Source organism: Brevundimonas sp., from assembly GCF_041911375.1.
Taxonomy (GTDB): Bacteria; Pseudomonadota; Alphaproteobacteria; order Caulobacterales; family Caulobacteraceae; genus Brevundimonas.
In genome coordinates this window covers 1-52354 of the sequence record NZ_JAYRPA010000041.1, presented here as the reverse complement: position 1 = coordinate 52354, position 52354 = coordinate 1, and the positions used below count along the sequence as shown (strand labels likewise).

Here is a 52354-nt window from a genome sequence, read left to right as displayed (position 1 = left end):
GACCCCCGCTGTCGAGGAGGAAACGCCCGCCGCCACCGGCCCGCAACCCTACAGCGCCGCGACCAGCGCTCTGAACACCCAGGCCGCGCCGCCCGCCGTCGCCACCACGCCGTTGACCCCGGCGCCCACGACGGCCCCGGCGGCGCCCGCGATCACCGTTCAGCCGCTGAACTGATTTACGCTGAGACGTAACAGAAAGCCCCGACCATCTGGTCGGGGCCTTTTCGTTGGCGGCCAGGAAACGGCAGGGCGGCGGCGCAGAGCGACCATGCCTGGTTCCATAGCCGCCCAAGCTTGCCTAGAAGGGAGCGAATCCCAGTTGGAGCTCACCCATGAAGACTCGCGCCGCCGTCGCCTTCGAGGCCAAGAAGCCGCTGGAGATCGTCGAGGTCGATCTGGAGGGCCCGCGCGCCGGAGAGGTGCTGGTCGAGATCAAGGCCACCGGCATCTGCCATACCGACGCCTACACGCTCGACGGGCTGGACAGCGAAGGCGTCTTCCCGTCGATCCTGGGCCATGAAGGCGCGGGCGTGGTGGTCGAGGTGGGGCCGGGCGTGACCTCGGTCGAGGTCGGGGACCACGTCATCCCGCTGTACACCCCGGAATGCCGCCAGTGTAAGTCGTGCCTGTCGCGCAAGACCAACCTGTGCACCGCCATCCGCGGGACACAGGGCAAGGGCCTGATGCCGGACGGCACCAGCCGCTTCAGCTACAAGGGCCAGGCCATCGCCCACTACATGGGCTGCTCGACCTTCTCGAACTACACCGTCCTGCCCGAGATCGCCCTGGCCAAGATCCGCAAGGACGCGCCGTTCGACAAGGCCTGCTACGTCGGCTGCGGCGTGACGACGGGCGTCGGCGCCGTGGTCAACACCGCCAAGGTCGAGCCGGGCGCCAACTGCGTCGTCTTCGGCCTGGGCGGCATCGGCCTGAACGTCATCCAGGGGCTGAAGATGGTCGGCGCCGACATGATCGTCGGCGTGGACATCAACGCCGACAAGGAAGAGTGGGGCCGCCGCTTCGGCATGACCCACTTCGTCAATCCGAAGGACGTCGGCGACGTGGTCGCCCATCTGGTCGAGCTGACCGGCGGCGGCGCGGACTACACCTTCGACTGCACAGGCAACACGGTCGTCATGCGTCAGGCGCTGGAAGCCTGCCACCGCGGCTGGGGCGAGAGCATCATCATCGGCGTGGCCGAAGCGGGCAAGGAGATCGCGACCCGCCCGTTCCAGCTGGTCACCGGCCGGGTCTGGAAGGGTTCGGCCTTCGGCGGCGCGCGCGGCCGCACGGATACGCCCAAGATCGTCGACTGGTACATGGACGGCAAGATCGAGATCGATCCGATGATCACCCACACCCTGCCGCTGGAGCGCATCAACGAGGCCTTCGACCTGATGCACGAGGGCAAGAGCATCAGGTCGGTGGTGGTCTTCTAGGTCCGTTGCGTTGAGAAACGGACGGCGCTAGCGTCGCCGTAAGAACAGCGAGGAGGCCGCCATGTTCACCCACGTCACCCTCGGCGCCAACGACGTCGAGGCGTCGCGCCGGTTCTATGACGCCGTGCTCGGCGCGCTGGGCGTCGACGCCGCCAGCGGACCGGACGCCAAGGGGCGGTTCTGGTGGCGTACGAAGACGGGGGCCTTCGCGGTGGGCGCGCCCATCAACGGTGAACCGGCTTGCCACGCCAACGGTGGAACGATCGGCTTCCACGCCAAGACGCCGGAGATGGTCCAGGCCTTTCACGACGCCGGCGTCGCGGCAGGCGGAAAGGCGATCGAGGATCCGCCCGGCGAACGCACCGGTCCGTTCGGCACGCTGGTCCTGGCCTATCTGCGCGATCCGTCTGGCAACAAGATCTGCGCCATGCACCGGCCAGGGTGACTGGACCGGCCCAGCGCCTGCCCGCTAGGGATGGGCGCATGGAAACCGTCAAACAGCACGCCGTCCACGGCGGAACCTTGCGCTATCTGAGGCACGACAGCGCGATCACCGGCACGCCCATGACTCTGTCGGTCTTCGTCCCGCCGGGCGAGGGGCCGTTCCCGGTCCTCGTCTGGCTGTCAGGCCTGACCTGCACCGAGGACAATTTCACCACCAAGGCCGGGGCCTACCGCGCGGCGGCGGAACATGGCGTGATCATCGTCGCGCCCGACACCAGCCCGCGCGGAGAAGGCGTCGCCGACGACCCTGCCTATGATCTGGGCCAGGGCGCGGGCTTCTATGTGGACGCCACACAGGCGCCCTGGGCGCCGCACTTCCGGATGGAAGCCTACGTCACCGAAGAGCTGACAGGCCTGATCGACGACCAGTTTCCGACGACCGGCCTCCGCTCCATCTCCGGGCACTCGATGGGCGGGCACGGCGCCCTGACCCTCGCGCTTCGCCATCCCGACCTGTTCCGCTCGGTGTCGGCCTTCGCGCCGATCTGTTCGCCGAGCCGCTGTCCGTGGGGAGAGAAGGCCTTCACCGCCTACTTCGGCGAAGATCGCGCCACATGGGACCGCCATGACGCCGCCCGGCTGATCGAGTCCGGCGCGGCCAAAGGCGTCTATGACGACATACTGATCGACCAGGGCGACGCCGACAGCTTCCTGACCGAGCAGTTGAAGCCGGAACTGCTGACGGCGGCGGCGAAGGCGGCGAGCCAGACCCTAACCCTGCGGATGCAGCCGGGTTATGACCATTCCTATTTCTTCATGGCCAGTTTCATCGCCGACCACGTCGCGTTTCACGCCAAACGGCTTTCAGCCTAGGCTTCGGAGAAGCTCCGATGCGTTGGCTTGTGCTCGGGATCACAGCGGCGGCGCTGGCGCTTCGGCCTGAACACCGACGGGCACGACGACCAGCAGTTCGCGCTCAACGCGCTGCATTGGCTGTCACGCCTTCTGCCCTGATGCTAGAGGGACGCGATGAGCGCTTCAGACCCCTATGAACCCATGTTCTCCGCCCTCTGCCGCGAAGTGGGCTTTTGCCTGCACGAGAAGGGGCAGAAGCGGGTGATCGCGGCCTTGCCGTCCGGGCTGGACGCGGGGGTCAAGGCGGTGTTCGCCGCCGAAGGCGTCGACGAGCCCAATGCGCCGGGCGACCTGAAGCGGGCGGTGCGCGACTGCCTGAAGACGCACTTGCCGCAAAGCTGAGCCGCATCGCATAAGGCGGAACGAATTCGGGCCCGACGGCTTGGGTTCGGCGAACGGGCGCCTAGATGAGGCGCATTGGAAATCTTGTCGAACAGGAGCCCACCATGGCCTTCACCCTGCCGCCCCTCCCCTACGCCTATGACGCCCTGGAACCGGCCATCGACAAGGAGACGATGACCTTCCACCACGACAAGCACCACCAGGCCTATGTCGACAACCTGAACAAGGCCGTCGACGCCGACGCCTCGCTGCAGGGCAAGTCGATGGAAGAGCTGTTCGCCACCATCTCCAAGGCGCCGAAGGCCGTGCGCAACAACGGCGGCGGCCACTGGAATCACAGCCTGTTCTGGGAACTTCTCGCGCCGGAAGGCCAGACGGGCGAGCCGTCGGCCGAGCTGAAGGCGGCCATCGACGCCGACCTGGGCGGCATGGACAAGTTCAAGGAAGACTTCAACGCCGCCGGCGCCGCCCAGTTCGGCTCGGGCTGGGCCTGGCTGATCGTGCAGGATGGCAAGCTGAAGATCACCTCCACGCCGAACCAGGACAATCCGCTGATGGACGTCGCCGACCAGCAGGGCGCCGTCGTCCTGGGCGCCGACGTCTGGGAACACGCCTATTATCTGAAGTACCAGAACCGCCGCGCCGACTATCTGAAGTCCTTCTGGTCGGTCGTGAACTGGAACAAGGTCAACGAACTGTACGCCGCCGCCAAGTAAGGCGGCCCGGATCGGGACACGACCGATCGACGCCCGCCGGAACCTCCGGCGGGCGTTTTCGATTCAAGCTGTACAGAACGGGAGAGACGCGATGCGTATGGCGATGGCGGGGGCCGCGACGGCCGCTGTGATGCTGGCGGCCTGCCAGCCCGCGAACGAACAGAAGGCGGGCGAGCCTGCGCCGCCGAATCCGACCCAGACGGTCGCAGCCGCGGCCGAGAAGCCGGTCTATCGGTTCAAGATCGGCGCGCTGGACGCCATCGCCCTGTTCGACGGAGAAAACCCGGTCAGGAACGACAACCAGACCTTCGGCGTCGGCCTGACCCCGCAACAGGTCGGGGCCGCTCTGGCCGCCGCCGGCCAGCCCGCCGATCCCATCACGCTGGAGATCCATCCGCTGCTGGTGACGAACGGCGATCGGGTCATGTTGTTTGACGCCGGCCTTGGCGCGGGCAAGGGCCAGCTGATGCAGAGCCTGAGCGCCGCAGGGATCGATCCCGCCCGTATCACCGACGTCCTCATCTCGCACGGGCACGGCGACCACGTCGGCGGCCTGATTGCGAACGGCGCCCTGGCCTTCCCCAACGCGGCGATCCGGATGTCCCAGGCCGAGTGGGCCTCGCTGCGCGCCAACGCCGAAATGGCCGACTTGGTGCGGGTCATCACGCCGAAGGTCCAGACCTTCGAGCCAGGCGGCGAAGTCGCGCCGGGCGTGGCGGCCCAGGACACCTCGGGCCACACGCCGGGCCACGTCTCCTATCTGATCCAGGACGGCCAGAACCAGCTGCTCTACACCGGCGACATCGTTCACCACTGGCTCTTGTCCGTCGAGCATCCCGACTGGCGCAACGGGTACGACAACGACCCGGTCGCCGGCATGGAGCGTCGAATGGACGAGATCACCGCCTTGCGGGCGTCGGGCGCCCACATCTACGCCTATCACTTCCCCTTCCCCGGCCTGGGCAAGATCCAGACGCGCGAAGGGCGAGCGATGTTCATCGCCGAAGCGCAATCCGCCAGGGACTAGATACGCAGGTCCAGATTATGCCGGGCGCGCTCGTTCATCCGCTCGGCATGATGCTGGCGCAGCATGCGGCGCTGGCGAAGCATATCGTGGATCCCGTCCGCCAGTTCGAGCAGTTGGCCGTCGTTCAACGGCTCGACCAGGTCGACCAGTTTACTTTTCAACGTCGCGAAGCCTGCCTCTGACAGGCCGGTCTGGAAGGTCTTGGTTTCATTCGTCACCGTTATCCTCCTGGATCGTCACCCGCGATTGGAGGTTTCACTCGATCGGAAAAGGCTGGCTTGCAGTCATCGTTCCGTTCCATCGTGCTTAACGACCCGTCCGGCTTGACTCCCAGCGTCCCCGTGGCCATAAGCGCCGCCTTCCATGCCTGCCGGTTCACCGGAGGGGCGGATGATGACGGAAGATGCGTGGACCGCCGTTGAGATCGCATTCCCAATCGAGGGGATGCCGGGCCGCATCAGTGAAAGAGAATAGAATGTCCAAGCGCCACAGCGCCAAATACAAGATCGACCGGGCCATGGGTGAAAACCTGTGGGGCCGCTCGAAGTCCCCGGTCAACAAGCGCTCCTACGGCCCCGGCCAGCACGGCCAGCGCCGCAAGTCGAAGGTTTCGGACTTCGGCCTGCAGCTGAAGGCCAAGCAGAAGCTGAAGGGCTACTACGCCAACATCACCGAAAAGCAGTTCGCCAAGACGTATGACGAGGCCGCCCGTCGCAAGGGCAACACCTCGGAAAACCTGATCGGCCTGCTGGAAGCCCGTCTGGACGCGGTCGTCTATCGCGCCAAGTTCGTCCCGACGCCTTGGGCCGCCCGCCAGTTCGTCAACCACGGCCACGTCCTGGTCAACGGCAAGAAGGTCGACATCGCCTCGTACCGCGTGAAGGCGGGCGACGTGATCTCGGTCAAGGAAAAGTCGCGCAACATGGCGCTGGTGCTGGAAGCCCAGCAGTCGTCGGAACGTGACGTGCCGGACTATCTGGAACTGAGCGACCGCTCTTTCTCGGTCCGCTTCGTCCGCGCCCCGGAACTGGCCGACGTGCCCTATCCGGTGAAGATGGAGCCGAACCTGGTCGTCGAATACTACGCCTCCTAAGCGTAGCCAGACCGCAAGACTTCGGGGCCCCGGACATGTCCGGGGCCCTTTGCTTTTCAGGCGGTTCCCTTCGCAGGCGAATAGGGTCATTGTGAGTACGTTCGGATTGATGGGCATGGGAGACCGGCAGTGAAGCGAGCCGCCATCGCACGCATGGTCCTGATCCTCGCGGCCGCCGCCAGCATGACCGCCTGCGCGGGCACGGTGGCGCCGACGGTCTCGACGGCCGGCATGCCCGGCGCGCTGGAGCCGGTCCATGCGGCGGCCTTCACGCGCGACGAGGCGGTCTTCTGGGTCAGCTCGAACGGATGCACCCGCAAGGAGGACCTGATCCCGATCGTCACCATCCAGGGCGGCGACGCGATCATCACGCTGCGGCGCCTGGACGAAGACACCTGCCGTGACCCCGAGATCGACGGCGTCGAGGTGAAATGGTCGTTCGAGGAACTGGGACTGGCGCCCGGCCAGGCGGTGAGCGTCAACAACCCCTACCAGCTGCCGCAGACCTGAAGCGCTTAGCCTTTCATTAGGCCTAACCGTAAGTGCGCCGGTTAAGCTTCTCCCGATAGGTGGACGATTCCAAACCCCTCTCCGGGATGAGTAATGCGTCTCCTTTCTTGTCTGACCGACGACCATAATCTTTGGCTCGTCGGCCTCGCCGCCGGCCTTTGCGTGCTGGGTTCCGTCATCACCATGCGGCTGTTTCAACGCCTGCGTTACGCCCAGCGGGGCGCACGCGCCGCGTGGACCTTCATGGGCGCGGTCGCCACGGGTGCCACCATCTGGTGCACCCACTTCGTGGCGATGATCGCCTATGAACCCGGCGTCGACGTGACCTATGAGCCCACGCTGACCGGCGTGTCGCTGGGCGTCGCCATCGGCGGCAGCGCCCTGGCGCTTTGGGTGGCTGCGAAACGCTTCCGACACGCGGCCGAAATGGGCGGCGCCCTGTTCGGCCTGGCCGTGACGGCGATGCACTACACCGGCATGGCCGCCTTCGCGGCCGAGGCGGTGATACACTGGTCGCCCTCCTACGTCGCGGCCTCGGTCGTCGGAGCCCTGATGCTGAGCGCCCTCGCCTTCAACCGCGCGCGCGCCGCCGGCCGCAACGGCGCCATGTGGAGCGCCGTCGGCCTGATGGTCGCCGGCATCGTCGCCCTCCACTTCACGGGGATGGCGGCGATGATCGTCATTCCGCTGGGCCCGCAGGTCGATTCCATTTCCGGTGATCAGACCAATCTGGTGATGGCCTTCGCCGTGGCCGGCGTCGGACTGCTGGTGCTCGGCACCGGCGTGTCCAGCCATGCTCTGGATCTGCAATCCCGAGCCCAGGCCAGGGCGCATTTCGACCAGTTGATGGAGGGCAGCGTCGACGGCATGGTGGTCGAGCAGGACGGCCGCATCCTGGCGGCGAACGCCGCCTTCGCCGCTCTGGTCGACGTGCCGGGCCAGGCCCTGCAGGGAGACCGCCTGTCGCGCTGGATCAGCGAACTGGACACCCTGTCGGTCGGCTCTCTGAGCCAGACCACCTTGGCCATTCCCGACGCGGCCCCCATCCCCGTGGAAGTCGCCGTACGCCGCGACGCCCAGCAGGCGGCGGACACGCCCTTCATGATCTATGCGGTTCGCGATCTGCGCGCGCGACTGGCCCAGGAGCGGCGTATCGCGCATCTGGCCCGCAACGACGGGCTGACCGGCCTGCCAAACCGCGCCAGCTTCCTGGAATGGCTGACCAAGCAGACGGGCGACAACAGCCCCCACGCCCGGGTCGCCCTGCTGGCCATCGACCTGGACCGGTTCAAGGAAGTCAACGACGTGCACGGCCACGCGGCGGGCGACCAACTGCTGGTCCGGATCGCCGAACGCATGAAGGCGGCCCTTCGCCCCGGCGAATTCGTCGCCCGCTTGGGTGGGGACGAGTTTGTGGCGGTCACGCCGGTCGAAACGCGAGAAGGCTCGCTGGGGCTGGCCGAGCGTCTGCGCGAGGCCATCATGCAACCCGTCGACCTGGGCCATGCGGAGGTGTCCTGCGGCGCCAGCGTGGGCATCGCCCTATGGCCCGACGACGCCACCGATATCTCGGCGCTGATCAATGATGCGGACCTGGCCATGTATCGGGCGAAGGCGGCGCTGACCGCGGACGTGTGCTTCTACGAAGAAGCCATGGACGAGGCGGTGCGCAATCGTCGCCGCATGGTGCAGCAGCTGCGCGAAGCGCTGGATCAAGACCAGTTCAGCCTGAACTGGCAGGTGCAGGCCTCGGTCGAGACCGGCGAGATCACGGGCTACGAGGTGTTGTTGCGCTGGCGCCGGCCCGACGGCGCCTTCGTCTCGCCGGCCGACTTCATTCCCCTGGCCGAAGAAAGCGGACTGATCCTGCCGATCGGCGAATGGGTCCTGCGCACGGCCTGCGCCGAGGCCGCCGCCTGGCCCGAACCGCACAAGGTCGCCGTCAATCTGTCGCCGGTCCAGCTCAGCCACGTCGATCTGCCGCGCCTGGTGCACCAGATCCTGCTGGAAACCGGCCTGTCGCCGGCCCGTCTGGAGCTGGAGATCACCGAGACCGCGATGATCACGGACATGGAGCGCACCACCCATATCCTGCGTCAGCTGAAGGCCCTGGGCGTGTCGATCGCCATGGACGACTTCGGCACCGGCTATTCGTCTCTATCGACCTTGAGGGCCTTCCCGTTCGACAAGATCAAGCTGGACCGTTCCTTCATGTCGGAACTGGACGGCGGCCCCCAGTCCTCCGCCATCATCCGCGCGGTCCTGGCCTTGGGGGAGAGCCTGGAGATTCCGGTTCTGGCCGAAGGCGTCGAGACGCTGGAGCAGCTGTCGTTCCTGCGCGCGCAGGGCTGCAACGAGGCGCAAGGTTATCTGCTGGGTCGGCCCAAGCCGGTCGCCGAGCCCCTGATCCAGAACGAAGCCATGGTGCTCTGGACCGAAAGCCGGGCGACCGAAGCGGCCTGACGCGTCAGCGGGCCCGGCCGTATCCCGGCCAGAAGGCCTTTCCTGCCCGTTCATACTGCGGCGGGAGGCCTTCGCCGCGGCCGAGGGTCACGGCGGCGTGGTGCGGCCATTGGGGATCGTCCAGGGCCGCCCGGGCGATGGCGACCAGATCGGCCTGGCCCGAGGCCACGATGTCCTCGGCCTGCTGCGGATCGAAGATCATGCCGACCGCCATTACATTGGCCTGGGGCGCCGCCGCCTTCATCGCTTCGGCGAAGGGGACCTGATAGCCCGGCTCTGCGCCCGGGATGTCAGCCCGCGCGACATTGCCGCCCGAAGTCAGGTGCAGATAGTCATAGCCCATGTCGTGCAGCGCCCGACCGAAGTCGGTCACCTCGTCCAGCGCGACCCCGCCCTCGACCCAGTCCGAGCCGTTGAAGCGTACGCCTAGGGCCTTCGTTTTCGGCCAGGCGTCACGCAAAGCCCGCGCCACCCGCAGCGGGAAGCGGGCGCGGTTTTCAGCCGAGCCGCCGTACTGGTCGGTGCGCAGGTTCGAAATCGGAGACAGGAACTCGCACAGCAGATAGCCATGGGCCGCGTGCAGCTCGACCAGATCGAACCCCGCACGATCCGCTCGGCGCGCTGCGTCTTCGAAGGCCGCGACGACGCGGTCCATGTCGGCTTCCGTCATCTCCGTCGGCGTGTGCCAGTCATCTTGGAAGGCGACGGCCGAGGGGGCGAACGTCTCCCAGGCGCCTTCAGCCTCGGTCAGGGCGCGCCCGCCCTTCCACGGCACCGCAGTGGACGCCTTGCGGCCCGCGTGAGCCAGTTGCACGCCGATGGGCGTGTCGGAATAGGTGCGGATTCCCTTGAGGATATCGCCGAAGGCCGCCTCCTGGGCGTCGTTCCACAGCCCGGTGTCGCCGGGCGTGATCCGACCCGCCGCCTCGACGCCCGTGGCCTCGACGATCACCAGCCCTGCGCCCGAGATCGCCAGCCGACCCAGGTGCTGCACATGCCACGGCTGCGGCAGGCCCTCGACCGCCGAATACTGGCACATGGGCGCGATGGCGACGCGATTCTTCAGCGTCAGGGGGCCGATGGGGCGCGGGGAAAAGAGCTGGCTCATTCTGTAGGGGTCCGAGGTCGAATGGATGTTCGTAGCTATGACAGTTGCGGACCCGATCAAGGCCTACCTTGCGGATTGTTCATCCAGCTTGCCGTTTTTTCACGTGTTTCCCGCACGATCACGCGCCACAAAAGGGTCAAGCTTCATAGGGGAACCAACCAATGCTTCGTCTCGCCATCGCCATCGCCATCGCCGCCCCTCTGCTGAGCGGCTGCATCATCGTCTCGACCGAAAAGCCGACCACGCGCGTGATCGCAGCCCCCGCCGCCGAGGCCGGGCAATAATGCGCGCGGGTCTGAAAATTCTGGCGGCGGCGGCGTCGACCGCGCCGCTGCTCGCCGGATGCGTCATCTACAGCAACGAGGCGGGTGAAAACGTCCGCGTCGACATCGGCGACAAGGCCGCCCCGCCGGCGGAGGCCATCGGCAGCGCCCGCTTCGAGGACGGCGCCCTTGTGGTGCGCGTCGATTCCAACGGATGCACCCAGACTGCGGATTTCGAACTGTCGGTCGTGGACGGCTCTCCCGCCGACGTCACTGTGCGTCGCACCCGCGAAGACCTGTGCAAGGCCCTGGCGCCGGACGGCGTCGAACTGCGCTGGACCTATGCGGACCTGGGGCTGGAGCCCGGGACGCCCACGCGGATCCTCAATCCGCTGAAGTAGGCCCCGCACGGAACGGACCCAGCAGCTCGGCCGGGATCCGGCTGGGCCGCAGGGTCCGGCTTTCCACCAGGCACCATTCGGAGACGCCTTGGGCGCAGACGCGGCCCTCGGCGTCCTCGATCCGCACATACCGGTTGAACCGGGGGCCTTGAGGATCGCCGACCCACGTCCGCGCCTTCACGTCCTTGGCCTCTGGCGGCAGCGGGCGCAGGTAGTCGATCTCGTGCCGCAGCGCGACCCACGACCACTTCGCCCGGGTGTCTGCGTCGAAGCGCGCGTTCCAGTGCGCCGTGCCCGCGTCCTGCAGCCAGCCGACATAGACGACGTTGTTCACATGGCCGTTGGCGTCGATATGCTCAGGACGAACCTCCAGCGGAACCGTGAACAGCTCCCGGTCGAGGCGAGGCTCTAGGATCGGCCGCGCCATCAGGCCTCGCCCAGGACGACGCCCTTCTCGGCCATCAGGGCCTGAAGCTCGCCCGACTGGAACATCTCGCGCACAATGTCTGAGCCCCCGACGAACTCGCCCTTCACATACAGTTGGGGAATGGTCGGCCAGTCAGTGAAGGCCTTGATGCCTTCGCGCAGCGCCTCGTCCTGCAGGACGTCGACGCCGACGAACGCCGTGCCGACGTGGTCGAGAATCTGCACCGCCAGCGAAGAGAAGCCGCACCGCGGCTGGTCCGGCGTGCCCTTCATGAACAGCACCACGTCGTTCTGGGCGACGGTGTCGGCGATGAAGGCGTGGACGGGATCAGCGGCTTGGGTCGCGGTGTCGGTCACGGGAATGGCCCTTTCTTGAAGCCCGTCAGCTAGGGACCGCCCGGGGCCGGGTCAAGGTCAGGCCGCGCGGCTGACCCGCGCCATTTCGATCTGCGCCGCCAATCCCGGCGGCATGTCGCGCTCGGGCGTCGCCGCCAGCATCTTCAGGCGATCGACCTCGTCCGCCGCGACGATGACGCTGGAGATGCTCGGATCCGTCAGCACATAGGCCAGGCAGATCGCCTCGGCGGTCCAGTTCTGCGTGCGGTAGAGGAAGCCGAAGGCGTCGTCCCCGCCCCTGCGCTCGGGATGCTGCTCGCCGCCGCCGCCAAAACCGAACAGACGCTTCTTCACCGGCGCCGCTGGGCCGCGTCGTCTCTTTCGCCGATCGGTGAAATAGTCATAGGCGAAGACCGCCATATCCTGCTCGCGCGCGGACCGTATGCGGTGACGCACGGGCCAGCCCGAGTTCAGATCAAAAGGCGTCAGCAAGGCGTCGAACGCGCCGGTCGACACATAGGCGTCCATGACCGCCCCGTCCCCCGCCACGCCCAGCAGGCGGACCCGGCCCGTCGCGCGCATCGCCTTCAGCGCGTCGAGCGACGACCTCGGCAGTTCGTCCTCGGCCGGCTCCTGCAGGGCCGCCAGATCGATCCAGCCCAGCCCCGAATAATGCAGCGCCCGATCGATGGCTGCGGTCATGCCCCGGGCGGAGAAGTCGCGTTGCGCGCTGCGCCCGTCGCCGAGGCCGAGCGTCAGCCCCACGGACACCAGCTTGCGATCCACGTGCGACAGCGCTTCGCCCAGCACCTCGGCGACCACCGGATCGGCCGTCTCCAGCCGATAGCTGTTCACGCCGCATTCCAGGGCCGTGTACATCAGTTCCAGCGCGGCGCCGCGCCCCTTCGCCAGCGTATCCTGCCCAAGGCTGAGGGTCAGGTTCGAGACCGCCGCGCCGGAGGTTCCGAAAGGACGATAGCGCATGGCTCAGCCCTCCTTCGCCGGAGCGGACGTCTCCAGAGCCAGGGCGTGCAAGGCCCCGCCCATCTGTCCCTTCAGGGCCGCATAGACCAACTGGTGCTGGCGGACCCGCGCCAGGCCGGCGAACGCCTCCGACACGATCCGGGCGCGATAGTGATCGCCGTCCCCGGCCAGATCCTCGATCGCGATTTCGGCGCCCGGAAAGGCCTCTTCCAGATGCTGACGCAGGGTTTCCACGGACATGGGCATGGGCGGCGTACTCTCGAAACGGTCCGCACAGCCTGACGGAAAATTCTTAACCCCCGCCTACGGCCCGCGGACGCCGATACAGCCGGACGTCCGAGCCCTTGTACAGGGCGGACGCATAGGGCGTGTAGCCGACCCGCTCGGCCAGCCGAACGGAGGCGGCGTTGTCCGGAGAGATCATGCAGACGGTGGCGTCCGACTTGAGATGGTCGTCGGCCCATCCCAGCGCCGCCCGCAGGGCCTCGCCCGCAAAGCCCTGCCCCTGAAAGGCCGGCGCCACGCCCCAGCCCAGTTCGGGAGCGTCGAACGGCGGGTCCAGCTCGCGCCGGTAATCGAACACGCCGACGCTGCCGACATAGTCGCCGCTGTCCTTTAGCCGCATCGTCCAGTTGCCGTGGCCGAGCGCCGCCCAGTGGCCCAGGTCGCGCAGCAGCCGGAACCAGACCTCCTCCGCCCCCAGGGCTCGGCCCATGATGTGGCGGGTGAAGGCTGTATCCGACCAGAGCGCAAGCAGGTCGTCCAGGTCGGCCGTCGTGACCGGCGTGAGGATCAGCCGATCCGTAATCAGGGTGCGTTCGGTCACATCAATCCCAGTTGCTTGAAGCTGGCGACGCCGTCGCGACCCACGACCAGGTGATCGTGAACCTCGACATTCAGCGCGCGACCAGCCTGCACGACCTGTTTCGTCATCTCAACGTCCGCCCGGCTGGGCGTCGGATCGCCGGAAGGATGGTTGTGAACCAGGATCAAGGCGCTGGAGGACAGCTCCAGCGCACGACGAATCACCTCTCGCGGATAGACCGGCGCATGATCGACGGTGCCGCGGTTCTGCACCTCGTCCAAAATGAGCTGGTTCTTCTTGTCGAGATAGAGCACGCGAAACTGCTCGCGCGGCTCGTGCTGCAGGGCCACCCGCACATAGGCCAACAGCGCCGTCCACGACGAGATCACGGGCCGTTTGGCGGTCGGCTCGCGCGCGATCCGCCGCGTTACGTCGAAGATCAGCTGCAGGTCCAGGGCGACGGCCCGCGTCGCCTTGCCCGCCGCATAGCCCAGGCATCGCGCGACGACCTCCTCGACGGCCTCATGGCTGGCCGCCCCGATCCCCTCCAGGCCGCCGAAGCGCGCAAGCAGCTCCTTCGCAAGCGGCTTTGTGTCTTTGTAGGGGACGCTGCGGAACATCAGCAGTTCCAGCAGTTCGTAATCCGGCAGCGCGCCCAGCCCGCCCTTCGCCGCCCGCTCGCGCAGGCGATCGCGATGGCCGCCATGGCGCGGCGCGACCTTCTTCTTCGGTTCCGGCCTCGCGTCGTCCAGCATGCCCCCTCCAGCCTCCGCAACCTAGGCGGAAGGCGAAGGCATCGCCAGAGGCGTCACATCGGCTTGAACAGCCCCTTGGGAGAGGCGGTGAAGATTTCCACGCCATCCTCGGTCACGCCGACCGTGTGCTCGCACTGAGCGGACAAGGACTTGTCGCGCGTGACGGCCGTCCACCCGTCCGACAGGACCTTCACGTGCGGCTTGCCCAGGTTCACCATCGGCTCGACGGTGAAGAACATGCCGGCCTTCAGCGTCGCACCTTCGCCCTTGCGGCCGTAGTGCAGGACGTTGGGGCTGTCGTGGAACACCCGGCCTATGCCGTGGCCGCAGAAGTCGCGAACCACGCTCATGCGCTGGGCCTCGACGAACTTCTGGATGGCGAAGCCGATGTCGCCGAACGTATTGCCTGGCTTGATTTGGGCCAGACCCAGTTCCAGCGATTCATAGGTGACGTCGACCAGCTTTCTGGCGCGGGTCGGCACCTCGCCGACGCCATACATGCGGCTGGAGTCGCCGTGCCAGCCATCGACGATGACGGTGTGGTCGATATTGACGATGTCGCCGTCCTTCAGCACCCGATCGCCCGGAATGCCGTGGCAGACCACATGATTGATCGAGGTGCAGACCGTCTTCTCATAGCCCTTGTAGCCCAGGCAGGCGGGCAGGCCGCCGTTGTCCAGGGTGAACTCGCGGATCAGGTCGTCGATTTCGCCGGTCGTGACGCCGGGTTTCACATGCTCGACGATCATGTCCAGCGCCTCGGCGACCAGCCGGCCGGCCTTGCGCATGCCTTCGAAGGCCTCGGCGTCATGAACGCGGATGGCGCTGGAGCGCACCAGGACGTCGGTTTCGAGTTCGGGGGTTTCGTACATGGGGGGCTGGGTCTTCGATAATGCGGACGCGGCGAAATCCGTTCGCTGCAGATGGTCTTTATAGCATGAAACCTCAACCCCGTCCTTCAATGCGAGGGCCGTAGCGGCCGAGGTTTCGAAGCACGATTTGATCCAGGCTTCCCGACACTGGGGCATTGATGTTGCCGCAACGTCACCTCTCGAAGCCGTGATCATGTGCGCTTTCCGCGCCACGGTTTCGCCAGTTTCAGGGCGGAGAGCGGCCTTGCATGCAACGCTTTCGTGTCGAAAACGCTGCCGCATCGTCTCTCCCCGAACCCGCCGCACGACGGCGGGACAGTAATCAGGATCAGGTTATGAATCCCAGGAACACCGCCCGCCTTGGCGGCCTTGCGCTGTCGTCCGTGCTGCTGGCGGGCGTCGCCGCCCCCGCCTTCGCCGGCTCCTTCTACGTGCAGGAACAGTCCACCCGCGGCCAGGGTCGCGCCAACGCTGGCGTCGGCGCCGACAAGGGCGTCCAGTCGCTGTGGTGGAACCCGGCCGCTATCGCCGGAACCCAGCGCGAACTGTACGTCGGCGCCCACGGCCTGATCCTGGATTCCGATGTCGATGACCGCGGCTCCAGCCTGACCTACAATGTGCCGGTGACCGGCGTCGGCGTCGTCAGCAACACCGAAGCGGTGAACGGCGATCCCCACGTCCACGAGGTGGTCGAAAGCGGCATCGTGCCGAACTTCGCCGTGTCGATGCCGATCGGCGACCGCTTCAACGTCGGCCTGGCGGTCCAGGCGCCCTACAACTTCACCACCAAGTACGAGCCGAGCGACTTCGCGCGCTATGACGCCCTGACGTCGGAACTGCGCTCGGCCAACGTCAGCCTGGTCGCGGCCATGAGCGTGACCGACTGGCTGGACGTCGGCGCCGGCTTCGACGCCCAGTACGCCAAGGCGACCCTGAGCTCGGCCCTGCCCAACGTGCCGGTTCCGGCCGCGCTGTCGCCCGCCTACGTCATCGCTCCCGCCACCGACGGCCGCAACGACCTGGAAGGCGACGGCTGGGATTACGGCTGGAACGCCGGCGCGCAGATGGACTTCGGCCGGCTGGACCTGGGCGTGTCCTACCGCTCCAAGATCGAGCACGAACTGGAAGGCTCGGTGAACATCTCGGGCCTGACCGGGCTGCTGGCCGGCGCCAACGTCTCGACCGACGGCGGCGCAACCTTCACCACGCCGTGGTACGCGACCGTCGCGGCCCGTTACGCCGTCAACGACCGTCTGACCCTGAACGCCCAAGTCAACCAGATCGGCTGGAGCGAGTTCGACGCCATCCGCGTGGCCTACACCGGCGGCGGCTCGACGATCGTCCAGGACTATGACGACGTCACCACCGGCGCGATCGGCTTCGACTACATGATCGACCCGACCATGACGGTGCGCGCGGGCGTGGGCTACGATCCGACCCCGACGTCGGACGACCACCGCACGGCTCGTATCCCGGACGGCGACCGCTGGCTGTACGCCGCCGGCCTGTCCAAGACGGTCGGATCGATGACGTTCGACGGCGCGGTGACCTACATCGACATCGATACGGCGACAATCAACGACACCCGCGACCTGTACGGCAACGGCCTGGTCATCTCGACCCTGCGCGGCGAAGCCAAGGGTTCGGGCGTGGGCTTCTCGCTGGGCGCGACCTGGAACTTCTAAGGTCGACGACAACCTGACATGAGAACGGCGGCTCCTCGCGGAGCCGCCGTTTTTGTTTGGCCTCAGCCCTTGGCGGCGCCGTAGCCCTTGCCGCCGTTCGACGGGCGGCGACGGGGGCGGCGCTTCATTTCGCCCTCGGGGCGAGGTTCGCGCGGCGTGATCTTCTCGCCGGCCAGCGGATTGTAGGCGCGTTCCGGGCGCGGAGCCGCCGCCGTTTCGCCGGGGCGGTTGCGACGTTGGCGATGAGGCTGGCCGCCGCCTTCCGGGCGGACGCCGTCGCGATGCGGGTTGCGCCCGCCGCGACGACCACGGCCGCCCTCGTTGCGGTCGCCGCCCTCACGTTCCGGCAGGGTCGCCTTCTTGGCCACGCCGGCCGCCATGATGGAGGCGTCCAGCTGGGCCAGTTGCTTGTCGTTGCGGCGGTCGATGGCCGGGATCTTCTGGCGCGTGACCTTTTCGATGTCCTTCAGCAGCTTCATCTCGTCGCCGGCGACGAAGCTGATGGCGGTGCCGTCGGCGCCCGCGCGGGCCGTACGGCCGATGCGGTGCACATAGGCTTCCGGCACGAAGGGCAGTTCGAAGTTCACGACGTGCGAGACGCCGTCCACGTCGATGCCGCGCGCGGCGATGTCGGTGGCGACCAGGACGCGCAGCTTGCCCTTCTTGAAGGCTTCCAGCGTGCGCTCACGCTGGGGCTGGCTCTTGTTGCCGTGGATGGCGCCGGCCTCGACGCCGCCGGCTTCCAGATAGGCCGCAACCTTGTCGGCGCCGTGCTTGGTCTTGGTGAAGACCAGGCAGCGCTTGTATTCCGGATCGCTGAACATCTCGGTCAGCAGGGGGCGCTTGCGGCCCTGTTCGATATGGACGACCGACTGGTTGATGCGCTGCACCGTGGTCGATTGCGGCGTGACCTGGACCTTGACCGGATCCTTCAGCAGTTCGCCCGCCAGCTTGCCGATCTCCGTCGGCATGGTGGCCGAGAAAAACAGGTTCTGGCGACGCGCCGGCATGCGGCTGACGATCTGGCGGATCGGCTTGATGAAGCCCAGGTCCAGCATCTGATCGGCTTCGTCCAGAACGAAGATTTCGGTCGAGGACAGGTCCAGCGTCTTCTGCTGGATGTGGTCCAGAAGGCGGCCCGGCGCAGCGACCAGGATGTCGAGGCCCTGCTGCAGGGCGCGTTCCTGGGCGCCGTACTTCACGCCGCCGAAGATGACCGCGACCCGGAAGCCCAGGTGGGCGCCGTAGGCCTTGAAGCTGTCGCCGATCTGGCTGGCCAGCTCGCGCGTGGGGCTCAGGATCAGGGCGCGCGTGGTGCGCGGCACCGGCGGGGTGCGGTTCTCGGCCAGGCGATGCAGGATCGGCAGGGCGAAGGCGGCGGTCTTGCCGGTGCCCGTCTGGGCGATGCCCAGCAGGTCCCTGCCCTGCATGACGTCGGGAATGGCCTTTTCCTGGATCGGGGTCGGCTTGGTGTAGCCTTCCGACGCCAGAGCCTGGAGGAGGGCCTTGTTCAGGCCCATGGATTCGAAGGTGATGCTCACAGCAGTCTGTCTTTCGCGTGCGGCAGGGCGCTTTCAGCCATGGCATGACGCCGAAGGGCCGCGCTCCGCCAGTCCCGACGGGGCTTCGGAATGAAGCCTGCGGGGTGGATCGGGCGCCGCCCCGCGTGTCCGGGCAGCGAATGAACTTGAGGGGCCGGCGGCTGCTACAGACAGGTCTGAATAGACCCACACGCGCTGGAGACGCCGGAGATCGCGATTGTGCGATGCAGCGCAGATGGGCGCATAACGTGGATAAGTCAAGCTGAAGGCGCTGTCCCCGAAGTCTCCGCAGACGAAAACCGGGGTCGTGCGCGATAGGCGGACCGGCGCTGATATGACGACTGGGGAACGCGGCGCCGCCGTGAATGCGGCCCTAGGGGACGTCGGGCGCGTCATCGATATTCGGATGGGCGAGATGCGGGACGCGCGGGCGCCAGGGTGTCAGGGCGGCGGGCGGCGGCCGGCGGGCGGCGGCCGCAGGCCTGACCGGATCGAAGGTCAGAAAGCCTGACGCCTAGGGCGGCGAGAAGCGCGGCGACGATGGAAAGGACCCGCCGAGATTATAGGTCCGTCGCCGCCGCCTGTAATTCGATCGCGCCGAATGTGCAGACGGAATGTCCCGTCTGTCTTCGGAATCGACTGGGAGGGGCGAGCGAGTATTCGTCCCCGCTGTCTCGCCCGCCCCTTCCCGACGGCGGCGTTCAGGGATTGAGCGCCGCGAACACCTGGTTCCAGTTTCCGCTGATCTCGGCGTTGCGCAGCGGCTTGACGCGTTCGACCAGGATTTCGCCGCGCGGGGTGTCGCCGCGCTCGATCAGGCCGATGACCTCGGCGGTGTAGTCGGCCAGGGGCATGGAGTTGGGGTTTTCGGCGTGGCCGGGCATCAGGTCGGTGGCGACGGCGGGCGGGGCCAGCTCCAGCACCTCGATCGGCGTGTCGCGCAGCTGGTGGCGCAGGGAGATGGTCCAGCTGTGGATCGCCGCCTTAGTGGCGTTGTAGGTCGGCGTCGCCGCCAGGGGAATGAAAGCCAGCCCGGAGGTCACGGTCATCACGGTGGCGGCCGGCCGCGCGCGCAGGTGCGGCAGCAGGGCCGCGGTCAGGCGAATGGGCCCCAGCAGGTTGGTGGTGATGGTGGCGTCCACCACGTCCAGGTCGAACGGCTCGGCCGTCAGGTCTTCGACTTGCATGATGCCGGCGTTGTTGATGACCACGTTCAGCGCGGGGTGATCCTTGACGACCTGGGCAGCGAAGGCGCGGATGGCGGCGGGGTCGGCCACGTCCAGCGCCGCCCAGGCCATGCCGGGATTGGCGTCGGCGACGGCCTTCAGCGGGGCCTCGCGCCGGCCGGTGATGATGATCTGGTTTCCGCGCGCGTGAAGCGCCTCGGCCAGGGCGCGGCCGATGCCCGTGCCGCCGCCGGTGATCAGGATGGTGTTGCCGGTGATGTTCATGATCGGGCTCCTTTCAGGACGCGTGCCTTCGCGTCGCAGCCGAGGTACGACGGTCACTCTCCATTGGAAAGCAGGCACCAGAAACTGCTATACTTACCGGAAAGGAAGATTTGGACATGATAGCCGTTCCCACCGCGAAAATCGCCCACCCCGACACGGGCGAAACGGCCGACCCGCGGGTCGAGGCCCTGGTCAACGAGGTGATCGGCCGGGTCGCGGACAAGTGGACCATGCTGATCCTGGAGGTGCTGGCCGAGCATGGCGAGTTGCGTTTCACCCGCGTCGGCGAGCTGGTCGGCGGGATCAGCCAGAAGATGCTGACCCAGACCCTGCGGCTGATGGAGCGCGACGGACTGGTGATCCGCACCGTGCATCCGGTGATCCCGCCCAAGGTCGAGTACCGCCTGACGGACCTGGGCGTCACCCTTGCGGAGGCCTTCTGCGGCGTCTGGACCTGGGCCGAGACGAACATCGACCGGATCGAGGCGGCGCGCGCCCTGTTCGACAGCCGCAAGGGCTGAGGGCGGGGGAACCTCCACCGTGCCGACGGGTTGACTGCGCGATCGGCAGCCAAGGGAGATCGCCATGAAGGTTCGCGACGTCATGACCCGGGACGTGCACATCGCCCGGCCGGGCGACACGCTGCGCGAAGTGTCCGAGCGGATGGCGCGCGGCGGCTTCGGCTTCATCCCCGTCGCCGATGGCGACCGTCTGATCGGCACGATCACCGACCGCGACATCGTGGTGCGGGCCGTGGCCGCCGGCGCCTCGCCCGACGCGTCCGTGCTGGAATACATCAGCCGCGACGCCCAGACCGTTCGCGACGACGCCGACCTGAAGGCAGTTCTCGACCTGATGAGCAGCCGCCAGATTCGCCGCTCCCCCGTGGTCGACAAGCATGAGCGGGTCGTGGGCGTGGTCTCGCTGGGCGACCTGTCGACCCGGGTGAAGGAGAAGTACGCGGGCGAGACGCTGGAAAGCATCTCGCGCAGCTGACGCCGTTCAGGCTTTCTTCACGGCGTTTGCGAACCCGGCGCTAAGCCTCCTCCTTCATCCTGTTGCGCTGCGGATCAGGGAGAAGGCTGCATGGCGCGCGCGCAGTTCCAGAAGGGACAGAAGGTCTGGGTCGAATGCGTCGGCGCATGGACTTACATCGAGAAGGTCCAGCCCGTCTGGGCCAAGGGTTTCGACGAGCCGGTGCGCGTTACATACGACGTCGGCCTGGGGCGCGACTTCGCGGCCAATGAGCTGCAGCTGGCGGTCGAAGATCCGGCCGCCAACGATCTGGGCCAGTGGCGCCTGATGCGCGCCCGTAACAAGTGGCAGTCCGAGGAAGACTGTCTGCACCATCCTTATCCCGGCAGCTATCCGGTGGTCGTGACCGACGCGGCGGACTGGGGCGGCTGGCGAGTGCCGGGCGCCGAATACGATCGCGACCCCGAGCGCATCGAGTTCCAGGCCCGTTTGATCGCGGCGACGCCACGCCTGCTGCGACTGGCGGAACAGTTGATGGAACTGGCGGCCGAGGCGCCCGATGAGGCGCCCCCTCCCCTGCTGGCGCTGGCCCGCCAGGCGCGCGAGGTGACCACCGCCGTGCTTCGCGTGCCGGCCGACGCGCCGTCCGTCGCCGCCTGAACGCAAAACACCGCAAGCAAGCCTCGACACGAATCCACGACGCAGCCTAGATTCCCCCGACAGAGGAATTGGGTCGGGAGATCGCCTTGTCAGGCAATGAGCGGCGCGCACAGCAGCCGGGGCGTCGGGCCTCGGATCGCGGCGCCGGCACGCCGGCCTGGCTGAGGATCACCGTCCTGACCATCGCCCTGGCCGCGGCCGCCTATGTGCTGCTGGCGTCGCGCGAAGCCGGCCGGCCGGTGCGCGAGGCCCAGACCCTGCGCGAGCAGACGCTGACGCAGGGCGCGGCCCTGCTGGCGGCCCAGACCCGCCTAAGCCTCGACGCCGCCGGCGCGGGGCTGTCCGCCGCCACAGCGGTGCTGCAAGGCGAAGGCGCCCCGTCGGCTGCGCTCGAGGCTGCGCGCCGCGCCGCCCCGGAAGCGGCCTTCGCGATCCGTGACGCGAGCGGAGAGGCGCTGGCGATCGACGGCGCGCCAGCCGAGGCTTTTTCCGCCGGGAACGGCGCAGCCGGCGTCCGTGCCGCGAGCGATGGCGGACTGATCGTGGACGCCGCGCCGGTGGGCGGGCGCAGTATCAGTGCGCGTCTGCAGCCTATGACCGCCACGGCCGAGGGCCTGACCCTGCGTCTTGTCGCGGCGAACGGCCGGATCCTGGCCTCTTCGGCTCCGGACGAGACGAGCCAGGCGGCGGCCGCCCTGCTGGGGGCCGAGCCTAGCGAGCTGGCGGCCGCCCAGGAGGTCCGCTCGGTCGCCGTGGGGAGACTGCATGGCGCGGTCGCGGCGGCGCGCGTTCCTGGAACAGATCTGATCGCCACCGCCAGCAGCCCGGCGCCCCCCGCCGGCGTCGCCGCCTTGCTGAGCGACACCTGGGTGCTGGGCGCGCCCGTGCTTCTGGGGCTGGGCGTGCTGGCCCTGCTGCTGTTCCAGCATTGGCGACAGGCGCGCGCCAGCCGGGACTGGGCGTCGGCCGAGAAGCGGTTCCGCATCGCCGTCGAAGCCGCCCGCTGCGGCGTGTGGGAATGGGACCTGGACGGCGACGAGGTCACCCTGTCGGACTATATGGCCATGATGCTGGGCTTTCCGCAGGGCGGGACGCTCGACACCGAGGCGGTGATGGCGCGCATCCACCCGCGCTATCGCGGCGAGGTGTCCCACGCCCTGCGTCAGGCGGCGGCGTACGGCGCCTTCGAGGTGACGTTCCCCGTTTCCCTGGAGGGCGGCGGCGTCCGCTGGATCGACGCCCGCGGCCAGGCGCGCGGACAACGTGGAGAAGACGGGTTCTCGGCCATTCTGGGCGTCGCGCTGGACATCACCGAGGCGCGCCGCGCCAAGGTCCGCGCCGAGGCCGCCGAAAGCCGCCTGCGCGACGGCGTGGAAAGCATTTCCGACGCCTTCGTCCTGTTCGACCGGCAGGGCCGGCTGATCCTGTGGAACGAGGCGTTCGAGGACGCTTTCGGCTTCGAACGCGGCGTGGTGCGGCGCGGGGCGATGAAGGACGAGCTGAACCGCATCGCCGCCCTGGCCATCAAGGCCGACCATCCCCCGGCCGACAACCGGGCGGGCCGGCGCGAGCTGGAGTTGAACGACGGGCGCTGGCTGCAGATGAACGAGCGCTTCACCTCCGAAGGCGGCTCGGTGGTCACCGCCGCCGACATCACCGCCATCAAGCTGCAGGAGGCCGAGCGGAACCGCGCCGCCAATCACCTGCGCCAGATGGTGGACAAGCTGGAGATCAGCCAGGAGCAGCTTAGCCTGCTGGCGCGCAAGTACGAGGTCGCCATGACCCGCGCCGAAGCGGCCAACCAGGCCAAGTCCGAGTTCCTGGCCAATATGAGCCACGAGCTGCGCACGCCGCTGAACGCGATCAACGGCTTCTCGGAGATCATGGCGGCCGAGATGTTCGGTCCGCTGGGGGATGCCCGCTACAAGGGCTATGCGGGCGACATCCTGAAGTCGGGCCAGCACCTGCTGAGCCTGATCAACGACATCCTGGACATGGCCAAGATCGAGGCCGGCAAGATGACGCTGCACTACGAGCCGGTGTCGCTGAAGGAAATCTGCGACGACGCCGTGCGGCTGATGCGTGGAAAGGTGCAGGAGGCCGGGCTGAGCATCGCCTTGCGGGCCGACGACCTGCCGGACATCGAGGCCGACTATCGCGGCGTCAAGCAGGTGCTGCTGAACCTGATCTCGAACGCCGTGAAGTTCACGCCCGAGGGCGGCTCGATCACCCTGGCGCTGAGCCCGTTCGTCGGCGAAGGCGGGGAGGATCGCGTGCGCGTGGCCTGCACCGACACCGGCATCGGCATCGCGCCGGAAGACCTGGTTCGCCTGGCCCGGCCGTTCGAACAGGTCGAGGGTCAGCACTCCAAGACCACCCAGGGCACCGGCCTTGGCCTGGCCCTGACCAAGTCGCTGATCGAGATGCACGGCGGGCGGCTGGCGATGGAAAGCGAGCCGGGCCAGGGCACGACGGTCAGCTTCGACCTGCCGGTGCGACGGCCCGCGGCGCAGCCGGTCGAGACCCCCGCCCGCGTCGCAGCCTAAGTTGAGCCTGTGGCCGGCGCGCTGCGCCTAGCCGCCCATCGCCACGAAGGGGCCGTTCAGGAAGCGGGATTTGCCGTAGCGCAGGCGCTGTCCATCGTCGGACAGGACGCGTCCCCCCGCCGCTTCCAGCACCGCCTGCCCCGCCGCCGTGTCCCACTCGGACGTCGGCCCCGAACGGGGATAGGCGTCGAAACGTCCCTCGGCGATCAGGCAGAACTTCAGCGACGAGTCCGTCCCCTGCCACCGCGTGCAGCCGTGCCGGGCGGCCAGGCGCGCGGCTTCGTCGTCGGTGACGCTGTGGCTGAGCAGGGCCATGCCCTCCTGAGGCCGATCGCGAACCTTGATCGGCCGCCATTCCGCCCCGGCGTGGGCCTCGCCCTCCTGAGCCTCGCCGAACTGACGGCGAAAGGCGCCGCCTTCCGGGGCGTCGCTGCGCCAGGTCGTGGCGGTCGCGGGGGCCGTCACCACGCCGGCGACCGGATAGCCGTCGCGAATCAAGGCGATATTCACGGTGAAGGCCTCGCCGCCGCGAATGAACCCCTTGGTGCCGTCCAGCGGATCGATCAGCCAGAACCAGCTCTCGGCCGATTCGGGCGCGCCGCCGGCGGCCACGGCCTCTTCCGCCACCGTCTGAACGCCGGGATAGGCGGCCTGCAGACGTTCGAGAATCAGGGCCTCGGCGGCGCGATCGGCCTGGGTGACCGGGCTGTCGTCGGCCTTGGTCTCCACCAGGGCGCCGCTGCGCCAGAACGGCAGGATCACGCGAGCCGCATCCTCGGCGATCTCGGCGAGGGTCAGGGCCAGCGCGCCGCTTTGCAGGTCGTGGGCCAGCTTGGTGGTCGGGACGGTCGTCATTGGCCGGTCGATAACCCATCGCGACGGTTCCATGAACCGACAAATCACGTCAGCTTCGCGCGCGAGACGAACTGTGACCCGAACGACCCGGACCGACGCGCCATGACCGATGCCTCCCCCCCCGCCTCCGCGCTGCCTCCCGTCGATCCGACCGAACTGGCGACCCTGGTGGCGGCCAAGCTGTGCCACGATTTCATCAGCCCGTCGGGCGCCATCGTCTCGGGCCTGGACCTGATGAACGACCCGTCGGCCCAGGACATGCGCGACGACGCCCTGGGGCTGATCGAACAGAGCGCGCGCAAGATGGTCGCCCTGGTGCATTTCGCCCGCGTCGCCTTCGGCGCGGCGACGACCAGCGAGCGATTCACCAGCCGGGAACTGCATGGCCTGGTGACCGGAATGACCGACGGGGGCCGCGCGACCCTGGACTGGCGGGTGCCGGAGGGCGAGTTCAGCAAGCCGCAGGCCCGCGCCCTGACCAACCTGGCCTATCTGACGGTCGGCGCCCTGCCGCTGGGCGGCGAGGCGGTGGTCCAGACCCGACGGGACGGGGACGCCCTGGTCCTGGAAGGATTCGCCGTCGGCGCGCGCGCCCGGCTGAAGCCCGAGGCCCTGGCCGGACTGAAGGGAGAACGCCTGACGGAGGGCCTGGCCGGCCAGTGGATCCAGCCCTACTGGCTGTGGCTGACCGTCACGGAAGCCGGGGGCGAGCTGCATCTTCAGGTTGAAGACGTCCGCGTAGCCATGGTCGCCCGGATGCCGGTCTGATAAGGTTTCCCAACGACTCGTTAACCGCCGAATGGCCATAATCGCGACGCGCGGAGGGTCGACCAAACCACCGTCGGCGTCTTCGGGAGTATTCGGCCTTGGACCTCAGCACCTGCCTCATCGTCGACGACAGCCGCATCATCCGCAAGGTGGCGCGCCGGATCGTCGAGGCGCTGGGCTATGAGGTCGACGAGGCTGCGGACGGCGCCGAAGCCCTGGCCTACTGCACCGGCGCCATGCCCGACGTTCTGCTGATCGACTGGAACATGCCGGTCATGGACGGGCTCAGCTTCCTGCGGCGCCTGCGCGGCCTGCCCGGCGGCGACCGGCCCAAGGTCCTGTTCTGCACCATCGAGACCCGCCCGGAGCGAATCGCGGAGGCGCTGGCCGCCGGCGCGGACGACTATGTGATGAAGCCGTTCGACGGCGAAATCCTGCAGTCCAAGCTGGCGGAGGTCGGGGCCATCGCCGCATGACGCCCGAGGACTTCGACAAGCTGCAGGCCCTGATGTCCACGCGCGCCGGCTACAGGCTGGCGCGCGACCGCATGCAACTGGCCGAGCACCGCCTGGGCCCGATCGCGCGGCGCGAGGGCTACGCCAACGTCGAGGCTCTGCTGGCCAATCTGTGGGCCAACCCGGTCGCGTCGCTGGGCTGGGCGGTGATCGAGGCCCTGCTTAATCCGGAAACCTGGTTCCGTCGCGACCGCGCGCCGTTCCGGGTGTTCGAGCGCGAACTGCTGCCCGCGCTGGCGGCCGCGCGCCCCTCGGGTCAGGTGCGCGTCTGGTCGGCCGGCTGCTCGACCGGACAGGAAGCCTGGTCGATCGCCATGGCCGGTCTGGAGACCGGCGCGCGGGTCGAGGTGGTCGCAACCGATCTGTCCAGCCGCGCGATCGAAAAGGCGCGCTCGGGCCTCTACACCGGCTTCGAGATCCAGCGCGGCCTGACCGCCGCGACCATGCTGCGCTGGTTCGAACCCCAGGAGGATCAGTGGAAGGTCAAGCCGGAACTGGCCCAGGCCGTCCGCTTCGTCCGCGCCAACCTGCTGGAGGAACCAACGGATGACGTGCGCTACGACGTCATCTTCTGCCGCAACGTTCTGACCGATCTGGAGCCGGCCAGACGCGCCCGGGTGCTGGACGGGCTGGAACAGCGCCTGGTCGACGACGGCTGCCTGTTCCTGGGCGCCGACGAGAAGCTGGAGGGCGAGACGGTCGCCTTCCGCCCGGTCAGCGGACGTCCCGGCCTGTATGTGAAGGCCCCGTCGGTCCTGCGCCGCGCGGCCTGACGATCTGACCGACGCGATCTTGCGTCGCGCGCACGCGGCGGGCCTACTGGCGCCCTAGCGTCACCGGGGAAACGATATGCGTCTGGTCCTGTTGCTCGCCGCCCTCGCGACCGCATTCGGTCTGGCGGTCCTGACCACCCAGTCCCCCCGGCCCCTGCCCGCGTCCAGCAGCGTCACGACCTTTTCGGCCGAGCGCGCCATGATCGACGTGCGCCGCCTCGCCGCCGAACCGCATCCGGTCGGCACGATCGAGCACGCGCTGGTGCAGGCCTATCTGCTGGGCCGGATGACGGACATGGGCCTGGCGCCGACGCTGCAGGCCGGCCTGCTGTCGCCGGCGGCCGTGGCGCGGATCGAAGACCGGGGCGAAAGCGCCGACGGACTGAGGGCGGTCAACATCATCGGCGTGCTGCCGGGCCGGGATCCGTCGCTGCCGGCGGTCGTCATGATGGCGCATTACGACAGCGTGCCCGGGTCGCCCGGCGCGGCCGACGACGCCTCGGGCGTAGCGGCGATCCTGGAGGCGGTTCGGGCGATACAGGCCCGGGGCGCCGCCGACCGCACCCTGATCGTGCTTCTGACGGACGCCGAGGAGTTGAACCTGGACGGGGCGCGCGCCTTCTTCAGCGAGCATCCCTTGCGCGACCGCATCGGCGCGGTGGTCAATCTGGAAGCCCGGGGCGGCGGCGGCCGGGCCATGATGTTCGAGACCGGCGACGGCAACGCCGAGACCATCGCCCAGTACGCCCGCGCCACGCGCGACGCGACCGGCGGTCCCTCCAGCAACGCCCTGGCGGTGTTCGTCTATCGGCTGATGCCGAACGGCACGGATTTCACCGTGGCGGCCCAGCGCGGCCTGGCGGGGGTGAACCTCGCCTTCATCGGCCGGCCGGCCCAGTATCATTCGCCGACATCGACCCCCGACGCCCTGGATCAGGGCAGCCTGCAGCACATCGGCTCGCAGGCGCTGGAGGCGGCCGACCACTTCCTTCGCGCGGAGGCCCTGCCGCAGGCGACATATAACGCCGTTCATGCCGACCTCTTCGGCCTGGTCGTGCTGCGTCACCCGCCACAGGCGGGATGGCTGCTGCTGGCCCTGGCCGCCGGCCTGACCGGATTCGCCGCCTGGGGGGCGCGCCATGCGACCGGCCTGCGCTGGAGCGACCTGGGCCGGGGCGTGGCCAGCGGGGCGTGGTTGCTGGCCGCCGGCCTGGTGCTGGCGCAGGCGGTGCGCGCGCTGGGCGGTCCGATGGGCCAGCGAATCGATTCCCCGGAAACCTACTACACGCTGCTGCGCCGCCTGCCGTGGATGGAGGCCGGGACAGGACTGGCGCTGCTCGGCGCCGTCCTGGTGCTGATGGCGGGCGTGGCGGTCATCGGACGACGCATCGTCGCGGGCGTGATCGCGGTCCTCGGCCTGCTGGCGCTGACGCTGGGCGGCTTCGATCCCGTTCTTGCCGTCGCCCTGGCGCTCGCCGTGGGGCTGACCTTCTGGCCGCGCGGCGAGACAAACGGACCCTGGGGCGGATGGCTGGGGCTGATCATCCTGGTCTTGATGTTCGCGGTCGTGGTCCAGGCGGCGGCCCCGGAGGCGGCCTTCCTGCTGGTCTGGACCGCCCTGATCGCGGCCGCATCGGCGGCCGGGTCCGCATTCATCAGCGCCCGTCTGGCCGATTGGCGCGCGCTGCCGCCCCCGCTTCTGGCCACCGGCCTGGTCGGCGCCTGGCTGCTGGGCCAGGGGCACGGCGTGTTCCTGGGCGTCGGCATGGACCTGCCGGGCGCGCTGGCGCTGATCGCGCTTCTGGTGCTGATGCTGGCCCGTCCGCTGGCGCCGTCCGGGCTTGGCGCGCGTCACGCCCTGGCGGCGGCGGCCGGGGCCTGTCTGCTTCTGGGCTGCGGCCTTTCGTTGGCCGGTCGAACGGCCGAGCCGCCCGCGCCGGACGCGGCGGTCGTCCCTTGAAGCCTGAATTGTCTTCGATCCTGCGGCGGTTCCGGGTTATGGCTGCCGCAACGTCCGCCTGAGCCGCTCCGCTTGCCTCACCATTCGTCTTTAAGTCTGTTCTTCGTCCTGTCCCTGGCTGTCGCCATAATGGGCGCGTGGACGGCGCTGGACCTGTTCAATCGCGTGCGATCGCATCTGGGCGCGGCGCGGCTGCGCTGGCTGACGATCGCCGCCCTGGTGTTGGGCGCCAGCATCTGGTCGATGCATTTCATCGCCATGCTGGGGTTCGATCCGGGCAGCCCGGTCTCCTATGACGTCGGCCTGACGCTGGCGTCCTTCCTGCTGGCGACGGCGGGCACGGGGATCGCCTTCCTGACCGCGGCCCGAACAGAGGCGAGCCCGGCGCGGTTGGGCGCAGCGGGGATCGCCATGGGCCTGGCCATCGCGGCCATGCACTATGTGGGGATGGCGGCGATGCGCACCGCCGCGGTCGTGGCCTACAGGCCGGATCTGGTCGCACTGTCGATCGCCATCGCCATCGCCGCCTCCACAGCCGCCCTGTTCGCGGCGCGCGAGGATCGCAGCCTGAAGTGGCGCGCTCTGGCCGCCCTTGTCCTGGGCGGGGCCATCGTGGCCATGCACCACACGGGGATGGCCGCCCTGGTCCTGACCCCGGCGGAGGCGGACCTGCGGCCGGGCGACGCCTCGCCGCTGATGCTGGCCGTCGCGGTGACGGCGGGATCGGTCGCCATACTGTTCCTGGCGCTCGGCGCCTCGGTCTTCGACCAGCGCACCAATATCCTGGCGGCCGTCGACGCCGGAGGCGTGGGCTTCTGGGAGGCGCAGCTGCCGTTGCGCGCGCCGGTCGTGTCCGCGCGCGTGCGGGAGATCCTGGGCATTCCCGCCGATGCGCGGCTGGGCCCCACCGAGATCGGCGATCGCCTGGCGCCCGCGGACCTGCCGCTTCACCAGGCCGCGCTGGAGGACGCGATAGCCGGCCGCAGCGACTATGACCAGGAATGGTTCATTCCGAGCGTCGGCCGCTGGATCCACCTGCGCGGCCGATTGATCCGCAGCCGGTCCGGCCGACCGCTGCGCATGTCCGGCGTCATCACCGACATCACCGACCGTCGTCAGGCCTTCATCGCCCTGGCCGACAGCGAGCGTCAGCAGCGCGTCCTGATCAACGAACTGAACCACCGGGTGAAGAACACCCTGTCCACGGTCCAGTCGATCGCGCGCCAGACCGCGCGGCGTTCGCCGGATCTGGCGGCCTTCACCCCCTTGTTCGAGGCGCGGTTGCTGGCGCTTTCCAACACCCAGAACCTGCTGACCGCCGGCAACTGGGAGCGCGCGCCGCTGCGCGATCTGCTGGAACAGGAACTGGCGCCCTACGCCGGCGAACAGGTGCGGCTGAACGGGCCGGCGGTCGACCTCGACCCGCGCCAGACGCTGGGCCTGGGCATGGCCTTCCACGAACTGGCGACGAACGCCGCGAAATACGGCGCCCTGTCCACGGCGGCGGGATGCGTCCGCGTCGACTGGTCGGTCGCGGGGGGCAGCCTTCTGTTGGACTGGGTCGAGAGCGGCGGCCCCCTGGTGACGCCGCCGACGCGCCGGGGCTTCGGCTCGCACCTGATCGAGACCACCGTCAACCGATCGCTCGGCGGTTCGGCCGCCCTCGCCTATCCCGAAGACGGCTTCACCTTCAGCCTGCGCCTGCCACTCTAGGGTACGTCAGAAACGGTCGCCCCAAAGGCGATGTTCTCGCTTTGATCGCGAGAACATCTTGTGAACCGGAACAAACCATGCACATAGTCCCGTCATCGAAAGGGGGCGGGTCCATGGCGGGTCTCTCCCGGAAACCAGATGGGAATCATGGCAAGGGAGACGGGTAAGATGGCTTCGCAGGCGGCATTGAAATTGGTGGGCAAGGAAGACGGCGACAAGCAGCGCGCGCTGGAGGCGGCGATCGCTCAGATCGATCGCGCCTTCGGCAAGGGCTCGGTGATGAAGCTGGGCAAGGCCGGGCAGGTCAACGAGATCGAGAGCGTCTCGACCGGCTCGCTGGGCCTGGACATGGCCCTGGGCATCGGCGGCCTGCCGGTCGGACGGGTGATCGAGGTGTTCGGTCCGGAATCCTCGGGCAAGACGACCCTGGCGCTGCACACGGTCGCCGAGGTGCAGAAGAAGGGCGGCGTGGCCGCCTTCGTCGACGCCGAGCACGCGCTGGACCCGGTCTATGCGCAGAAGCTGGGCGTCAATCTGGACGACCTGCTGGTGTCGCAGCCCGACACGGGCGAACAGGCGCTCGAGATCGTCGACACCCTGGTGCGCTCGGGCGCCGTCGACATCGTGGTGGTCGACTCGGTTGCGGCGCTGACGCCCCGCGCCGAGATCGAGGGCGAGATGGGCGACAGCCTGCCGGGGCTCCAGGCGCGCCTGATGAGCCAGGCGCTGCGCAAGCTGACGGCCTCCATCAGCAAGTCGAAGTGCATCGTCCTGTTCATCAACCAGATCCGTCACAAGATCGGCGTCATGTACGGCAGCCCCGAGACGACGACGGGCGGCAATGCGCTGAAGTTCTACGCCTCGGTGCGCCTGGACATCCGCCGCACCGGCGCAATCAAGAACCGCGACGAGGTGGTCGGCAACACCACCCGGGTGAAGGTGGTCAAGAACAAGGTCGCCCCGCCGTTCCGCGAGGTCATCTTCGACATCATGTACGGCGAAGGCATCTCCAAGCTGGGCGAGATCATCGACCTGGGCGTCAAGGCCGGGGTGATCGAGAAGTCGGGCAGCTGGTTCAGCTATGACTCGACCCGCATCGGCCAGGGCCGCGAGAACGTGCGCGAGTTCCTGAAGCAGAACCCCGACATTTCCGCCTCGATCGAAAAGGCCGTGCGCGCCTCGACCAACAAGATCGCCGACGAACTGCTGGGCACGCCCGAGCCGGACGAAGGCCAGGACCTGGAAGGCTAGGTCTCCAAGAACACTCCGCCGTCGCCCTCGCGACCCGCCACCGACCCCGCGAGGGTCGGCGGAGCCGGCCCGCTCGACCCCCATGTCGGGCGGGCCGTTTTTTGTCCGGGATCAGTCGCCGTTTCTGGCGCGAACCGAGGCGATCGAGCGGTCGATGAGCTCGCGCAGGATCGCCGGATCCGCATCGGCCAGCCGGTTCAGATACAGGCACGCGCTGCCCGTCTTGTGCTTGCCCAGCCGCGCCAGCAGGTCCGCCTGCTCGGCGAAGCCCGGCATGATGTAGAGGACAAGATTGGCCTTGCGCGGCGAGAAGCCGACCAGGGGCCAGTCACCGGTCGGGCCGCGATAGCGGCCGAAGCCGACGATGGACGCCCCCCACAGCACCGGCGGCTCTCCGGTCGCTTCGGCCATCATGGCGCTGATCGCTTAGGCGTCCGCGCGGCGCGCGGGGTTCTCGACCGCGGCGATGAAGTCGGGGACCGAGGCGTCCGTCGGTCGCGTCTTGGGCTCGGCGGCCATCGCTAGAGCCCCTTCACGATCCCCTCGACCATCCTCTTGGCGTCGGCGAACAGCATCATGGTGTTGTCGCGGAAGAACAGCTCGTTCTCGACGCCGGCGTAGCCCGAGCCCATGCCGCGCTTGATGAACAGGACGGTGCCGGCCTTCTCCACATCCAGGATCGGCATGCCGAAGATCGGCGACTGGGGATCGGTCTTGGCCGCCGGATTGGTCACGTCGTTGGCGCCGATGACGAAGGCCACATCGGCCGAGCTGAACTCGGCGTTGATGTCCTCGAGCTCGAACACCTCGTCATAGGGGACGTTGGCCTCGGCCAAGAGGACGTTCATGTGGCCCGGCATGCGGCCGGCGACGGGGTGGATGGCGTATTTCACCTCGACCCCCTCCGTCTTCAGCTTGTCGGCCATTTCGCGCAGCGCATGCTGGGCCTGGGCGACCGCCATGCCGTAGCCGGGGACGATGATGACCTTGGAGGCGTTCTTCATGATGAAGGCGGCGTCCTCGGCCGAGCCCTGCTTCACGGGGCGCGTCTCCCTCGCTCCGCCGGCGCCCGCCGCCGCATCGCCGCCGAAGCCGCCCAGGATGACGCTGACGAAGCTGCGGTTCATGCCCTTGCACATGATGTAGCTGAGGATCGCGCCGGACGACCCGACCAGCGCCCCGGTGATGATCAGGGCGATGTTCTCCAGGGTGAAGCCCAGCGCGGCGGCGGCCCAGCCGGAGTAGGAGTTCAGCATCGACACCACCACCGGCATGTCGGCGCCGCCGATGGGGATGATCAGGGTCGCGCCCAGGATCAGGCTGAGCACGAAGACGCCCCAAAAGGCCCAGGTGGCGGCCCCGCCCGAGCCGATCATCACGCCGATCAGCAGAACCAGCGCCAGGCCCAGACCGATGTTGATCAGGTGCCGCGCCGGCAGCAGGATCGGCGCGCCCGACATGTTGCCGTTCAGCTTGGCGAAGGCGATGACCGAGCCGGTGAAGGTGATGGCTCCGATGGCGACGCCCAGGCTCAGCTCCACGATCGACAGGGTCTTGATGCCGCTTCCGTCGGCCGAGAGGATGCCGAACGCCTCGGGGGCATAGACGGCGCCGATGGCGACCAGGCAGGCGGCCATGCCGACCAGGCTGTGGAAGGCGGCGACCAGTTGCGGCATGTCGGTCATGGCGACCTTGCGCGCGATCAGGGCGCCCGCGCCCCCGCCGACGATGACGCCGCCGGCGATCAGCGCCAGGGTCACGCCGTCCAGGGCGCCGGTCGTCCCCAGCGTCAGCAGGGTCACGCCAATGGCCAGGGCCATGCCGACCATGCCGAAGGTGTTGCCCCGGCGGCTGGTCTCCGGGCTGGAGAGCCCGCGCAGCGACAGGATGAACAGGACACCCGAAACCAGATAGGCCAGCGCGGCCAGCGATGCGTTCATCGTCCGTCCTCTCCCGAAAGTCTCATTGCGTCCGCGCCAGCCGCCACAGGGCGGCGGCGATGAACAGCGGGCCGATGAACATCAGCGCCCATTCGAACACGCCCAGCGGCCGCGCCTGCATCACGACCCGCACGAGTATGGCCGAGAAGACCAGCACGATGCCGCAGTCGTGCAGCCGCTGCCGCTGAAGCGGAATTTTGGTCCCGAACCAGCTCCACAGCCACAGGCCGATGCCGATCGCCGTGGCGATCCAGGAGGCGACGATGGCGATGTGGGCGGCGTCGGTCATGGCGCGGGCTTGAGCCCTTCGCCTCCGCCACGCCGGGCTGACCACCGCCTATAGGCCCGAACAGAACGCCAGACGAACATGGCGCCGACGACGCAAAAGAACGCGACGTGGCCCCAGTCGCCCGCCATGGCCGACTGCCATGCCCCCCCAGCGAAGACGCCGAGCGCCATGCAGAGGCCAATGCTGGCCACCGAGTTGCGAAACCGGGTCCCCAAGCGGTCGCTGGCTATGACGAGCAAAAGAAGCAAGCCGATCAGGACAGCAGCTGCCGCGGTGAGCGTCATGTCGAGGGACCATTCAATCATTTCGCCGGCCGCTCCTTCTTCTTGTACATGGCCAGCATCCGTCGGGTGACCATGAAGCCGCCGAAGATGTTGACGCTGGCCAGAGTCACGGCCGCGACGCCGGCGCCCTTGGCGACCCAGGCGCCGGGGCCGGTCGCATCACCCGAAACGGCCGCGGCGGCGATCAGCCCGCCGACGATGATGACGCTGGAGATGGCGTTGGTCACCGCCATCAGCGGCGTGTGAAGGGCCGGCGTCACGCTCCAGACGACATAGTAGCCGACGAAGATCGCCAGCACGAAGATGGCCAGGCGGAAGACGGTGGGATCGACGTGTTCCATTACGACCTTTCTCCCTCCCCGCTCCGGGGAGGGTGGCTGACGCGAAGCGTCAGACGGGTGGGAGCGGTTGGCGAAGCGACCTGCGGTCGTCCCCACCCGGTCGCCGCTGTCGCGCCGACCACCCTCCCCAAAATGGGGAGGGAGAGGTTCGGAGGCATCCTCATCCCCTCACCCCCTCATGCACCAGGGCTCCGCCGTGGGTGACGACGGCCGCCTTCAGGATCTCGTCCTCCAGATCGACCGCCAGGGCGCCGTCCTTGATCAGAAGTCCGACGAAGGCGGTCAGGTTTCGGGCGTAGAGGGCGGATGCGTCGGCGGCGATGCGGCCGGGTAGGTTGGCCCAGCCGATGATGGTGACGCCGTTCGGTGTGGTCACGACCTCGTTCAGCCTGGAGCCCTCGACGTTGCCGCCCGCTTCCACCGCCAGATCGACGATGACCGAGCCCGGCTTCATCGACGCGACGTGGGCGGCGGTCAGCAGGATGGGCGCCGCGCGGCCAGGGATCAGGGCGGTGGTGATGACCACGTCCTGTTTGACGATATGGGTCGCGGTCAGTTCGGCCTGCTTGGCCTGGTATTCCGCCGACATCGGCTTGGCGTAGCCGCCGGCGGTCTGTGCGTTCCGGAACTCCTCGTCCTCGACGGCCAGGAATTTGGCGCCCAGCGATTCCACCTGCTCCTTGGTGGCGGGGCGGACGTCGGTGGCGGTGACGACGGCGCCCAGGCGCCGGGCGGTGGCGATGGCCTGCAGCCCCGCGACGCCCACGCCCATGACGAAGCATTTGGCGGCGGCGACGGTGCCGGCCGCCGTCATCATCATGGGGAAGCCCTTGCCGTAGGCGTAGGCGGCCTCGATCACGGCGCGATAGCCGGCCAGGTTCGCCTGGGACGACAGCACGTCCATGACCTGGGCCCGGGTGATGCGGGGCACGAACTCCATGGCGAAGGCGGTGGCGCCCGCGCCGCGCAGGGCCTCGACCGTCGCCTTGTCGCGGTAGGCGTCCAGCATGGAGATCACGACGGCGCCCGGCTTCAGCGCGCTGGTCTCCTGGGCGGTGGGGCCGCGCACCTTCAAAACGATGTCGGCGCCGTCCAGCACGGCGCGGGTGTCGGGTTTCACTGTCGCGCCGGCGGCCCCGTAGTCGGCGTCCGGGATCGAGGAGCCCAGGCCGGTCCCGGCCTCGACCGCGACGGACGCGCCCAGGGCGATCAGCTTCTTGACCGTCTCGGGCGTGACGGCGCAGCGCGTCTCGCCTTCGCGACGTTCACGGGTGACGGCGATAGCGACAGCCAAGCGAATCCCCTCGTTTCTGTTCTTGCCAGAAACGTTAGGCCCGATAGGCGCACGGCGTCAAAGCACCGTTACGCCACGCTTGGCGGCGGGATGAGGAGATCTGACCCTGAAAAGGGGTTCAGCGGGCCTTGGGCTTGGACTTCAGCGCGAACCAGCCGACGACCGACAGGACCACCGCGCCGATCAGGCCGGCGATGAAGCTGCCGCCCGGATGGAACCACAGCGTCAGCAGCACCAGCAGCACAGCGACGCCCAGCGAGCCCCACTTGGTCATGAAGATGAACAGGTCGAAGGTCGACGCCTGCTCGTTGATCGCCATCTCGCCATGGACATAGGCCTGCGCGTCGGCGTCGGCTTCGGCGGTGGCGGGATTGTGCGGCTCGGCCATGGAGATTCCCCAGTCGTTCTTGGCGGACTTATAGCGAGGCGCGCGGTTCGCTCAAGTGCAAGTCGCCGCCTCCGATCCGCCCTTCACCGTGCCGGGAATGACGTCGGACGGATCAGGACAGCGCCTCGAACTGATCGACCAGCCGCTCAAGCCGCTGGCAACCCACGCTCCAGAAAGCCGGATCGCGGGGGTTCAGGCCGAAGGGCCTGAGAGCCTCGACATAGGTGCGGGTCCCGCCGCCGGCCAGCAGGTCGCGGTACAGGGGCGCAAAGCCCGCGGGATCCGCGCGACGCGCCTCCATCAGCGCCGCGACCAGCAGGTCGCCGAAGGCGTAGGCGTAGACGTAGAAGGGCGAGTGGACGAAGTGGCTGACATAGCTCCACCAGTGCTCGTAGCCGGGGTTCAGGGTCACGGCCGGCCCGAGAGAGGCGGCCATCTCGTCCAGCCACAGCTCGTTGATGCGTTGCTGCGGCACCTCCCCCTTCTGGCGCTCGTCATGGAAGCGGGTCTCGAAGCGGTGGAAGGCGATCTGGCGCACCACGGTGTTCAGCCCGTCCTCGATGCGGCCGGCCAGCAGGCCGCGCTGCTCGGCCTTTGGCGCGGTGGCCAGCAGGCGGTCGAAGGTCAGGCCCTCGGCGAAGATGGAGGCGGTCTCGGCCAGGGTCAGCGGCGTGTCGGCCAGCAGCGTGCCCTGATCCGCCGCCAGAATCTGGTGCACCCCATGGCCCAGTTCGTGCGCCAGGGTCAGGACGTCGCGCCGCTCGCCCATCCAGTTCAGGAACACATAGGGATGGCGGTCGGCGGTGACCGGGTGCGCATAGGCGCCGGACTGCTTGCCCGGCCGGGCGCGACCGTCGATCCAGGGGCGGTCGAAGAAGCGAGCGGCGCGGTCGGCGAAATCGCCGCCCAGGTCGGAAAAGCTGCCCAGCACGATCTCGCGTCCCTGATTCCAGGTGAAGGCGCGGGGCGCGGCGGTCTCGATTGGGGCGTTGCGGTCCCAGTGGTCCAGCCGCGCCTTGCCCATCGCCTTGGCCTTCAGGGCGTAATAGCGGTGTGACAGGCGCGGATAGGCCTGGGCGACCGCCTCGGCCATGGCGTCGACCGCCTCGCCGTCGACCTCATTGGCCAGGTGGCGGCTGTCGGCGGGGCGGCTGAACCCGCGCCAGCGGTCCTCCATCGCCTTGTCGGCGGCCACGGTGTTCAGCACCAGGGCGATGGTCGGCGCGCGGGCGGCCAAGGCCTCGGACAGGCCTTCGGCGGCGGCCTTGCGGCGGGCGGGCTTGGCGTCCGACAGCCGGTTCAGGGCTTCGGCCAGGGTCAGGCTCTCGTGACCGGACCGGGCGCGAAGCGCGGCCAGCTGTTCGTCGAACAGCCGCGGCCACTGGGCGGTGATCGGGCCGCGCTCGGCGATGAAGGTCTCGAGCTCGGCGGACAGTTCGTGCGGCTTCATCGCCCGGACGCGGCGCAGCCACGGGCGCCAACGCGCCGCGCCGGCGTGGGCGTTCAGGGCGGCCTCGAGCTCGGCGTCGTCGATCTGGTTGATCTCCAGCGTCAGCCAGACGGTCGGGGTGGCGATGGCGGTGATCTTCTCGCGCACATCGGCCTCGAAGCCCTGCGCGCCCGCGTCATCGCGCGCGGTGGAGGCGGCCAGGAAGGCGTAGGCGCCCAGGGCGCCCAGAATGTCGGACGCCTGCTCATAGGCGGTGATCGCCCGGTCCAGCACCGCGCCCAGCCCGGCCGGATCGGCGCGTTCGGCGACCAGTCGGCCGCGCAGGCTGTTCAGCTCGTCCACCAGCACGCGCGAGCGGGCCAGGTCCGTGGCGATGCGGGCGTCGTCGCGCGAACCGTAGAGGTCGGTCAGGTCCCACAGCGGGGCTTCGGTCTCGGGGGTCTTGAAGGGGGCGTTCATGGTGCTGTTGTGGGGGGCGGGCGAGCGCGCCGCAACCGGGCAAGGCCTTCGCGCGACGCTTTCATTGTGCCAAGCCTGCGGATCGGAGGACCGCCATGGACCAGTTCAGCGACACCGGCCGCAGCGGGCTGGGCGGAGAGCGCCGGCTGTTCGCCGCGCGCCTGATCACCGGCCTGTTGCAGGGTCTGGCGCTCTACGCCCTTTATTTCGCGGGCGAACATGGCCTGTGGCCGCGCACCCAGCCGGCGGCGTTCGGCGCCCTGGCGCTGGCGGCGGGCTATGCGCCGGTCGTGGTGCTGGCGGGCGTGGGAAGGCTGTCGGGGCGGACGCTGACGATCTGGACGGCGGTGGCGGCCGTCGTCCTGGCGCTGCTGGGCTGGCACGACGTGGACCGGCGCGTGCTGGAAAGCTGGACCCAGCCGCCGTTCCTCAGCCTTCCGACGCTGGCGTTCGCCGCCGCGGCCCTGTTCATCGCCCATCACCTGATCGCGCCCGCGGTGCGGGCCGGGCGCCCGATCGCGCCCTATGCCGACTATTTCGACGTCGCCTGGAAGGCCGGCGTGCAGCTGGCGCTGTCCCTGGCCTTCACCGGCGCCTTCTGGCTTCTGCTGCACCTCGGCGGCGCGCTGTTCCGGGTGATCGGCATCGACGCCCTGGAGCGCCTGCTGTCCCAGGCCTGGTTCGCCATTCCCCTGCTGTGCCTGGCGTTCGCCACGGCGGTGCAGCTGACCGACGTGCGCGACGGTCTGATTCGCGGCGTGCGGACGGTGGCCCTGATGCTGCTGTCATGGCTGCTGCCGGTGATCGCCGTCCTGGTGGCGAGCTTTCTGCTGGCCCTGCCGTTCACCGGGCTGGACGGACTGTGGGGCACCCGCAGCGCGACGACGCTGGTGCTGTCCGCCGCCGCCGCCCTGATCATCCTGATCAACACCGCCTATCAGGACGGCCGACCCGACAACCTGCCGCCGCGCGCTCTGCGGGTCGGGGCGCGGATCGCCAGCGTGCTGGCGGCGCCGCTGGTGGGCCTGGCCTTCTGGGGCCTGATGCTGCGGATCGGCCAGCATGGCCTGACGCCCGACCGGATCATCGCCCTGGCCTGCGCGGCCGTGGGCGCGGTCTACGCCGTCGGCTATCTGATCGCCGCCGTGCGGCGCGGCCCGTGGCTGAGGCCGCTGGAACGGACAAACGTCATCGCCGCCGTCCTGTCGGTCGCCGTCATCCTGGCCCTGTTCAGCCCGCTGCTGGATCCGGCCAGGCTGTCGTCGGCGAACCAGACGGCGCGGCTGGAGCGCGGCGCGGTGGCGGCCGCGGACTTCGACTTCGACTTCCTGCGCTTCGAAAGCGGCAAGGCCGGGCGCGCGGCGCTGGATCGGTTGGCGCGCTCCAGCGAGCCCGAGGTCGCGCGCCTGGCCCAGGCGGCGAAGCAGCGCGATGCACGGGCGTTCGACACGCCGGCGGAACTCCGTCGCCGGGCGCAAGGCGTGCGGATCGCGCCCGTCGCGGGCCAGACGATGCCCGAAGGCTTCGCCGCGCAGACGGAAGCCCTGCCCGACGTGCTGACCTTCTGCAGCGGCGACCAGCCGTGCGTGCTGAGACGGCTGGATCTCGACGGCGACGGGCGGGAGGAAGCGCTGGTCGCGGCCCAGCGCATGGTGCTGGCGTTCGGCCAGCGCGAGGACGGGCGGTGGCGGGCCCTGGGCCGCTACGGGCCGGGCTGCGTCGAGCCGCGCGATCGACTGCGCGACGCGCTCGGCGGGGACGTCGCGTCCGCTCCGGCCGCCCTGCCGGACCTGATCGTCGGCGGGCGGCGCCTGCAGGCGCAGCCCGAGGTCGACTGCGGCGCGGGTTAACCGGACGGTCACCACGCCCCACAACGCCATTTTCACCTCGTCAGCCTAGGAATCGTCCCGAAACGAGCCAGCCCGGTCGAGGCCGGCCGCCGATGATGACGAGGTTTCCATGGCCAAGACCGTTCTGGTCGTCGACGACGATCCGACCCAGCGCCGCCTGATCCAGGCGGTTCTGGAGCGCGACGGCTATGCGGTGGTCCACGCGAACGGCGGCGGCGAGGCCATCGACCGCATGACGCACGGCGGCGGGGCCGACGTGGTGCTGCTGGACATGGTGATGCCGGAGATGTCGGGCATGGAGTGTCTGGCCGAACTGCGCAGCGCGGGCGTGACCACGCCGGTCATCGTCCTGACCGCCAACGCCGGGGTCGAGGCGGTGGTCAAGGCCATGCAGGCCGGCGCCCAGGACTTCTTCGTCAAGCCGGTCAGCCCCGAGCGGCTGCTGGTCGGCGTGTCGAACGCGCTGCAGCTGACGCAACTGACCGCCGAGGTCGGGCGGCTGACCAAGAAGGCGCAGGGCCGCGCCAGCTTCGACGACATCATCGGCGAAAGCGCGCCGATGCGGCTGGTCAAGGCGCTGGGCGCGCGAGCGGCCCGGTCGTCCATTCCCGTCCTGATCACCGGCGAGAGCGGCGTCGGCAAAGAGGTCATCGCCCGCGCCCTGCACGGCGCCAGCGACCGGGCCGGCAAGCCGTTCGTCGCCGTGAACTGCGGGGCCCTGCCCGCCAATCTGGCGGAGTCCATCCTGTTCGGCCACGAGAAGGGCGCCTTCACCGGGGCGGTGGAGAAGACGCTGGGCAAGTTCCGTGAGGCCGACGGCGGCACCCTGTTCCTGGACGAGATCGGCGAACTGCCGCTGGATCTGCAGGTCAAGCTGCTGCGCGCCCTGCAGGAGGGCGAGATCGATCCCGTCGGCGGCAAGCGGCCGGTCAAGATCGACGTGCGCATCGTCTCGGCCACCAATCGCGATCCGGCCCAACAGGTGAAGGACGGCGCCTTCCGCGAGGACCTGTTCTACCGGCTGAACGTCTTTCCGATCGAGGCCCCGTCCCTGCGCGAGCGGCGCGAGGACATCCCGGCCCTGGTCGACCACTTCATCGCGCGCTTCAACGCCGAGGAAGGCAAGCGGATCGCCGGCTGCGCGCCGGAGACGATGGCGCTGCTGCAGGGGTTCGACTGGCCCGGAAACGTGCGCCAGCTGGAGAATGCGGTGTTCCGCGCCATCGTCCTGGCCGACGCGCCCTTCCTGCAGCCGCACGACTTCCCCGCCATCTCGGGCGTGGCCGCGCCGATGCCGCAGGCCCAGGAGGCCGCGCCCGCGCCGGCGCCGGCCTATGGCGACCTGCCGCCCCTGCCCGACCAGCCCATCCGCATCCTGGACGACCGGGGGCACCTGCGCACCCTGGACGACATCGAGCGCGACCTGATCCAGCACGCCATCGAAGTCTATTCCGGCCACATGAGCGAGATCGCGCGACGCCTGGGCATCGGCCGCTCGACCCTGTACCGCAAGGTCCGCGAACAGGGGTTGGAAGGTCAGTTGAAGGAGGCGGGTTGAGGTTTACGCGACCAACCCCTGCAAGGTCGCCGAACTTCCATCGCCTCATGCTCGCTTGAGCCGAGATGACGACGGGGGTCAGTCGTCCTTCTTGCGTCCCCACCGGCGCTTCGGCGCCTCGCCCTTGGCCTTGGCGGCGATTTCCTTGAGCTTGCGGCCCTGCATGGCCGACAGCGCCTGACCCGGCGCGCCCTTTTCAGGGTCGGCGAAGGCGCGGCCGTGGGTCTTGATCCGGTCGCTGACGGACTCGAGGAACTCGCCCTCCCATTCGGACAGCGAAACGCCCGCCTTCTCTGCCGAGCGGCGGGCGCGCTTCAGGGCGTTGAGCGCGGCGCGTTGCGCCGCCTTGCGTTCAGCCTCGAACGGGCTGGCGGGCGGCTTTCTCGCGCCGCCCTTGCCGCCGCCGAAGCCGGATCGCTTCAGGTCAGACCTCGCCGAGAGCCGACAGGTAGAGGTCGAGGATCGCCTCTTCCTCCTGGCGCTTGGCCTTGTCCTGCTTGCGGATGCGGATGACCTTGCGCAGGACCTTGACGTCGTAGCCCTCGCCCTTGGCCTCGGCGAAGACCTCCTTCATGTCGGTCATTACGGCCTGCTTGTCCTCCTCGAGACGCTCCAGGCGCTCGATGATGGTGCGAAGGCGGCCTTGGGCCGTGGCGGTCAGGACGTCGGGCGAGGCGTCGAAGGCGGCGTCATCGGCCATGGGGAGAACTCCAGAAATCAGGCGCGGACGCTAACCATGCCGGGCCGCGCGGCTCAACCGCGAACACGAAAAAGGCCGCGGACAAAGTCCGCAGCCTGTGGATCGTAGGGCTTTCCTGATGCGCTGCCGCCCTTCGGGCTGCCTGAGCGCATCCTTTTCACGCCACCGCCCTGCGGGCTGCTTGAGCGCATCTTTTTCGCGCTACCGCCCTGCGGGCTGCTTGAGTGCGTGCTTGTCGCGCTACCGCCCCTGGGGCCGCCAGAGCGCGACGCCTCTTGCGAGGCTCAGGAAAATCCTTAGCCCTGCTTGGCCTTGAAGCGCGGGTCGGTCTTGTTGATGACGAAGACGACGCCCTTGCGACGCACGACCTTGCAGTCGCGGTGGCGGGTCTTCAGGGACTTGAGCGAGCTGCGGACCTTCATGGTCGGACGTCCTGAGAGAAACCAATAGAAAAGCCGCTGACCCGGTCGGATCGCGGCGGAGGCGGTGCGTATAGATAGGCGACTCCCCGCCGTCAAGCCGAAAGGGCGTGAAACCCGCCTTGGCGCTCTCCCGGGGCGGGAGGTCGCCAGAAGGGCTGGCGCAAAGCTTTAAAGGATGGAGGCCTGACCTCCGAGTCGAACGGAGGGTTCACGGGGTTGCACGCCCGTCGCGTCGCCACTCCGCCATCAGGCCGTCAGAGGGACTGCGCTATTACGCCGCACCGGCGGAGGACGTCGACAAAAATGAAGGTTAATGACGCCAATTGGGGAAGCGGACCGTGCGGTTTCGCGTGTCAGGCGTTTTGCATGAACCGCGGCCTTCGCGCGGATGTCATTTCCCCCGTTTGGCGAGCTGCTCTAGTTTGATTCTCATGCGCTTTTCCTCCCGCCTCCTCCTGATCGGCTGCGTCGCCGCCTGCGCGCCCATGTTGCCGGAGCCGCCGCTGCCGGCGATTCCGACGTCGCAGCCCGCGCCCGCGCCCGCAACCACGCCCCCCGCGCCCGCGCCGACTCCTTCGACCAACCCGCCGCTCGCGGCCTACGACCAGCAGGGCTTCGAGGGCTGGAAGCAGAGCTTCCTGGCCCGCGCCAGCAGCGCCCGGCGCGCAGCCTACGCCCGCGAGATGGAGGGGCTGACGCCCGATCCCAGCGTGGTGCGGCTGGACCGCAACCAGCCGGAGTTCTCGCGCCCCGCCGGCGTCTATGTGCAGAACGCCGCGACCGCCGTCCGCATCGCCCAGGCCAAGCAGCGCATCGACCGCGTGCCGTGGGCGGTGGTCCAGCGCTTTGGCGTGCCGAGCGAGATTCTGGTCGGCATCTGGGCGCAGGAGAGCGCCTTCGGCCAGGTGCAGGGCGACTATGACGTGATCCGCTCTCTGGCGACCCTGGCCTATGACGGCCGCCGACGGGAATGGGCCGAGGGCCAGCTGAAGCACGCCCTGGACATCGTCATCGACGGCCGGCGCGAGCGCGGGGGGCTTAAGGGCAGCTGGGCCGGGGCCATGGGCCAGACCCAGTTCATGCCCGACAACTATCTGCGTCTGGGCGTCGATCAGGACGGCGACGGCCATGTCGACATCTGGGGCGACGACGCCGACGCCCTGGCCTCGGCCGCCAATCTGCTGGCCCAGGCCGGCTGGAAGCGCGGCCAGACCTGGGGCTATGAGGTGACGCTGCCGGCCGGTTTCGACTACGCCGAGGCGGAAGGGCCCAAGCATGACTGGGCCTACTGGGCCGCCAAGGGCGTGCGCCTGGCCCAGGGCGGGACGCCCAACGGCGCCGAGGCGCGGGAGCCGGCGACCATCCTGCTGCCGCAGGGCGCGAACGGCCCGGCCTTCATGGCCCTGCCCAACCACTATGTGATCCGCCGCTACAACAACTCGGTGTCCTACGCCCTGGCCATCGGCCTGATCGCGGACGGGATCCAGGGCAAGCCCGCGCTGACCAAGGCCTGGCCCAACGACGCGCCGCTGACCCGCGACCAGCGCATCGGCGCCCAGAACGCCCTGACGCGCATGGGCTTCGACACCCAGGGCGTGGACGGCGTCATCGGCGCCAACACCCGTGCCGCCCTGCGCCGCTGGCAGCAGGCCAACGGGCGTATCGCCGACGGCTATCTGACGGCGGAGCTGGCCGACGAGCTGATCCGCCGGGCGGCATAGGCGCCAGGGGCGTGCTCACCCTCTCCTGTTGGGAGAGGGTGTCAGCGATTCAGCCTGCCCAGTTGGGCGGGCGCTTTTCGAGGAAAGCGGCGACGCCTTCGCGGCCTTCCTCGGAGACGCGCGCGCGGGCGATGCGGCGGGCGGTGTCGTCGATCAGGCCGGTGTCGATCTTGTGGTGGGCGATGTCGTGGACCAGGCGCTTGGCGTCGCCCATGGCGCCCGGCGCATTGGCCGACAGGCTGTCGGACAGCATCTCGATGAACTGGTCGACCGAGCCTTCCGGCAGGACCAGATCGATCAGGCCGGCGTGGGCGGCGTAGTCGGCGTCGAAGATGTTGGCGGTCAGGAACAGCTGGCGCGCGCGGCGGGCGCCGACCGCCTCGATCACATAGGGGGCGATGGTCGCCGGGATCAGGCCCAGCTTGACCTCGGAGAAGGCGAAGCGGGTCCCGGCCACGGCCACCGCCATGTCGCAGGCGGCGACGATGCCGGCCCCGCCGCCCATGGCCGAACCCTCGACCACGGCCACGGTCAGGGCGGGCACGTCGTGCAGGGCCTTCAGCATCCGGGCCAACCCCTGGGCGTCGGTGCGGTTGTCGGCTTCGGACCAGCCGGCGGCGTCGCGCATCCAGTTCAGGTCGGCGCCCGCGCTGAAGGTGCCGCCCGCGCCGCGGATGAAGACGACGCGCACACGGTCGGCGCCGTGCAGGGTTTCGAACGCCTCGTGAAGGGCGGCGATGGTCGCGGCGTCGAAGGCGTTCTTCCTGTGCGGCCGGTTGATGGTGACGAAGACCACGCCGTCGGCCGTGGCGTCGATCTGGACCAGGTCGTCGTTGGCGTCCGGCGCGGCGTCAGGCACCAGAGGCTGGGCGATGCGGTTGATCTCGACCTCTTCGGCGTCGGTGACGTCCAGGGCTTCGAGGTCGGCTTCGGTCGGCTTGCGGTCGGTCATCTGGGGCTCCTTGGCCGGAGAACGTTCGGGAGGGGTGTAGCGCTCCCGAACGCGGTTGGGAAAGCGCGTGTCGCGCGGCAGGTGACGAAGGGCGCGCGAGCCCCTACCTAGGGTGCATGACCGTTCATGTTTCCCCGCCGCCCATCCTCGAAACCGCCGGCGTCGACCCCGACGAGGCCCTGTCGATCCTGAAGGGCGCCCTGAACGGCGCGGACGACGGCGAACTGTTCCTGGAACGCTCCGAGAGCGAGAGCCTGGTGTTCGACGACGGCCGGCTGAAGTCGGCGGCCTATGATGCGACCGAGGGCTTCGGCCTGCGCGTCGTGGCGGGCGAGACCGCCGGCTACGCCCACGCCAATGAAATCTCGGCCGCCGCCCTGCGCCGCGCCGCCGACAGCGCCGCTCTGGCCAAGCAGGGTCACGCGGGCGTGGCGGCCGAGGCCCCGCGCGCCACCAACCAGAAGCTTTACGGCGAGATCGACCCCCTCGCCTCGCCCGCCTTTTCCGACAAGATCGCCCTGCTGGCCGAGATCGACGCCTGGGCCCGGGCGCGCGATCCGCGCGTGGTGCAGGTTTCGGCTTCGCTGGTCGGGGAGCGGCGGGCCATCGAGATCCTGCGCGCCGATGACCGGGCGGTGCGCGACATCCGCCCGCTGGTGCGACTGAACGTGTCCGTCACCGTCGAGCAGGACGGCCGACGCGAGAGCGCTTCGTCCGGGGCCGGCGGCCGGGCCGGGTTCGAGACCTGGGTGGCGCCCGAACGCTGGCAGGCGCAGGTGGACGAAGCGCTGCGCCAGGCGCTGGTCAATCTGGAGGCGGTCGATTGCCCGGCCGGAGAGATGGACGTGGTGCTGGGCGCCGGCTGGCCCGGCGTGCTGCTGCACGAAGCGGTCGGCCACGGCTTCGAAGGCGACTTCCACAGAAAGGGCTCGTCGGTCTTCAACGGCATGATGGGCAAGCGGGTCGCGGCGCCTGGCGTGACGGTGGTGGACGACGGCTCGATCGCCGGACGGCGCGGATCGCTGTCGGTCGATGACGAGGGCACGCCGACCTCGCGCACTGTGCTGATCGAGGACGGCATCATGGTCGGGCTGATGCACGACCGGCTGTCCGCGCGGCAGATGGGCGTGGCCGCGACGGGTAACGGGCGGCGCCAGTCCTTCGCCCACATGCCGATGCCGCGCATGACCAACACCTTCATGGAAGGCGGCAAGGAGTCGAAGGCCGACATGATCGCCAGCACGAAGCGCGGGCTCTATGCGGCCAACTTCGGCGGCGGTCAGGTCGACATCACCAACGGCAAGTTCGTGTTCCAGTGCACGGAGGCCTATCTGATCGAGGATGGCCGGATCACCGCCCCGGTGCGCGGCGCGACCCTGATCGGCGACGGGGCGACTGCCCTGACCCGCATCGAAATGATCGGCGACGACTTCGCCTTCGATCCGGGCGTGGGCGTCTGCGGCAAGGCGGGCCAGGGCGTGCCGGTCGGCATCGGCCAGCCCAGCCTGAAGATCGGCGGCCTGACGGTCGGCGGCACCGCGGTCTGACGCCAGGACAGACTGGAGCCTGATCTGCGGCATCAGCGGAATCGCGAACCGATCTCCCTCAGCCGATCAGGCTCTAGCGGAACCGTATCGGACGGTGACGTGTTTCCCCGCCACACTGGAGAGGAGACCACAATGTCCACCGAACGTACCGTTGAACATCCCGATGGCCGCGTCGAGCGCGTGACTGAAAACACGTCCGCCCCGACCGTGGTCGAACGCCGCGGCGGCAGCGGCATGGGCGCCATCGTCGCCCTGATCATCGGCCTGCTGGCCGTGCTGGTCATCGGCTACTTCCTGATGAACATGAGCCGCAGCGAACAGGTCGAGTCCAACGCCATCGCCGGCGCGGCCGAGAGCGTCGGCGGCGCCGCCGAGAACATCGGCGACGCCGCCCGCGACGCCGTGCCCGCCAACTGATCAGAGTCGATGACCGCGCCGCGCGCCCGGCTTGAAGCCTGCCTGTCCAGTCCCCGGCTGCGCTGGGGACTGGGCGGGCTGGCTGTCGTGGCGATCGGCGCGGCCGCGATCGCCATGACCGCGCGCCCGCAATCCGCCGCTGCGGACGTCGACAGCCCGCTGATCCAGATTCGCCTGGTCGCGCCCACCGAGCCCGAGGTGGAGCCCGGCGCGGTGATGGACGTGGGCCGGCTTCGCGACGACTTCGACCGCGCCGCGCTGGCTCGCGCCGAAGCGGCGAGGCGCGCAGAACAGGCCGCCGCCCAGGCGGCACTGGCCTATGTGGACGACGCCTATGTCGAGGGCGATGAGGTCGCGACCCTGCAGACGGCGACGGACGATTACGAGGCGCCGAGGGTGATCCTGCCGGCGCCGCCCCGGCGCGAGATCGACCTGCGCCGCGAATACGCCGGCGCCCCTGGCGCCTATGGCTTTGATATTCCGCGACCCGACTACGCCGCCGAACGGCGCGCCCGGCGCGAGGCGTGGGAGGCCCGCGCCGCCCAGGAGGCCGCGCGGCGAGACCGGGCCTATGCGGACGCCCGCTACTGAAGCGAGCCTTCGCCGTCTGGCCGCCAGTCCGGACCGCGCACCTCCAGACCGTCGGCTTGAAGCCGATCCAGCACCCCGCCCTTCTCCGCCAGAAGCCTGAGCGGGGCCACCGCCAGGGTGACGCCCGGCTGGGCCAGAGCCTCGCGCGTCGCCTCGATCCAGCGCTGACGAAGGACAGGTCCGATCCCGGGATCACCGGTGGGCCAGCAGCGGTCGAAGGCCTGGTCCAGAGGATTGGCCAGCACGGCCTGGACCCTGAGCCGGCTCCAGTCGTCCAGGCGACGCGCCGCGCCGTCGGGGCCCGCCTCGGCCGCCCGCGCGGCGGCGTCCAGGCACGGCAGATGGGTCTCTAGCGGCGCCTGCAGCAGATTGTCGATCATCTCGTCGCCGCGGATGACGCCGACCGGCGCGCCGGAGACGCCCGCCGTGCGGGCCGCCGCTCGCACGACCTGCTCCACCGCCCGCTCTCGCCGCGTCGAGCCCGCAGTCTTCAGCAGATCGAAGCTCTGGACCGTCGGCGTCTGGGTGCGCCAGGCCTTTGACCGATCACCTGCGTGCAGACGCTCCAGCCGGGCCATCAGCTCGGGCGAGGCGTAGTCGGCGATGGTCGCGTCCTTCGGCAGGCGGGACAGGGTGCGGATGCGCCAGATCACGCGCATCACGTCGGTCAGGGAGGCGCGGCCCTCGATCGGATAGAGGATGCGCTGGGCCCGGGCCGTCGCCGCCTCCAGCGCTTCGGGCCGCCAGGCGTAGTCGCGCGGCACGCCGGCGACGGACCCGACCAGAATGACCGATCCCGTCGCGGTCTCGACGGTCCACATCGGCAGGCCTGCCCGACGCGCGACGACCACGATCTCGTCGACGGTCGCGACGTCCGGGCCGCCGTCGACGGGCTGTGCATTAGCGCCGGTCGTCATGACAAAGGCCAGCCCGAGGGCTGCAAGCGCGATCCTGAAGCTCATCGTCCCCGCCTCAAAACATTACCGGACTGTATAGATTGCAGCAGCAAAGTATTGGCACGTGAAATCCTTGTAATGATGTCGTCGATTTAATCCACCTTTCGGCCTTGTAACTGGAGATGAACGGCAGGCGTCGGCACACATCCCTCACCAAATCCGAGGGGAAGACCAATGACAAGAACCACCCTGCTGGCCACCACAGCCCTGCTGTTCGCCGCCGGCGCCGCCCATGCGGGGGACGAGCCCCAGGTGGCCGAGGCGCCCGTGCCGACCGGCGCCACCAGCCAGGCGCCGCTGGCGGACGCCGCCCAGCGCGGCGTGCTGGTGTTCACCCCCGACTTCTTCGCCGCCCAGCGCCCCAACACGGCGCTGGACATGGTCAACCGGGTGCCCGGCTTCTCGGTCGAAGACGGATCGGGCGCGCGCGGCTTCGAGGGCGCGGTCGGCAACGTCCTGATCAACAACGCCCGCCCCGCGTCCAAGAACGACACGGGCTCCAACGTCCTGGGCCGCACCCTGGCCAGTCAGGTCGACCGCATCGAGCTGATTCGCGGCGGCGCGCCCGGCATCGACATGCAGGGCTATTCCGTCGTCGTGAACGTCATCCTGAAGGCCGAGAGCAGCCGCCAGTCGATCCTGACGTGGAACACCACCCAGTTCGAGGGCGCCGGCACGGACCTGTACGGCGGCAGCTATCAGTTCACGGCCCGCGACGGCGATCGCAGCTGGGGCGTGACCCTGTCCGACGGCATCAGCATGAGCGATTCGAACGGCGCGGGCCGTCTGGTGCGCCGGGACGCCAACGGCGCGGTCCTGCGCGACGAAAAGACGATCAACGACGGCTATGGCGGCGGCAACTCGATCCGCGGCACCTATGCGGGGCCGCTGGCCGGGGGCAAGGTCGACCTGACCGCGCGATACGGCATCAACGACTGGCACGGCTACGACATCGCCCAGTCCCCCGCCGCCTATCGCGAGAGCCGCGACGACGAGGACGTCAAGGGCGGCGAATTCGGCGCGACCTGGGAGCGCCCGCTGGGCGAGCGGTTCAAGCTGGAAACCCGCCTGATGCACCAGTTCGACAGCTGGGACGGCCTGTCGACCTATGACGTAACGGAAGACGGCGTCGATGCGCCCCGTCAGGAGTTCGACTATTCGGGCGACAGCTCCGAAACCATCCTGCGCGCCCTGGTCCGCCACGAACGGTCCCCCAAGATCACCATCGAGGCCGGGGGCGAGATCGCCTACAACATGCGCGAGACCGAACAGGCCTTCACCGTTGGCGGGACGCCCGTTCCGCTGCCCAGCGCCTCGGTCAAGGTCGAGGAAACCCGCGGCGAGGCCTTCTCCAAGGGCACCTGGCGGCTGCATCCCGACCTGACGCTGGAGGGCGGCCTGCGGCTGGAGGCGTCGACCATCAGCCAGTCCGGCGACGCCGACCAGGAGAAGAGCTTCTTCTTCGCCAAGCCGCGCTTTCAGGCGACCTGGACGCCGATGCCCGACAACCAGCTGCGCTTCCGGTTTGAACGCGAGCTGGGTCAGCTGGACTTCTCGGACTTCGCCGCCTCGGCCGAATTGCAGGACGAGACCGTGTTCGGCGGCAACGTCGACCTGGAGCCCGAGCAGCGCTGGATCAGCGAACTGACCTACGAGCGCCGCTTCTGGGGCGACGGGGTGGTGTCCATCGGCTATCGCCACGACGAGATCGTCGACGCCATCGACGTCATCCCGCTGGCCGACGGCCTGTCCGCGATTGGCAACATCGGCGACGGGACCCTGGACCAGCTGGCCCTGAACGTGGTCCTGCCGCTGGACAAGTTCGGCTTCACCGGCGGCCAGTTCACCTTCAAGAACGAGTGGAACAGGACGCGCGTGACCGACCCGACCACGGGCGAAGAGCGCCCCATCTCGGGCGTGCGGACGACCCAGGCCAACGTCGGCCTGCAGCAGGACATCGCCAGCTGGAAGCTGCAGTGGGGCGTCAACTGGCTGCCCTATCTGAGCGGACAGCCGACCTACGACCCGGACCAGATCTCCAGCTGGAGGGGCTCGGACTATGTCGAGATGTTCGCCGAGTACAAGCCGACCTCGACCCTGTCGATCCGGGCGCAGCTGAACGTGTGGGACGACTTCTCCGTGCGCCGCACGGTCTTCACCGACCGCGAGACGCGCGACACCCTGTTCGTCGAGGAGCGCCAGATCGATCCCCGCACCTTCTTCTCGCTCCGGGTCCGAAAGACCTTCTGAGGCGGCGACAGCCGCGACAGACAGGCGCGAAAGAAAAAGCCCCGGCGGATGGCTCCGCTGGGGCTTTCTCGATGGGTGAAGCAATGGCCGTCAGTGGATGCCGGCCATGCCCTTCTTCAGCAGCGGCGAGATCAGCAGCAGGAAGACGCCGACGCCGACGCCGGTCCAGCCGATCGTGCCGAAGATGGAGCCGTAGGTCTGCAGCGCCAGCGCCGGGCTGGTCACCACGCCCGCCACCGTATCGGTCGCCGTCGCCTGGGCGATGAGGCCCGCGACGATGTGGGCGACCGAGCTGGACAGGAACCACACGCCCATCATCAGACCCACCACGCGCGCCACCGACAGCTTGGTGATCATCGACAGGCCCACGGGCGACAGGCACAGCTCGCCGATCGTGTGGAAGAAGTAGGTCAGGAACAGGAACAGCAGCGGCACGCGGAAGGCTTCGTTGGCCTGGGAGCCCGCGGCCCAGGTCAGGACCAGGAAGCCGAACCCGACGAACACCAGGCCGAAGGAGAACTTCACGGGCGTGGAGGGTTCGAGGTTGCGCTTGGCCAGCCAGACCCACAGGGCGGCCATGATCGGGCCGCCGATGATGATGATGCCCGGGTTGAACATCTGGGTGTAACCGGCGTTGAACCACGCCGGCATCTGGGTGGACTGGTCGGCGAACAGGGTCAGCGAAGAGCCGGCCTGCTCGAACAGGGCCCAGAACAGCACCGAGAAGAAGATCAGCACCTGGGCCACCAGCATGCGGCTGCGTTCGGCGCCCTTCAGGCGAAGCACGGTGTAGCCGACCACCGCCGCGAAGATGACGCCGGCGATCCACGGCAGGCCCGCCTCGATGATCTCGTGGCGCTGCATCAGCATCCACGTCGGGATGACGGCGATCAGGCCGGCGATCCAGAAGAAGGGCTCCAGCGGCACGCCCAGGATGGAACGGCCCTTGATCGGAACGGGCGGCGCGCCGCGCCCTTCCAGCCAGGACTGGCCGAAGATGAAGGTCAACAGGCCGAACAGCATGCCGATGCCCGCCAGGCCGAAGCCATAGGCCCAGCCATAGTTGAAGCCCAGGTAGGAACAGGCGGCCGTGGCCAGGAACGAGCCCAGGTTGATGCCCACGTAGAAGATGGTGAAGCCGCCGTCGCGACGGGGATCGTTCTCCTCGTAGAGGGCGCCGACCACGGTCGAGATGTTGGCCTTCAGGAAGCCGACGCCGACGATGATCAGCGACAGCGCCAGGAACAGGATGGGCTCGCCCACGGCGGTGTCGCGGGTGGTCTCCAGCGTATAGGCGCCCGTGGCGGTGAAGGCGGGGAAGCCGGCGGCGGCGGCGGCCTGCGGCGCGGCTTG

General features: G+C 68.8%; 55 protein-coding genes and 1 tRNA gene. 29 read left to right on the top strand and 27 right to left on the bottom strand.

All coding sequences use genetic code 11. The annotated features are described in order from the left end of the window. Positions 1–332: 332 nt before the first annotated feature. The 6 genes from ACE3PU_RS08435 to ACE3PU_RS08410 all read left to right on the top strand — a co-directional run bounded on the left by ACE3PU_RS08435 (position 333) and on the right by ACE3PU_RS08410 (position 4883). On the top strand, positions 333–1439 hold the full coding sequence (locus ACE3PU_RS08435) for an S-(hydroxymethyl)glutathione dehydrogenase/class III alcohol dehydrogenase (RefSeq protein ID WP_374388644.1): 1107 nt from the start codon (positions 333–335) through the stop codon (positions 1437–1439). Between the two features lie 61 nt (positions 1440–1500). Further along, entirely contained in the window at positions 1501–1884 is a 384-nt protein-coding gene (locus ACE3PU_RS08430) for a VOC family protein (protein ID WP_374388642.1), read from the top strand. Positions 1885–1922: 38 nt separating this feature from the next. Then, positions 1923–2756, top strand: coding sequence for an S-formylglutathione hydrolase (gene fghA / locus ACE3PU_RS08425; RefSeq protein WP_374388640.1), 834 nt, complete (start codon positions 1923–1925; stop codon positions 2754–2756). 156 nt (positions 2757–2912) lie between these two features. After that, positions 2913–3140 carry a hypothetical protein gene (locus ACE3PU_RS08420; RefSeq protein ID WP_374388638.1) on the top strand — a complete coding sequence of 76 codons (228 nt, stop codon included), beginning with the start codon at positions 2913–2915 and terminating at the stop codon, positions 3138–3140. A gap of 104 nt (positions 3141–3244) precedes the next feature. After that, on the top strand, positions 3245–3856 hold the full coding sequence (locus tag ACE3PU_RS08415; protein WP_374388650.1) for a superoxide dismutase: 612 nt from the start codon (positions 3245–3247) through the stop codon (positions 3854–3856). Between the two features lie 91 nt (positions 3857–3947). After that, positions 3948–4883, top strand: coding sequence for an MBL fold metallo-hydrolase (locus ACE3PU_RS08410; protein ID WP_374388636.1), 936 nt, complete (start codon positions 3948–3950; stop codon positions 4881–4883). On the opposite strand, the gene ACE3PU_RS08405 is transcribed toward ACE3PU_RS08410, so the two are convergent. Beyond that, positions 4880–5101 (bottom strand): hypothetical protein, encoded by a 222-nt coding sequence (locus ACE3PU_RS08405; protein WP_374388634.1) that lies wholly within the window; start codon positions 5099–5101, stop codon positions 4880–4882. The genes ACE3PU_RS08410 and ACE3PU_RS08405 overlap by 4 nt on opposite strands. A 257-nt stretch (positions 5102–5358) precedes the next feature. Between ACE3PU_RS08405 and rpsD the strand changes: the two genes are divergently transcribed. The 3 genes from rpsD to ACE3PU_RS08390 all read left to right on the top strand — a co-directional run bounded on the left by rpsD (position 5359) and on the right by ACE3PU_RS08390 (position 8949). Then, positions 5359–5976, top strand: coding sequence for a 30S ribosomal protein S4 (gene rpsD, locus ACE3PU_RS08400; protein ID WP_374388632.1), 618 nt, complete (start codon positions 5359–5361; stop codon positions 5974–5976). A gap of 129 nt (positions 5977–6105) precedes the next feature. Further along, positions 6106–6486: a hypothetical protein gene (locus ACE3PU_RS08395; protein WP_374388629.1), complete on the top strand. Its 381-nt coding sequence runs from the start codon at positions 6106–6108 to the stop codon at positions 6484–6486. A gap of 93 nt (positions 6487–6579) precedes the next feature. Next, positions 6580–8949 carry an EAL domain-containing protein gene (locus tag ACE3PU_RS08390; protein ID WP_374388627.1) on the top strand — a complete coding sequence of 790 codons (2370 nt, stop codon included), beginning with the start codon at positions 6580–6582 and terminating at the stop codon, positions 8947–8949. 4 nt (positions 8950–8953) lie between these two features. Here ACE3PU_RS08390 and ACE3PU_RS08385 read toward each other — a convergent pair whose 3' ends face one another. Continuing rightward, complete coding sequence (locus ACE3PU_RS08385; protein WP_374388625.1) at positions 8954–10057, bottom strand: NADH:flavin oxidoreductase/NADH oxidase; 1104 nt, start codon at positions 10055–10057, stop codon at positions 8954–8956. A 161-nt stretch (positions 10058–10218) separates the two neighbouring features. On the opposite strand from ACE3PU_RS08385, the gene ACE3PU_RS08380 reads away from it, so the two are divergent. After that, the gene (locus tag ACE3PU_RS08380; RefSeq protein WP_374388623.1) at positions 10219–10341 is read left to right on the top strand and encodes a hypothetical protein; all 123 of its coding nucleotides are present in this window, start codon (positions 10219–10221) and stop codon (positions 10339–10341) included. Then, positions 10341–10721: a hypothetical protein gene (locus tag ACE3PU_RS08375; protein WP_374388621.1), complete on the top strand. Its 381-nt coding sequence runs from the start codon at positions 10341–10343 to the stop codon at positions 10719–10721. The genes ACE3PU_RS08380 and ACE3PU_RS08375 overlap by 1 nt, the downstream gene beginning before the upstream one ends. Here ACE3PU_RS08375 and ACE3PU_RS08370 read toward each other — a convergent pair. The 7 genes from ACE3PU_RS08370 to map are packed head-to-tail and all read right to left on the bottom strand — an operon-like array spanning position 10705 to position 14899. Further along, a complete protein-coding gene (locus ACE3PU_RS08370) occupies positions 10705–11148 on the bottom strand; it encodes an acyl-CoA thioesterase (RefSeq protein ID WP_374388619.1) in 444 nt (147 codons plus the stop codon). The two genes, ACE3PU_RS08375 and ACE3PU_RS08370, sit on opposite strands and share 17 nt — an antisense overlap. After that, complete coding sequence (grxD, locus tag ACE3PU_RS08365; protein ID WP_374388617.1) at positions 11148–11504, bottom strand: Grx4 family monothiol glutaredoxin; 357 nt, start codon at positions 11502–11504, stop codon at positions 11148–11150. Before grxD ends, ACE3PU_RS08370 begins: the two co-directional genes overlap by 1 nt. A gap of 57 nt (positions 11505–11561) precedes the next feature. Then, a complete protein-coding gene (locus ACE3PU_RS08360) occupies positions 11562–12467 on the bottom strand; it encodes an aldo/keto reductase (protein WP_374388615.1) in 906 nt (301 codons plus the stop codon). A 3-nt stretch (positions 12468–12470) separates the two neighbouring features. Continuing rightward, the gene (locus ACE3PU_RS08355; protein ID WP_374388613.1) at positions 12471–12713 is read right to left on the bottom strand and encodes a BolA family protein; all 243 of its coding nucleotides are present in this window, start codon (positions 12711–12713) and stop codon (positions 12471–12473) included. Positions 12714–12759: 46 nt separating this feature from the next. Continuing rightward, complete coding sequence (locus ACE3PU_RS08350) at positions 12760–13293, bottom strand: GNAT family N-acetyltransferase (protein WP_374388610.1); 534 nt, start codon at positions 13291–13293, stop codon at positions 12760–12762. Continuing rightward, positions 13290–14027 carry a DNA repair protein RadC gene (radC, locus tag ACE3PU_RS08345; protein ID WP_374388608.1) on the bottom strand — a complete coding sequence of 246 codons (738 nt, stop codon included), beginning with the start codon at positions 14025–14027 and terminating at the stop codon, positions 13290–13292. The genes ACE3PU_RS08350 and radC overlap by 4 nt, the downstream gene beginning before the upstream one ends. Positions 14028–14080: 53 nt before the next feature. Further along, positions 14081–14899: a type I methionyl aminopeptidase gene (map, locus tag ACE3PU_RS08340; protein WP_374388606.1), complete on the bottom strand. Its 819-nt coding sequence runs from the start codon at positions 14897–14899 to the stop codon at positions 14081–14083. 335 nt (positions 14900–15234) lie between these two features. Here map and ACE3PU_RS08335 point away from each other — a divergent pair, with 335 nt between their 5' ends. After that, complete coding sequence (locus tag ACE3PU_RS08335; RefSeq protein WP_374388604.1) at positions 15235–16584, top strand: OmpP1/FadL family transporter; 1350 nt, start codon at positions 15235–15237, stop codon at positions 16582–16584. Positions 16585–16646: 62 nt separating this feature from the next. Here the strand turns inward: ACE3PU_RS08335 and ACE3PU_RS08330 are convergent, their stop codons facing one another. Both ACE3PU_RS08330 and ACE3PU_RS08325 read right to left on the bottom strand, forming a co-directional pair. After that, entirely contained in the window at positions 16647–18104 is a 1458-nt protein-coding gene (locus ACE3PU_RS08330) for a DEAD/DEAH box helicase (RefSeq protein ID WP_374388648.1), read from the bottom strand. 722 nt (positions 18105–18826) lie between these two features. Next, a complete protein-coding gene (locus tag ACE3PU_RS08325; RefSeq protein WP_374388602.1) occupies positions 18827–19576 on the bottom strand; it encodes an SDR family oxidoreductase in 750 nt (249 codons plus the stop codon). 116 nt (positions 19577–19692) lie between these two features. On the opposite strand from ACE3PU_RS08325, the gene ACE3PU_RS08320 reads away from it, so the two are divergent. The 4 genes from ACE3PU_RS08320 to ACE3PU_RS08305 all read left to right on the top strand — a co-directional run bounded on the left by ACE3PU_RS08320 (position 19693) and on the right by ACE3PU_RS08305 (position 23757). After that, positions 19693–20097, top strand: coding sequence for a winged helix-turn-helix transcriptional regulator (locus ACE3PU_RS08320; protein ID WP_374388600.1), 405 nt, complete (start codon positions 19693–19695; stop codon positions 20095–20097). A 64-nt stretch (positions 20098–20161) separates the two neighbouring features. Beyond that, a complete protein-coding gene (locus ACE3PU_RS08315) occupies positions 20162–20572 on the top strand; it encodes a CBS domain-containing protein (protein WP_374388598.1) in 411 nt (136 codons plus the stop codon). 90 nt (positions 20573–20662) lie between these two features. Continuing rightward, positions 20663–21211 carry a hypothetical protein gene (locus ACE3PU_RS08310; RefSeq protein ID WP_374388596.1) on the top strand — a complete coding sequence of 183 codons (549 nt, stop codon included), beginning with the start codon at positions 20663–20665 and terminating at the stop codon, positions 21209–21211. An 86-nt stretch (positions 21212–21297) separates the two neighbouring features. Next, positions 21298–23757: an ATP-binding protein gene (locus ACE3PU_RS08305; RefSeq protein WP_374388594.1), complete on the top strand. Its 2460-nt coding sequence runs from the start codon at positions 21298–21300 to the stop codon at positions 23755–23757. A gap of 27 nt (positions 23758–23784) precedes the next feature. Here the strand turns inward: ACE3PU_RS08305 and cysQ are convergent, their stop codons facing one another. Beyond that, on the bottom strand, positions 23785–24612 hold the full coding sequence (gene cysQ, locus ACE3PU_RS08300) for a 3'(2'),5'-bisphosphate nucleotidase CysQ (protein WP_374388592.1): 828 nt from the start codon (positions 24610–24612) through the stop codon (positions 23785–23787). A 102-nt stretch (positions 24613–24714) separates the two neighbouring features. Between cysQ and chpT the strand changes: the two genes are divergently transcribed. The 6 genes from chpT (at position 24715) to recA (ending at position 31592) form a co-directional block, all read left to right on the top strand. Then, positions 24715–25380 (top strand): histidine phosphotransferase ChpT, encoded by a 666-nt coding sequence (gene chpT, locus ACE3PU_RS08295; RefSeq protein ID WP_374388590.1) that lies wholly within the window; start codon positions 24715–24717, stop codon positions 25378–25380. Positions 25381–25478: 98 nt separating this feature from the next. Then, complete coding sequence (locus ACE3PU_RS08290; RefSeq protein WP_374388587.1) at positions 25479–25856, top strand: response regulator; 378 nt, start codon at positions 25479–25481, stop codon at positions 25854–25856. Beyond that, positions 25853–26668: a protein-glutamate O-methyltransferase CheR gene (locus ACE3PU_RS08285; protein ID WP_374388585.1), complete on the top strand. Its 816-nt coding sequence runs from the start codon at positions 25853–25855 to the stop codon at positions 26666–26668. The genes ACE3PU_RS08290 and ACE3PU_RS08285 overlap by 4 nt, the downstream gene beginning before the upstream one ends. A gap of 76 nt (positions 26669–26744) precedes the next feature. Next, entirely contained in the window at positions 26745–28628 is a 1884-nt protein-coding gene (locus tag ACE3PU_RS08280; RefSeq protein ID WP_374388583.1) for a M20/M25/M40 family metallo-hydrolase, read from the top strand. Between the two features lie 72 nt (positions 28629–28700). Further along, positions 28701–30341, top strand: coding sequence for an MHYT domain-containing protein (locus tag ACE3PU_RS08275; protein WP_374388581.1), 1641 nt, complete (start codon positions 28701–28703; stop codon positions 30339–30341). Between the two features lie 168 nt (positions 30342–30509). Continuing rightward, complete coding sequence (gene recA, locus ACE3PU_RS08270) at positions 30510–31592, top strand: recombinase RecA (protein ID WP_374388577.1); 1083 nt, start codon at positions 30510–30512, stop codon at positions 31590–31592. A 111-nt stretch (positions 31593–31703) separates the two neighbouring features. On the opposite strand, the gene ACE3PU_RS08265 is transcribed toward recA, so the two are convergent. The 8 genes from ACE3PU_RS08265 to ACE3PU_RS08230 all read right to left on the bottom strand — a co-directional run bounded on the left by ACE3PU_RS08265 (position 31704) and on the right by ACE3PU_RS08230 (position 38037). Then, positions 31704–32003: a DUF1801 domain-containing protein gene (locus ACE3PU_RS08265; protein WP_374388575.1), complete on the bottom strand. Its 300-nt coding sequence runs from the start codon at positions 32001–32003 to the stop codon at positions 31704–31706. Positions 32004–32113: 110 nt separating this feature from the next. Beyond that, complete coding sequence (locus tag ACE3PU_RS08260) at positions 32114–33532, bottom strand: NAD(P)(+) transhydrogenase (Re/Si-specific) subunit beta (protein WP_374388572.1); 1419 nt, start codon at positions 33530–33532, stop codon at positions 32114–32116. 22 nt (positions 33533–33554) lie between these two features. Continuing rightward, positions 33555–33821: a hypothetical protein gene (locus ACE3PU_RS08255; RefSeq protein ID WP_374388570.1), complete on the bottom strand. Its 267-nt coding sequence runs from the start codon at positions 33819–33821 to the stop codon at positions 33555–33557. Beyond that, positions 33818–34126 carry a hypothetical protein gene (locus ACE3PU_RS08250; RefSeq protein WP_374388568.1) on the bottom strand — a complete coding sequence of 103 codons (309 nt, stop codon included), beginning with the start codon at positions 34124–34126 and terminating at the stop codon, positions 33818–33820. The genes ACE3PU_RS08255 and ACE3PU_RS08250 overlap by 4 nt, the downstream gene beginning before the upstream one ends. Next, a complete protein-coding gene (locus tag ACE3PU_RS08245; RefSeq protein ID WP_374388565.1) occupies positions 34123–34446 on the bottom strand; it encodes an NAD(P) transhydrogenase subunit alpha in 324 nt (107 codons plus the stop codon). Before ACE3PU_RS08245 ends, ACE3PU_RS08250 begins: the two co-directional genes overlap by 4 nt. Before the next feature lie 160 nt (positions 34447–34606). Then, positions 34607–35740 (bottom strand): Re/Si-specific NAD(P)(+) transhydrogenase subunit alpha, encoded by a 1134-nt coding sequence (locus ACE3PU_RS08240; protein ID WP_374388563.1) that lies wholly within the window; start codon positions 35738–35740, stop codon positions 34607–34609. A gap of 118 nt (positions 35741–35858) precedes the next feature. Next, the gene (locus ACE3PU_RS08235; RefSeq protein WP_374388561.1) at positions 35859–36128 is read right to left on the bottom strand and encodes an aa3-type cytochrome c oxidase subunit IV; all 270 of its coding nucleotides are present in this window, start codon (positions 36126–36128) and stop codon (positions 35859–35861) included. Positions 36129–36240: 112 nt separating this feature from the next. Further along, on the bottom strand, positions 36241–38037 hold the full coding sequence (locus ACE3PU_RS08230) for a M3 family oligoendopeptidase (RefSeq protein WP_374388559.1): 1797 nt from the start codon (positions 38035–38037) through the stop codon (positions 36241–36243). 95 nt (positions 38038–38132) lie between these two features. Here ACE3PU_RS08230 and ACE3PU_RS08225 point away from each other — a divergent pair, with 95 nt between their 5' ends. Further along, positions 38133–39887: a DUF4153 domain-containing protein gene (locus ACE3PU_RS08225; protein WP_374388557.1), complete on the top strand. Its 1755-nt coding sequence runs from the start codon at positions 38133–38135 to the stop codon at positions 39885–39887. A 109-nt stretch (positions 39888–39996) separates the two neighbouring features. Then, positions 39997–41445, top strand: a complete 1449-nt coding sequence (locus ACE3PU_RS08220; protein ID WP_374388555.1) for a sigma-54-dependent transcriptional regulator — start codon at positions 39997–39999, stop codon at positions 41443–41445. A gap of 78 nt (positions 41446–41523) precedes the next feature. On the opposite strand, the gene ACE3PU_RS08215 is transcribed toward ACE3PU_RS08220, so the two are convergent. The 4 genes from ACE3PU_RS08215 to ACE3PU_RS08200 form a co-directional block, all read right to left on the bottom strand. After that, the gene (locus ACE3PU_RS08215; protein WP_374388646.1) at positions 41524–41868 is read right to left on the bottom strand and encodes a hypothetical protein; all 345 of its coding nucleotides are present in this window, start codon (positions 41866–41868) and stop codon (positions 41524–41526) included. Position 41869: 1 nt separating this feature from the next. Beyond that, positions 41870–42145: a DUF2312 domain-containing protein gene (locus ACE3PU_RS08210; protein ID WP_135063746.1), complete on the bottom strand. Its 276-nt coding sequence runs from the start codon at positions 42143–42145 to the stop codon at positions 41870–41872. Positions 42146–42441: 296 nt separating this feature from the next. Further along, a complete protein-coding gene (ykgO, locus tag ACE3PU_RS08205; protein WP_008263184.1) occupies positions 42442–42567 on the bottom strand; it encodes a type B 50S ribosomal protein L36 in 126 nt (41 codons plus the stop codon). 176 nt (positions 42568–42743) lie between these two features. Then, a tRNA-Ala gene (locus ACE3PU_RS08200) sits at positions 42744–42820 on the bottom strand. Between the two features lie 178 nt (positions 42821–42998). Between ACE3PU_RS08200 and ACE3PU_RS08195 the strand changes: the two genes are divergently transcribed. After that, complete coding sequence (locus ACE3PU_RS08195; protein ID WP_374388551.1) at positions 42999–44288, top strand: lytic murein transglycosylase; 1290 nt, start codon at positions 42999–43001, stop codon at positions 44286–44288. 49 nt (positions 44289–44337) lie between these two features. Here ACE3PU_RS08195 and ACE3PU_RS08190 read toward each other — a convergent pair whose 3' ends face one another. Continuing rightward, positions 44338–45240 carry an enoyl-CoA hydratase-related protein gene (locus tag ACE3PU_RS08190; RefSeq protein WP_374388548.1) on the bottom strand — a complete coding sequence of 301 codons (903 nt, stop codon included), beginning with the start codon at positions 45238–45240 and terminating at the stop codon, positions 44338–44340. A gap of 116 nt (positions 45241–45356) precedes the next feature. Between ACE3PU_RS08190 and tldD the strand changes: the two genes are divergently transcribed. The 3 genes from tldD to ACE3PU_RS08175 all read left to right on the top strand — a co-directional run bounded on the left by tldD (position 45357) and on the right by ACE3PU_RS08175 (position 47795). After that, positions 45357–46787 carry a metalloprotease TldD gene (gene tldD / locus ACE3PU_RS08185; protein ID WP_374388546.1) on the top strand — a complete coding sequence of 477 codons (1431 nt, stop codon included), beginning with the start codon at positions 45357–45359 and terminating at the stop codon, positions 46785–46787. Positions 46788–46919: 132 nt separating this feature from the next. Further along, complete coding sequence (locus tag ACE3PU_RS08180; RefSeq protein WP_374388544.1) at positions 46920–47204, top strand: hypothetical protein; 285 nt, start codon at positions 46920–46922, stop codon at positions 47202–47204. Positions 47205–47213: 9 nt separating this feature from the next. Further along, entirely contained in the window at positions 47214–47795 is a 582-nt protein-coding gene (locus tag ACE3PU_RS08175) for a hypothetical protein (protein WP_374388542.1), read from the top strand. Here ACE3PU_RS08175 and ACE3PU_RS08170 read toward each other — a convergent pair. Beyond that, the gene (locus tag ACE3PU_RS08170) at positions 47789–48757 is read right to left on the bottom strand and encodes a TraB/GumN family protein (protein WP_374388540.1); all 969 of its coding nucleotides are present in this window, start codon (positions 48755–48757) and stop codon (positions 47789–47791) included. The two genes, ACE3PU_RS08175 and ACE3PU_RS08170, sit on opposite strands and share 7 nt — an antisense overlap. Positions 48758–48925: 168 nt before the next feature. Here ACE3PU_RS08170 and ACE3PU_RS08165 point away from each other — a divergent pair, with 168 nt between their 5' ends. Beyond that, positions 48926–51001 (top strand): TonB-dependent receptor plug domain-containing protein, encoded by a 2076-nt coding sequence (locus ACE3PU_RS08165; RefSeq protein WP_374388538.1) that lies wholly within the window; start codon positions 48926–48928, stop codon positions 50999–51001. A gap of 90 nt (positions 51002–51091) precedes the next feature. On the opposite strand, the gene ACE3PU_RS08160 is transcribed toward ACE3PU_RS08165, so the two are convergent. Beyond that, positions 51092–52354: peptide MFS transporter (locus ACE3PU_RS08160; RefSeq protein WP_374388536.1), on the bottom strand; the 1263-nt coding region annotated here is incomplete at its 5' end.

Bases quoted from the DNA above. Each gene is read 5' to 3' on its own strand.
- ACE3PU_RS08435 (WP_374388644.1), top strand. From the start codon at position 333: ATGAAGACTCGCGCCGCCGTCGCCTTCGAGGCCAAGAAGCCGCTGGAG.
- ACE3PU_RS08430 (WP_374388642.1), top strand. From the start codon at position 1,501: ATGTTCACCCACGTCACCCTCGGCGCCAACGACGTCGAGGCGTCGCGC.
- fghA (WP_374388640.1), top strand. From the start codon at position 1,923: ATGGAAACCGTCAAACAGCACGCCGTCCACGGCGGAACCTTGCGCTAT.
- ACE3PU_RS08420 (WP_374388638.1), top strand. From the start codon at position 2,913: ATGAGCGCTTCAGACCCCTATGAACCCATGTTCTCCGCCCTCTGCCGC.
- ACE3PU_RS08415 (WP_374388650.1), top strand. From the start codon at position 3,245: ATGGCCTTCACCCTGCCGCCCCTCCCCTACGCCTATGACGCCCTGGAA.
- ACE3PU_RS08410 (WP_374388636.1), top strand. From the start codon at position 3,948: ATGCGTATGGCGATGGCGGGGGCCGCGACGGCCGCTGTGATGCTGGCG.
- rpsD (WP_374388632.1), top strand. From the start codon at position 5,359: ATGTCCAAGCGCCACAGCGCCAAATACAAGATCGACCGGGCCATGGGT.
- ACE3PU_RS08390 (WP_374388627.1), top strand. From the start codon at position 6,580: ATGCGTCTCCTTTCTTGTCTGACCGACGACCATAATCTTTGGCTCGTC.
- ACE3PU_RS08385 (WP_374388625.1), bottom strand. From the start codon at position 10,057: ATGAGCCAGCTCTTTTCCCCGCGCCCCATCGGCCCCCTGACGCTGAAG.
- ACE3PU_RS08380 (WP_374388623.1), top strand. From the start codon at position 10,219: ATGCTTCGTCTCGCCATCGCCATCGCCATCGCCGCCCCTCTGCTGAGC.
- ACE3PU_RS08375 (WP_374388621.1), top strand. From the start codon at position 10,341: ATGCGCGCGGGTCTGAAAATTCTGGCGGCGGCGGCGTCGACCGCGCCG.
- ACE3PU_RS08370 (WP_374388619.1), bottom strand. From the start codon at position 11,148: ATGGCGCGGCCGATCCTAGAGCCTCGCCTCGACCGGGAGCTGTTCACG.
- ACE3PU_RS08360 (WP_374388615.1), bottom strand. From the start codon at position 12,467: ATGCGCTATCGTCCTTTCGGAACCTCCGGCGCGGCGGTCTCGAACCTG.
- ACE3PU_RS08355 (WP_374388613.1), bottom strand. From the start codon at position 12,713: ATGCCCATGTCCGTGGAAACCCTGCGTCAGCATCTGGAAGAGGCCTTT.
- radC (WP_374388608.1), bottom strand. From the start codon at position 14,027: ATGCTGGACGACGCGAGGCCGGAACCGAAGAAGAAGGTCGCGCCGCGC.
- map (WP_374388606.1), bottom strand. From the start codon at position 14,899: ATGTACGAAACCCCCGAACTCGAAACCGACGTCCTGGTGCGCTCCAGC.
- ACE3PU_RS08335 (WP_374388604.1), top strand. From the start codon at position 15,235: ATGAATCCCAGGAACACCGCCCGCCTTGGCGGCCTTGCGCTGTCGTCC.
- ACE3PU_RS08330 (WP_374388648.1), bottom strand. From the start codon at position 18,104: ATGGGCCTGAACAAGGCCCTCCTCCAGGCTCTGGCGTCGGAAGGCTAC.
- ACE3PU_RS08325 (WP_374388602.1), bottom strand. From the start codon at position 19,576: ATGAACATCACCGGCAACACCATCCTGATCACCGGCGGCGGCACGGGC.
- ACE3PU_RS08320 (WP_374388600.1), top strand. From the start codon at position 19,693: ATGATAGCCGTTCCCACCGCGAAAATCGCCCACCCCGACACGGGCGAA.
- ACE3PU_RS08315 (WP_374388598.1), top strand. From the start codon at position 20,162: ATGAAGGTTCGCGACGTCATGACCCGGGACGTGCACATCGCCCGGCCG.
- ACE3PU_RS08310 (WP_374388596.1), top strand. From the start codon at position 20,663: ATGGCGCGCGCGCAGTTCCAGAAGGGACAGAAGGTCTGGGTCGAATGC.
- cysQ (WP_374388592.1), bottom strand. From the start codon at position 24,612: ATGACGACCGTCCCGACCACCAAGCTGGCCCACGACCTGCAAAGCGGC.
- chpT (WP_374388590.1), top strand. From the start codon at position 24,715: ATGACCGATGCCTCCCCCCCCGCCTCCGCGCTGCCTCCCGTCGATCCG.
- ACE3PU_RS08285 (WP_374388585.1), top strand. From the start codon at position 25,853: ATGACGCCCGAGGACTTCGACAAGCTGCAGGCCCTGATGTCCACGCGC.
- ACE3PU_RS08280 (WP_374388583.1), top strand. From the start codon at position 26,745: ATGCGTCTGGTCCTGTTGCTCGCCGCCCTCGCGACCGCATTCGGTCTG.
- recA (WP_374388577.1), top strand. From the start codon at position 30,510: ATGGCTTCGCAGGCGGCATTGAAATTGGTGGGCAAGGAAGACGGCGAC.
- ACE3PU_RS08265 (WP_374388575.1), bottom strand. From the start codon at position 32,003: ATGGCCGAAGCGACCGGAGAGCCGCCGGTGCTGTGGGGGGCGTCCATC.
- ACE3PU_RS08260 (WP_374388572.1), bottom strand. From the start codon at position 33,532: ATGAACGCATCGCTGGCCGCGCTGGCCTATCTGGTTTCGGGTGTCCTG.
- ACE3PU_RS08255 (WP_374388570.1), bottom strand. From the start codon at position 33,821: ATGACCGACGCCGCCCACATCGCCATCGTCGCCTCCTGGATCGCCACG.
- ACE3PU_RS08250 (WP_374388568.1), bottom strand. From the start codon at position 34,126: ATGATTGAATGGTCCCTCGACATGACGCTCACCGCGGCAGCTGCTGTC.
- ACE3PU_RS08245 (WP_374388565.1), bottom strand. From the start codon at position 34,446: ATGGAACACGTCGATCCCACCGTCTTCCGCCTGGCCATCTTCGTGCTG.
- ACE3PU_RS08235 (WP_374388561.1), bottom strand. From the start codon at position 36,128: ATGGCCGAGCCGCACAATCCCGCCACCGCCGAAGCCGACGCCGACGCG.
- ACE3PU_RS08230 (WP_374388559.1), bottom strand. From the start codon at position 38,037: ATGAACGCCCCCTTCAAGACCCCCGAGACCGAAGCCCCGCTGTGGGAC.
- ACE3PU_RS08225 (WP_374388557.1), top strand. From the start codon at position 38,133: ATGGACCAGTTCAGCGACACCGGCCGCAGCGGGCTGGGCGGAGAGCGC.
- ACE3PU_RS08220 (WP_374388555.1), top strand. From the start codon at position 39,997: ATGGCCAAGACCGTTCTGGTCGTCGACGACGATCCGACCCAGCGCCGC.
- ACE3PU_RS08210 (WP_135063746.1), bottom strand. From the start codon at position 42,145: ATGGCCGATGACGCCGCCTTCGACGCCTCGCCCGACGTCCTGACCGCC.
- ykgO (WP_008263184.1), bottom strand. From the start codon at position 42,567: ATGAAGGTCCGCAGCTCGCTCAAGTCCCTGAAGACCCGCCACCGCGAC.
- ACE3PU_RS08195 (WP_374388551.1), top strand. From the start codon at position 42,999: ATGCGCTTTTCCTCCCGCCTCCTCCTGATCGGCTGCGTCGCCGCCTGC.
- ACE3PU_RS08190 (WP_374388548.1), bottom strand. From the start codon at position 45,240: ATGACCGACCGCAAGCCGACCGAAGCCGACCTCGAAGCCCTGGACGTC.
- tldD (WP_374388546.1), top strand. From the start codon at position 45,357: ATGACCGTTCATGTTTCCCCGCCGCCCATCCTCGAAACCGCCGGCGTC.
- ACE3PU_RS08180 (WP_374388544.1), top strand. From the start codon at position 46,920: ATGTCCACCGAACGTACCGTTGAACATCCCGATGGCCGCGTCGAGCGC.
- ACE3PU_RS08175 (WP_374388542.1), top strand. From the start codon at position 47,214: ATGACCGCGCCGCGCGCCCGGCTTGAAGCCTGCCTGTCCAGTCCCCGG.
- ACE3PU_RS08170 (WP_374388540.1), bottom strand. From the start codon at position 48,757: ATGAGCTTCAGGATCGCGCTTGCAGCCCTCGGGCTGGCCTTTGTCATG.
- ACE3PU_RS08165 (WP_374388538.1), top strand. From the start codon at position 48,926: ATGACAAGAACCACCCTGCTGGCCACCACAGCCCTGCTGTTCGCCGCC.